This window comes from Collinsella sp. TF12-2AT (assembly GCF_003436735.1).
In the GTDB taxonomy this organism is placed as follows: domain Bacteria; phylum Actinomycetota; class Coriobacteriia; order Coriobacteriales; family Coriobacteriaceae; genus Collinsella.
This window is the reverse complement of record NZ_QSQK01000015.1, coordinates 1-48,875: the sequence shown is the minus strand read 5'-3', so window position 1 is coordinate 48,875 and position 48,875 is coordinate 1. Positions and strand designations below refer to the sequence as shown.

45 protein-coding genes and 1 riboswitch are annotated in these 48,875 nt (G+C 57.4%); of the genes, 33 read left to right on the top strand and 12 right to left on the bottom strand.

What is annotated here, in order from left to right; all coding sequences use genetic code 11:
* Positions 1 to 194: 194 nt before the first annotated feature.
* The gene (locus DXD24_RS09175; RefSeq protein WP_117564417.1) at positions 195 to 1,148 is read right to left on the bottom strand and encodes a hypothetical protein; all 954 of its coding nucleotides are present in this window, start codon (positions 1,146 to 1,148) and stop codon (positions 195 to 197) included.
* 171 nt (positions 1,149 to 1,319) lie between these two features.
* On the opposite strand from DXD24_RS09175, the gene DXD24_RS09170 reads away from it, so the two are divergent.
* The 11 genes from DXD24_RS09170 (at position 1,320) to DXD24_RS09125 (ending at position 12,549) form a co-directional block, all read left to right on the top strand.
* Positions 1,320 to 1,541 (top strand): hypothetical protein, encoded by a 222-nt coding sequence (locus tag DXD24_RS09170; RefSeq protein WP_233502378.1) that lies wholly within the window; start codon positions 1,320 to 1,322, stop codon positions 1,539 to 1,541.
* A gap of 100 nt (positions 1,542 to 1,641) precedes the next feature.
* Positions 1,642 to 1,923, top strand: coding sequence for a DUF2087 domain-containing protein (locus DXD24_RS09165; RefSeq protein ID WP_055251466.1), 282 nt, complete (start codon positions 1,642 to 1,644; stop codon positions 1,921 to 1,923).
* Positions 1,901 to 3,085, top strand: coding sequence for an MFS transporter (locus tag DXD24_RS09160; RefSeq protein WP_082435530.1), 1,185 nt, complete (start codon positions 1,901 to 1,903; stop codon positions 3,083 to 3,085). Before DXD24_RS09165 ends, DXD24_RS09160 begins: the two co-directional genes overlap by 23 nt.
* A gap of 7 nt (positions 3,086 to 3,092) precedes the next feature.
* Complete coding sequence (locus DXD24_RS10040; RefSeq protein WP_147324147.1) at positions 3,093 to 3,911, top strand: hypothetical protein; 819 nt, start codon at positions 3,093 to 3,095, stop codon at positions 3,909 to 3,911.
* Complete coding sequence (locus tag DXD24_RS09155) at positions 3,856 to 5,412, top strand: radical SAM protein (RefSeq protein ID WP_233502379.1); 1,557 nt, start codon at positions 3,856 to 3,858, stop codon at positions 5,410 to 5,412. Before DXD24_RS10040 ends, DXD24_RS09155 begins: the two co-directional genes overlap by 56 nt.
* Before the next feature lie 312 nt (positions 5,413 to 5,724).
* Positions 5,725 to 7,725, top strand: coding sequence for an NAD(+) synthase (locus DXD24_RS09150; RefSeq protein ID WP_117564415.1), 2,001 nt, complete (start codon positions 5,725 to 5,727; stop codon positions 7,723 to 7,725).
* A 118-nt stretch (positions 7,726 to 7,843) separates the two neighbouring features.
* A complete protein-coding gene (locus DXD24_RS09145) occupies positions 7,844 to 9,007 on the top strand; it encodes a pyridoxal phosphate-dependent aminotransferase (protein ID WP_117564414.1) in 1,164 nt (387 codons plus the stop codon).
* A 201-nt stretch (positions 9,008 to 9,208) separates the two neighbouring features.
* Positions 9,209 to 10,159: an L-lactate dehydrogenase gene (locus DXD24_RS09140; protein WP_117564413.1), complete on the top strand. Its 951-nt coding sequence runs from the start codon at positions 9,209 to 9,211 to the stop codon at positions 10,157 to 10,159.
* A 114-nt stretch (positions 10,160 to 10,273) separates the two neighbouring features.
* Complete coding sequence (locus tag DXD24_RS09135) at positions 10,274 to 11,176, top strand: Mbeg1-like protein (protein WP_117564412.1); 903 nt, start codon at positions 10,274 to 10,276, stop codon at positions 11,174 to 11,176.
* Complete coding sequence (locus DXD24_RS09130; RefSeq protein ID WP_117646565.1) at positions 11,146 to 11,433, top strand: hypothetical protein; 288 nt, start codon at positions 11,146 to 11,148, stop codon at positions 11,431 to 11,433. Before DXD24_RS09135 ends, DXD24_RS09130 begins: the two co-directional genes overlap by 31 nt.
* A gap of 111 nt (positions 11,434 to 11,544) precedes the next feature.
* Positions 11,545 to 12,549 (top strand): nucleoid-associated protein, encoded by a 1,005-nt coding sequence (locus tag DXD24_RS09125; RefSeq protein WP_022094136.1) that lies wholly within the window; start codon positions 11,545 to 11,547, stop codon positions 12,547 to 12,549.
* A gap of 78 nt (positions 12,550 to 12,627) precedes the next feature.
* Here the strand turns inward: DXD24_RS09125 and dapD are convergent, their stop codons facing one another.
* Genes dapD through dapA form a run of 3 tightly spaced genes read right to left on the bottom strand, consistent with a single transcriptional unit; the run spans position 12,628 to position 16,429 of the window.
* Positions 12,628 to 13,347: a 2,3,4,5-tetrahydropyridine-2,6-dicarboxylate N-acetyltransferase gene (gene dapD / locus DXD24_RS09120; protein WP_117564410.1), complete on the bottom strand. Its 720-nt coding sequence runs from the start codon at positions 13,345 to 13,347 to the stop codon at positions 12,628 to 12,630.
* A gap of 39 nt (positions 13,348 to 13,386) precedes the next feature.
* The gene (gene dapB, locus DXD24_RS09115) at positions 13,387 to 14,127 is read right to left on the bottom strand and encodes a 4-hydroxy-tetrahydrodipicolinate reductase (protein ID WP_233502377.1); all 741 of its coding nucleotides are present in this window, start codon (positions 14,125 to 14,127) and stop codon (positions 13,387 to 13,389) included.
* The gene (gene dapA, locus DXD24_RS10275; RefSeq protein WP_117646564.1) at positions 14,120 to 16,429 is read right to left on the bottom strand and encodes a 4-hydroxy-tetrahydrodipicolinate synthase; all 2,310 of its coding nucleotides are present in this window, start codon (positions 16,427 to 16,429) and stop codon (positions 14,120 to 14,122) included. Before dapA ends, dapB begins: the two co-directional genes overlap by 8 nt.
* A 65-nt stretch (positions 16,430 to 16,494) precedes the next feature.
* Positions 16,495 to 16,663: riboswitch (Lysine riboswitch) on the bottom strand.
* 145 nt (positions 16,664 to 16,808) lie between these two features.
* On the opposite strand from dapA, the gene DXD24_RS09105 reads away from it, so the two are divergent.
* The 5 genes from DXD24_RS09105 to DXD24_RS09085 all read left to right on the top strand — a co-directional run bounded on the left by DXD24_RS09105 (position 16,809) and on the right by DXD24_RS09085 (position 20,169).
* A complete protein-coding gene (locus tag DXD24_RS09105; RefSeq protein ID WP_117564408.1) occupies positions 16,809 to 17,996 on the top strand; it encodes an amidohydrolase in 1,188 nt (395 codons plus the stop codon).
* A 102-nt stretch (positions 17,997 to 18,098) separates the two neighbouring features.
* Positions 18,099 to 18,380, top strand: a complete 282-nt coding sequence (locus DXD24_RS09100; RefSeq protein ID WP_117564407.1) for a type II toxin-antitoxin system RelE/ParE family toxin — start codon at positions 18,099 to 18,101, stop codon at positions 18,378 to 18,380.
* The gene (locus DXD24_RS09095) at positions 18,352 to 18,693 is read left to right on the top strand and encodes a HigA family addiction module antitoxin (RefSeq protein WP_117564406.1); all 342 of its coding nucleotides are present in this window, start codon (positions 18,352 to 18,354) and stop codon (positions 18,691 to 18,693) included. The genes DXD24_RS09100 and DXD24_RS09095 overlap by 29 nt, the downstream gene beginning before the upstream one ends.
* A gap of 79 nt (positions 18,694 to 18,772) precedes the next feature.
* Positions 18,773 to 19,042, top strand: coding sequence for a hypothetical protein (locus tag DXD24_RS09090; protein WP_117564405.1), 270 nt, complete (start codon positions 18,773 to 18,775; stop codon positions 19,040 to 19,042).
* Positions 19,043 to 19,413: 371 nt separating this feature from the next.
* Positions 19,414 to 20,169: an EcsC family protein gene (locus tag DXD24_RS09085; RefSeq protein WP_117564404.1), complete on the top strand. Its 756-nt coding sequence runs from the start codon at positions 19,414 to 19,416 to the stop codon at positions 20,167 to 20,169.
* A 6-nt stretch (positions 20,170 to 20,175) separates the two neighbouring features.
* Here the strand turns inward: DXD24_RS09085 and DXD24_RS09080 are convergent, their stop codons facing one another.
* Positions 20,176 to 20,355 (bottom strand): hypothetical protein, encoded by a 180-nt coding sequence (locus tag DXD24_RS09080; protein ID WP_117564403.1) that lies wholly within the window; start codon positions 20,353 to 20,355, stop codon positions 20,176 to 20,178.
* A 332-nt stretch (positions 20,356 to 20,687) separates the two neighbouring features.
* Between DXD24_RS09080 and DXD24_RS09075 the strand changes: the two genes are divergently transcribed.
* The 4 genes from DXD24_RS09075 to DXD24_RS09060 all read left to right on the top strand — a co-directional run bounded on the left by DXD24_RS09075 (position 20,688) and on the right by DXD24_RS09060 (position 24,724).
* Positions 20,688 to 21,230 (top strand): DUF4352 domain-containing protein, encoded by a 543-nt coding sequence (locus DXD24_RS09075; protein ID WP_233502376.1) that lies wholly within the window; start codon positions 20,688 to 20,690, stop codon positions 21,228 to 21,230.
* A 38-nt stretch (positions 21,231 to 21,268) separates the two neighbouring features.
* Positions 21,269 to 21,691 carry an XRE family transcriptional regulator gene (locus DXD24_RS09070; RefSeq protein WP_117646563.1) on the top strand — a complete coding sequence of 141 codons (423 nt, stop codon included), beginning with the start codon at positions 21,269 to 21,271 and terminating at the stop codon, positions 21,689 to 21,691.
* 99 nt (positions 21,692 to 21,790) lie between these two features.
* Entirely contained in the window at positions 21,791 to 23,158 is a 1,368-nt protein-coding gene (locus tag DXD24_RS09065) for a protein kinase (RefSeq protein ID WP_158549117.1), read from the top strand.
* 300 nt (positions 23,159 to 23,458) lie between these two features.
* Positions 23,459 to 24,724 carry an ATP-binding protein gene (locus tag DXD24_RS09060; protein WP_117564399.1) on the top strand — a complete coding sequence of 422 codons (1,266 nt, stop codon included), beginning with the start codon at positions 23,459 to 23,461 and terminating at the stop codon, positions 24,722 to 24,724.
* A 142-nt stretch (positions 24,725 to 24,866) separates the two neighbouring features.
* Here the strand turns inward: DXD24_RS09060 and DXD24_RS09055 are convergent, their stop codons facing one another.
* Entirely contained in the window at positions 24,867 to 26,000 is a 1,134-nt protein-coding gene (locus DXD24_RS09055; RefSeq protein ID WP_117564398.1) for a glucosaminidase domain-containing protein, read from the bottom strand.
* Between the two features lie 393 nt (positions 26,001 to 26,393).
* On the opposite strand from DXD24_RS09055, the gene DXD24_RS09050 reads away from it, so the two are divergent.
* Both DXD24_RS09050 and DXD24_RS09045 read left to right on the top strand, forming a co-directional pair.
* Positions 26,394 to 27,650 (top strand): ATP-grasp domain-containing protein, encoded by a 1,257-nt coding sequence (locus tag DXD24_RS09050; RefSeq protein WP_117564397.1) that lies wholly within the window; start codon positions 26,394 to 26,396, stop codon positions 27,648 to 27,650.
* A gap of 84 nt (positions 27,651 to 27,734) precedes the next feature.
* The gene (locus DXD24_RS09045) at positions 27,735 to 28,481 is read left to right on the top strand and encodes an aspartate/glutamate racemase family protein (RefSeq protein ID WP_233502375.1); all 747 of its coding nucleotides are present in this window, start codon (positions 27,735 to 27,737) and stop codon (positions 28,479 to 28,481) included.
* 124 nt (positions 28,482 to 28,605) lie between these two features.
* On the opposite strand, the gene DXD24_RS09040 is transcribed toward DXD24_RS09045, so the two are convergent.
* From DXD24_RS09040 to DXD24_RS09020, 5 genes are all read right to left on the bottom strand, one after another.
* On the bottom strand, positions 28,606 to 29,352 hold the full coding sequence (locus DXD24_RS09040) for an energy-coupling factor transporter transmembrane protein EcfT (protein WP_117564395.1): 747 nt from the start codon (positions 29,350 to 29,352) through the stop codon (positions 28,606 to 28,608).
* Positions 29,345 to 31,096 carry an ABC transporter ATP-binding protein gene (locus DXD24_RS09035; RefSeq protein WP_117564394.1) on the bottom strand — a complete coding sequence of 584 codons (1,752 nt, stop codon included), beginning with the start codon at positions 31,094 to 31,096 and terminating at the stop codon, positions 29,345 to 29,347. Before DXD24_RS09035 ends, DXD24_RS09040 begins: the two co-directional genes overlap by 8 nt.
* 212 nt (positions 31,097 to 31,308) lie before the next feature.
* Positions 31,309 to 31,878 carry a hypothetical protein gene (locus DXD24_RS09030; RefSeq protein WP_117564393.1) on the bottom strand — a complete coding sequence of 190 codons (570 nt, stop codon included), beginning with the start codon at positions 31,876 to 31,878 and terminating at the stop codon, positions 31,309 to 31,311.
* 400 nt (positions 31,879 to 32,278) lie between these two features.
* A complete protein-coding gene (locus DXD24_RS09025) occupies positions 32,279 to 34,222 on the bottom strand; it encodes a C69 family dipeptidase (RefSeq protein WP_117564392.1) in 1,944 nt (647 codons plus the stop codon).
* 408 nt (positions 34,223 to 34,630) lie between these two features.
* The gene (locus tag DXD24_RS09020) at positions 34,631 to 35,548 is read right to left on the bottom strand and encodes a diacylglycerol kinase family protein (RefSeq protein ID WP_117564391.1); all 918 of its coding nucleotides are present in this window, start codon (positions 35,546 to 35,548) and stop codon (positions 34,631 to 34,633) included.
* A gap of 98 nt (positions 35,549 to 35,646) precedes the next feature.
* On the opposite strand from DXD24_RS09020, the gene rnd reads away from it, so the two are divergent.
* From rnd to DXD24_RS08975, 9 genes are all read left to right on the top strand, one after another.
* Positions 35,647 to 36,780, top strand: a complete 1,134-nt coding sequence (rnd, locus tag DXD24_RS09015; protein ID WP_006234315.1) for a ribonuclease D — start codon at positions 35,647 to 35,649, stop codon at positions 36,778 to 36,780.
* Positions 36,781 to 37,019: 239 nt separating this feature from the next.
* Entirely contained in the window at positions 37,020 to 37,724 is a 705-nt protein-coding gene (locus DXD24_RS09010) for a zinc metallopeptidase (RefSeq protein ID WP_117564390.1), read from the top strand.
* Between the two features lie 115 nt (positions 37,725 to 37,839).
* Positions 37,840 to 39,291 (top strand): exodeoxyribonuclease VII large subunit, encoded by a 1,452-nt coding sequence (gene xseA / locus DXD24_RS09005; RefSeq protein WP_369831501.1) that lies wholly within the window; start codon positions 37,840 to 37,842, stop codon positions 39,289 to 39,291.
* A gap of 42 nt (positions 39,292 to 39,333) precedes the next feature.
* Positions 39,334 to 39,600, top strand: coding sequence for an exodeoxyribonuclease VII small subunit (xseB, locus tag DXD24_RS09000; RefSeq protein WP_006234311.1), 267 nt, complete (start codon positions 39,334 to 39,336; stop codon positions 39,598 to 39,600).
* Between the two features lie 49 nt (positions 39,601 to 39,649).
* Positions 39,650 to 39,985 (top strand): histidine triad nucleotide-binding protein, encoded by a 336-nt coding sequence (locus tag DXD24_RS08995; protein WP_117564389.1) that lies wholly within the window; start codon positions 39,650 to 39,652, stop codon positions 39,983 to 39,985.
* Positions 39,986 to 40,026: 41 nt separating this feature from the next.
* Positions 40,027 to 40,917, top strand: a complete 891-nt coding sequence (locus DXD24_RS08990; protein ID WP_117564388.1) for a LysR family transcriptional regulator — start codon at positions 40,027 to 40,029, stop codon at positions 40,915 to 40,917.
* A gap of 119 nt (positions 40,918 to 41,036) precedes the next feature.
* Positions 41,037 to 42,197: an MFS transporter gene (locus tag DXD24_RS08985; protein ID WP_117564387.1), complete on the top strand. Its 1,161-nt coding sequence runs from the start codon at positions 41,037 to 41,039 to the stop codon at positions 42,195 to 42,197.
* A gap of 120 nt (positions 42,198 to 42,317) precedes the next feature.
* Positions 42,318 to 43,496, top strand: a complete 1,179-nt coding sequence (locus DXD24_RS08980) for an acetate/propionate family kinase (protein ID WP_006234305.1) — start codon at positions 42,318 to 42,320, stop codon at positions 43,494 to 43,496.
* Positions 43,497 to 43,659: 163 nt separating this feature from the next.
* Positions 43,660 to 44,838 (top strand): acetate/propionate family kinase, encoded by a 1,179-nt coding sequence (locus DXD24_RS08975; protein ID WP_117564386.1) that lies wholly within the window; start codon positions 43,660 to 43,662, stop codon positions 44,836 to 44,838.
* A gap of 352 nt (positions 44,839 to 45,190) precedes the next feature.
* Here the strand turns inward: DXD24_RS08975 and pta are convergent, their stop codons facing one another.
* The gene (gene pta / locus DXD24_RS08970) at positions 45,191 to 46,171 is read right to left on the bottom strand and encodes a phosphate acetyltransferase (protein ID WP_117564385.1); all 981 of its coding nucleotides are present in this window, start codon (positions 46,169 to 46,171) and stop codon (positions 45,191 to 45,193) included.
* A gap of 231 nt (positions 46,172 to 46,402) precedes the next feature.
* Between pta and glf the strand changes: the two genes are divergently transcribed.
* Both glf and DXD24_RS08960 read left to right on the top strand, forming a co-directional pair.
* Complete coding sequence (gene glf / locus DXD24_RS08965) at positions 46,403 to 47,605, top strand: UDP-galactopyranose mutase (protein ID WP_117564384.1); 1,203 nt, start codon at positions 46,403 to 46,405, stop codon at positions 47,603 to 47,605.
* Positions 47,598 to 48,629, top strand: a complete 1,032-nt coding sequence (locus tag DXD24_RS08960) for a glycosyltransferase family 2 protein (RefSeq protein WP_117646561.1) — start codon at positions 47,598 to 47,600, stop codon at positions 48,627 to 48,629. The genes glf and DXD24_RS08960 overlap by 8 nt, the downstream gene beginning before the upstream one ends.
* The last annotated feature ends 246 nt before the right edge of the window (positions 48,630 to 48,875 follow it).

Here is a 48,875-nt window from a genome sequence, read left to right as displayed (position 1 = left end):
GGCCGAGGCCGCCTCGATCAATTTGCGAAAGAATCTTGACGGTACCTTGCTCATGGCAAATCTCCTCTTTACACATGTAAAGCATCTTACCATCGCATGGCGCTCGCCATGGCGGCGCCCAAGGCAAACGGGCGCGAACCGCTGTCGATTCGCGCCCGTTATACAGGTCGGTTATCTATGAGAGGCAAATGTGCCTAGTTGCCCGATGTCGCGCCTTGGCTTGAACTGTCAGATGCCGTGCCGGACGCGGTTCCGCTCGAGCTGTTGGTGTTGCTGTTGTCGGTAGATCCCGTACTCGGTGTATTGCCATTCGCCTGGTCGCCCGTGCTCGGTTGAGAGCCGTCAGTCGTTTGACTTGAGTCAGTCGTGCCGGATTGCGTGCCGCTGTTGTTCGCAGAGGAATCGACGCCCTGCGATTGGTTTTGGGTGTTCGAGGACGAATTGGCAGAGGTAGAACTGTCTTGCGTATCGTCCGTCTGTGCCTGCTGATCCTGCGACTGGGTGTTGCCATTTGCATCGCTCTCGGTCGTGCGCGACGACAGGATTGGCTCTGGACGCTCGCCCAGACCCTCACCGGCAGTGGTGATAAGGATGGCGCCGGCGCAGGCGATGACCGCGACGATGGCGATAGCGATCGAGAAGACGATGACCTTCTTTTGCGTCTGGCTGCGCTCAGCCGCCGCCTTGGCGCGCAGGCTGTTGGGAGCGACGCGCGCCGTGGTCGCGCGTCCCGCAACCTGGCGCATCTCCTGCGTGGTTGCGGCGCCACCTAGGTGCTCCTCGACATTGGGCTCAACGGGCTCGTAGGCGCCGGTAGGGTAGTCGACAGCGGCATGCGTGCCCTTGATTGCTTCGGCGCTGGCGGAGATAAAGTGGCGATAGACCTGCGAGGACACAACAGTGATGACTGAGCTCACAGCGGCACCAATCACCGAGCCGGCAATGCCGATCTTTGAAGCAAGCGCCACGCTCGTGGCGGCAGCTGCGGCGCCGGCGATGATCTGGGGAATGGAAATGTCGTCAAACAGGCCCTTTTTGGGCGCGATGGCCATGGTCTGTCCGATGGAATGGTTCTCGTGCACGCCGTTGTTGAGCGCGGCCGGTGTCATGACGCGCGTGCGCGGCGCGTCAGTGTACTTGGTTGTCATACGGGGTCCTCCCGGTGTAAATCTGCTTCGTTTTGTGTAGCCATCAGGGTACCCACCAGATGTGAATCGTACGTGACATTAAACAGATACCATCAACTCATCAAGGGGGCTTGCTGTCTTTGGTGCAATAGCTTGATGCTAAACTGGATTTACGATTGCGAGGTGGTTTACGTGATGTACCCGTATATGACGTTCGAAGACGGTACCGAGGTCATTCATTCTGACCTGATTGCGGATGGCGATATCGAAAAGGTTATCGTGCATTTTGAACGACCGACGGCAGAGGGCTTCGACTCCGCTCGTTGTGAGTTGCCTTCCTGTTCGTGGACTGACTGGGAAGGGCATTTTACTCAGAGTGAAAAACGAGCTTTCGAAGAGTGTCTGAGCAAATAATTTAGATTAGTTCGAGTTTAGTTCGAATAAAGAAGCTGAATGCGATGACCTAAAGCGTATGCATTTTTAGTATTAGATGCGTATGAAATGGAGGATGTGAATGGATGAGCTAATAGACTTTAAAAAACGATTTCTCAAGAATGGCGAGCTGGTTTCAATTCCAAAAAAGGAAAGCTATAAAAGAATCATGCTGCTATGGGCCGTCTCTTTCTTTGAATTAAATACAAGTTATACGGAGCTTCAGGTTAATCGTGTGCTGTCACAGCTCTATCCTGATTATGCCGTGTTGAGGCGGTACTTGGTTGATTATGGATTCCTATTAAGGGATGAACGAGGCCTGAAATACGAGGTTAATCGTGATGTTCACGGTATTGAGAGCTAGCCGTCCGGTTCGGGTCCTATATATTGCTAGAGGGATAAGCGAAATAGGCAATTGGTGTGCGAATATTGCTTTGCCAATGCTGATTTACGAGGTAACTCACGATGTTTCTGCAACTGCTTTGATGGTCTGCTGCAGATTTGCCCCCTCTCTGTTTTCAGTTGCGCTCGCGCAGCTGCCTCAGAAGATGGGTATCGGGACACTGCAGGCCATGAGATTGGCAGACTTAATTCGCGCGGGATTATTCGTTTGCTATATTTTTGTTGATAGTAAATGGAGTATGTTTGCTATTACGTGCGCGGTATCGCTTTGCCGAACGGTAGAAATGCCCTGCTTTTACTCGTTGTTAAGAGCCAATACGAATAGTATCAATCGCGACGTAATTAATAATTCGTTTGGGTTCCTGCAGAATTTGATGATGGTTCTGGGGCCAGTTGCCGGCGGTTTTGTTGTCGCTCAATTTGGGGCGGAGGCTGTTCTTGCATTAGACGCGCTTTCTTTTGCCGCGTCGTTCTGGTTGCTGCGAGATGTTCCGTCGGTTATCGAGGTTAATGATAAAGAGGGAATAAGCAAAAATGAAAAAAACAGGACTGCATTTAGTGATCTTAGCGCGAAGCACTTGGCAATTGGTTTCCTATTAATCGATATTTCTAGTGGCGTGGCATTCGGCTCTCTGAATTCTCTTTTGCCAGCTATAGCGCAATTGCAATTTGACTCGTCATCGATACAATACGGATTCCTTCAGAGTAGTCTTACAATCGGACTGTTGTTCGGAAATACAATATATGGTCGTTTAATCAGTGGTTCCGATTGCGTTAAATCATATTGTTTTGTGACGTATCTTGCGCTCGGTGCGTATCTGGCGTTTGGCTATCGCTATGCGTCTGGGATATCGTTTATTTTCCTTTTTATCGTCGGTGCCGGAAACGCCATTCAAGATGTGCTTCTCATAACATCGCTGCAGGATTTGGCGAGAGACGGATCTGAATCGATAAGCCTGTTTTCAATTAGGGAGTCTTTGCAATCGGTTGCTGTTGTTATTTCAACACTTCTTGTTTCGCTGTTCACGAGCATCGCGATGTTCTCAATTCTCGTTACAGGACTTGGTGTATTTTCAATTATGATGGTAGTTGTGTTTCAATTAAATTATTTGCGAAAGATGTGACGTTGATATGCCTAAAACGCTTTTAGTATTTCCCCCAGGATGGAGTCCAGTGGGGCCGTATCTTGCCTTGCCTGTTTTGAAGTCATATCTTCAAGAGGTTGAACAATACAAAGTTGACATTGTTGACTTAAACGTGGAATTTTACGATGACCTCCTATCTTTTAGACATGTCGAAGAGTGCTGTAAAAGGTATCGGGAATCAAAGGATTCGTTTAGTTCGAATGTTCAATTAACAATCGAGTTGATACAAAAGTCGGCACTTAATGTTGACGAGGCAAAAGATATTTTCAGATCGAAGAGATACTTTAATCTAAAAGAAAGACAATATGCCGAAAACATTTTTAGAAATGCACTCTATATCATAAATCGCGTCTCATATGGAGTTAAATACACGTTCAACTCCATAGATCTGCCCTATGATTATTATTCGACACCAGAAATAATGAAATCGCTTGCGGATACCTTGCATAATCCGTTTATTTCCTTCTATGAAACTGCCTTTCTTAAGCGTATTCAGAGGGAAAAAATCGAGTTTATTGGGATTTCGGTGAGCGGCTGTTTCCAATTGATTTCTGCAGTTACGTTAGCGAAACTGATTAAGGAAGAATGTCCATCTGTTAAACACGTCTCATTGGGCGGCAATTACATTACTCGTTTAGCAGATGACTGCATGAAAGAATGGCATCCCTTTTTTGAATACATTGATTCGATAATGATGTATGACGGCGAAGAGCCGCTTGCACGTCTTCTTGAGGCTCTTGACTCTGGTGATGACAATCTCGACTGTGTTCCAAACCTTTGCCATGCTAAAGGTGGAAATATATAAAAACCATCGGATTGAGCAAACATTTATCAACGATACAGTTCCCGATTTCGATGGCTTCGCCCTTTCTAAATACTTCATGCCTGAGTTAATATTGCCGGTTTATTCCTCTAGGCAGTGTTTTAATCATTGCGCCTTCTGCACCATTCCCGGTGCTACCGGTGGTTGTTACCGAAAGATGCCTATATCGAGAGTATTTGAAATAATGTGTCGGTTAAATGAAAAATACGGCACGAGAGTTTTCTCTTTTGTGGATGAAACATTCGAAGGCAAAAGAATGGAGCAACTCGCGGATGAAATAAACGCATCGGGAAAAACGTTTTTCTGGCATGGAGAAACGAGGTTCTCTCCAACCCTAAGTACAGAAGTTTTTAACAAGATATACCAAAGTGGATGTAGGCAGATTCAGTTTGGCCTCGAGTCATACAACCAAAGAGTTCTTGATCTAATGAAGAAGAACACGAGAGTTGATTGGATTGATCGCAATATCCATGATTGTCTCAATGCGGGTATTCCTGTTCATCTATTTTTTATGATTGGCTTTCCGACCGAAACTAAAGAAGAGGCTCTGAACACCTTAGCTTATACAGAGAATGTTTTGAATTATTCAAAACAGGTATGTGGTGTTCCATATTCCACGAGAGGATTTACGAATTTTGGTCTCGTTATGGGGTCGGATGTTTGGAATCATCCCGATAAGTATGGTGTCTCTGTAATGCCGAAGTCCCAATATGAGGATTTGCGCCTCGAAGTGGATTATGTTTCAGGCACTGGTTTAACTTTAAATGAAGCAAAATCCTTATCTGATGAGCATCATATTGATTTTTATATGCAAGAGGTCATAAACGGTAGCGACACAATTGACTTGCCCCAGCGGCTTCATATTTCAGAGGTGACCTGGATTCTAGATTCTATTCACGCTGTCAGGTATAAGGGACATTTGACCAAAGTAAAGCGACGGCTAACTAGTCTAAATCCAGCTGATCGAATCTGGCTGGATTCCAAGACCTCTGTCGTGCTCGTTGAGCCATTTGCCTACTTCTATAATTCTGAATACCATCATGTCTATGCTGTTTCCCAGTTGGTATACCTTAAGTTGGCCCGTTTATTGGAGGCCGATTGTAGCATTTCTCTTATTCTTGATCAGGGCGACCTCGAGCTGACAAGGGCGATAGAAGAACTGTTGCATTATGGATTGCTGAATACAAATATCGATGCCGATTATGTAATGCACGATAATGGTTTTCAATTGGTTAAAAGTTCGTTTGTTAAAGAAGTCGGACGCTCAAAAGAGGGGTTAAGAGTACTGCTGAGTTGTGCCACCCATAGAATGTGTGCGGTTAATGATTTTTCGTTCGCTTTGCTTTCGTTGTTTGAAAAGCCGATTACTAAGAACGAGGTGCGCGACATTTTGAAAAAAGAGGGACTATCGGCAAGCGAGGAGCAATTAAACAAGTTGGTTGATAATTGCATGAAAGCAGATATACTACAATCGATTAGATAGAGGAGGTTTCTACATGGACGTTATTAACAAAGATCTCTTGGAGCAACTGAAAGAGTCTCAGGAAGAGGGCGTCGTGGTAGAAGTGTTCGACTTTGAGGACTACATGGATAAATTCTGCCATTAGTTTCGGAATTTACTTGCCTCGCTTAAAGGAGAAGTCGATTATCGATTTCTCCTTTTTTAATTAAAGATATTTTTGGAATACATGCTCTTAGCACAGGTTGGCGTCTCAGTAAACTGGGAGGTTGCTTTGGCTAGCTAGAGATATGTGAACGTCCGTTAGACTGAATCTCAGGGTAGAAGGGGCCTCCAGTGTCCAGATCAACAAGGCAATGCTGCGTTTCGGCTAATAAGAACCATGGCTTTTTGCGTGTGGCGGCGGCGTCGCCGCGGATTCGCGTGGCCGATGTCGAGGGCAATGCCGAGGTTGCGCTGACGGCTGTTCGTGAGGCTGCCGAGCGCGGCGTTCGCGCGTTGGTACTGCCCGAGCTCAACCTGTGCGGCTATACCGCGGCCGACCTGTTCCATAACCGCACGCTGCTGCATGCCTGCGAGGCGGCGCTCGTGCGCATTCTCGATAAAACCCGTGAGCTGCCGATCGTCTTTACCATCGGTCTTCCCGTCGCGGTGGCCGAAAACATCTACAATTGCGCCGCCGTGTGCTGTGCGGGCGAGCTTTTGGGCCTTACGGCCAAAAAGTACTTGCCCAACTACGGAGAGTTTTATGAGCGCCGCTGGTTTGCTCCGGCGCCGGCCGATCCCGTGTGGATTGAATTTGCTGGTCAGGGTCCGGTGCCGCTTGGCTCGGGGCTTGTCTACCGCTGCTGCGATGAAGGTGCCGAGGATCTGGTGCTGGGTGTCGAGGTGTGCGAGGACCTGTGGGTACCGGCGCCCCCCTCGACCGAGATGGCGCTTGCTGGCGCGACGGTGATCCTCAACCCGTCGGCCTCGGACGAGATTATCGGCAAGGCGGATTACCGCCGCAGCCTCATCTCCAACCAGAGTGCGCGCCTGTACTGCGCCTATGCCTACGCGGATGCGAGTGAGGGCGAATCTACGACCGACATGGTCTTTGCGGGCGAGAACCTGATCTACGAAAACGGCTCTAAGCTGGCCGCCACCAAACTGCTTACCTGCGACATGGCGGTTGCCGATGTCGACCTCGATCGTCTGGTTGCCGAGCGCCGTCGCTCGACGACGTGGACGCGCGCGGACGATGCGCCGGAGGCCACGACCGTTGAGTTCTCTTTTGAGGGCGTGTTGGCCGAAGAGTCTGTCCTGCGCGATGCCTGCGATATCGACCGTGTTTTCCCTCGCGCGCCTTTTGTGCCGGCCGACCACGGTGATCTGGCCGAGCGTTGCGAGACTATTCTCAATCTGCAGACTGCGGGCCTCAAGACCCGCCTTGCCCATACGGGTACCAAGGCTGCAGTCATCGGTCTTTCGGGTGGCTTGGACTCCACGCTGGCACTGCTTGTGACCGTGCGTGCCTTCGATGCACTGGGACTGCCACGCACGGGTATCACGGCGGTTTCCATGCCCGGCTTTGGCACGACGCATCGCACCAAGTCGAATGCCGAGTCGCTCGCCCGCGACCTGGGCGTGAGCTTCCGCGAGGTTTCGATTCACGCGGCCGTGGAGCAGCACTTTAGGGACATTGAGCACGATCCGGCCGTGCAGGACGTGACCTACGAGAACAGCCAGGCCCGCGAGCGTACGCAGATCCTGATGGACCTGGCCAACCAGGCTGGCGGTTTTGTCATCGGCACCGGCGACCTGTCGGAGCTGGCGCTCGGCTGGGCTACGTACAACGGCGACCATATGAGCATGTACGCCGTCAACTCGAGCGTTCCCAAGACGCTCGTGCGCCATCTGGTGCGCTATGCGGCCGATGTCTTTGGCGGGCGCATCGCCAAGGTGCTGCTCGATATCCTCGATACGCCGGTGTCTCCCGAACTTCTGCCGCCCACGGGCGACGGCGAGATTGCGCAGAAGACCGAGGATTTGGTGGGCCCGTACGAGCTGCACGACTACTTCCTCTACTACCTGCTGCGTTTTGGCTTTGAGCCCGGCAAGATCTACCGCATGGCGCTCAAGAGCTTTGAGGGTGTCTACGATGCCAAGACCGTCCACACGTGGCTGCGTACGTTCTACCGTCGCTTCTTTGCCCAGCAGTTTAAGCGCAGCTGCCTGCCCGATGGTCCCAAGGTGGGCTCGGTGACGCTCAGCCCGCGCGGCGATTGGCGTATGCCGAGTGACGCCAGCTCGCATCTGTGGCTTGCGCAGATCGACGCACTCAATCCAATTGACTAAGGTTGGCTAAATTGAACCAATACGGGGTTTGCAAGCGTTACACTTTTGCAATCTGATGGCCCGTATCGCGCGGCGCTCTTGTCGGAGCGCCGCGTTTTTTATATCGAAAGGTGGCACCATGCAGGCATCGCAGCGTCTCGACCGCTTTGGCGCGGAGGTCTTCGCCTCGCTCAACAACAAGCTGCTCACGCTGAAGGCTCAGGGTAAGACCATTTACAACATGAGCGTGGGAACGCCCGACTTTAAGCCGTACGACCACGTGGTCGAGGCGCTCACGCAAGCGGCCCAGGACCCCGAGATGTGGAAGTATGCCCTGCGCGACCTGCCCGAACTCAAGCAAGCCGTGTGCGATTACTATGAGCGCCGCTTTGGCGTTTTGGGCATTACGCCGTCTATGGTGCAGTCGTGCAACGGCACGCAGGAGGGCGTGGGCCACTTGGGTCTGGCCCTGCTCGATCCGGGTGACACCATCCTGGTGCCCGATCCGTGCTACCCGGTCTTTGAGGCGGGTGCCAAGATTGCCGATGCCAAGCTCGAGTACTATCCGCTGGTTGCCGAGCATAATTACCTGCCCTATGTGGCGGGTATCGATCCCGAGGTGGCCGATCGTGCCAAGTATATGATCGTATCGCTGCCCGCCAACCCGGTGGGCTCGGTGGGCATGCCCGAGGTCTACGAGGAGATCATCGCCTTCGCCCGCGAGCACGACCTGCTCATCGTTCACGACAATGCATACTCCGATATCGTGTTTGACGGTGAGCCGGGCGGCAGCTTCTTGCAGTATCCCGGTGCGCTTGAGGTGGGTGTGGAGTTCTTCTCGCTCTCCAAGTCGTTTAACGTCACTGGCGCCCGCATCGGCTTTTTGGTCGGCCGCGAGGATGTGGTCTCTGCCTTTGCCAAGCTGCGCGGCCAGATCGACTTTGGCATGTTCTTCCCGATCCAAAAGGCTGCCATCGCCTGCCTGAACGGTCCGCGTGATGAGGTGGAGGCGCAACGTCTGAAGTACCAGGAGCGCCGCGACGCCCTGTGCGACGGTCTTGAGGGCCTAGGCTGGGAGCGCCCCAACGCGCACGGTTCCATGTTTGTGTGGGCCAAGCTTCCCGGCGGCCGCACTGACTCGATGGCGTTTTGCGAGGAGCTCATGGAGAAGGCCGGCGTTGTGGTGACGCCGGGCGCGAGCTTTGGTCCTTCGGGCGAGGGACACGTGCGCATGGCGCTGGTCCTGCCGCCCGATCAGATCGCTCTGGCTGTCGAGGCTATTCGCGAGGCGGGCCTGTATTAGAAGATCATTTAGGCTCGTCAATAGTTCGAAACCGATTTCGTGCAGTTATTTTACGAATCCTGCAAACAATTTCGGTAAACGGTCGATTTTTGGCTGCGAATAGGAGCATAATCAAAGTCCCGATTGGATGTATTGGGATTACGGCAAGCCGCTCGGGTCGTTCCCGGGCGGCTTGCTTGTGGAGAGAGATGGGAGTTTCTAATGGTTAACGAGAAGAAGGTCGCTATTGTCGGTTGCGGTTTCGTCGGTTCGTCTTCGGCGTTCGCGCTGATGCAGAGCGGTCTGTTCTCCGAAATGGTCCTCATCGACGTGGACAAGAACCGCGCCGAGGGTGAGGCTCTGGATATCGCGCACGGCATGACGTTTGCCGAGCCGATGAAGATCTACGCCGGCGATTATTCCGATGTCGCCGACGCCGCCATGATCGTCGTCACCGCTGGCGCTGCCCAGAAGCCCGGTGAGACCCGCCTGGACTTGGTCAACAAGAATGTCAGCATCTTCAAGTCCATTATTCCCGAGATTAAGAAGTCTGGCTTCGACGGCATTCTGCTCATCGTCTCCAACCCGGTCGACGTTCTGACCTACGCCGCCATCAAGATGTCCGGTCTGCCCGAGGGCCACGTCATCGGCTCCGGCACCGTGCTCGACACCGGCCGTCTGCAGCAGATGCTCGGCGCCCACGTCGAGGTCGACCCGCGCGACGTTCAGGCCTACGTCATGGGCGAGCACGGCGACTCCGAGTTTGTCGCTTGGTCCAGCGCTCAGGTTGCCGGCGTGCCGCTGAACACCTTCTGCGAGCTTCACGGCCACCTGGAGCACGAGGCCGCCGAGAAGCGCATCGCCGAGGACGTCAAGAACTCCGCCTACACCATCATCGAGAAGAAGCACGCCACCTACTACGGTGTCGCCATGGCCGTTAAGCGCATCTGCACTGCCGTCATGCGCGATGAACAGACCGTTCTACCCGTCTCCTCGCTCATGGTGGGCGAGTACGGCCTGTCTGATCTTGCCATCTCCATGCCGACCGTCGTTGGCCGCGACGGCGTTGTCTGCCGCGTCCCCGTGCCGCTGGACGATGACGAGCAGCATGAGCTTACCGCCTCCGCCAAGGCCCTCAAGGACATCATCGACAGCGTCGACTTCTCCTGCTAAATCCAGCTCTTTTGGGCAACAGGCTACAATGAAAGGCGTCCGGTCCACACGGTCCGGGCGCCTTTTTGGTGCAAAGTAACCCTACCCCAATGCGCCATAGTTGATGGGAGAGTCATGTCGGATTCGCCTAATTTTTTGACATATGCCCAGACGGTGTTTGATCCGTTTGAGGAGCGGTCGTTCTGCGCGGTGGATAGCCTGGTCTTTGCGTGGTTGTCCTATTTACGTTTGCCGGGTGATATGGCGGAGCTGACGAACTGGCAGGGCCTAGACGTACGCGAACTGCTGCGTGCCGAGTGCTACCGGGACATGATTGACGACTTGTGGGATCCAGAGGGGAGCAGGGCCTTGTTGGAGGCCGTGGCAGCAAACCCTCGTTACCGTGGCGTGCACGTTTGCGGCTATCGTGCCGTGAGCGATGTGGTAGCGACAGAGCAGTTTGCAGCCATGGCGTTCCGGTTTCCGGCGGGGTTTAGCTATCTTTCCTTCCGGGGGACCGACAGTACGATTGTGGGCTGGAAAGAGGACTTTAACATGGCGTTCCGGTGTCCTGTGCCGGCCCAGGAATCCGCGGCGCGCTATGTGGACGAGGCGGCGGATGCGATTGACGGGCCGCTTTTGTGCGGAGGTCATTCCAAGGGTGGAAACCTTGCGGTGTACGGTGCGGCGATGTGCTCCGATGTCGCCCGTGAGCGAATCGAACGGGTGTATTCCCATGATGGTCCTGGCTTCGTCGAGGAGTTTCTGAACGGCAACGCCTTTGCCGATCTTTCCGGCCGCATCGATAAGACGCTACCTCGGTCGTCGATCTTTGGCATGATGTTCGAGACACAGGAGGACTATGCCATCGTTGAGAGCACTGAGTTCAGCCTGCTGCAGCACAATCCCTTTAGCTGGGTGGTTGATGGTCGCGACTTCGTGTACTGTGAGCGCCTGTCCGCCGGTGCTCGATACGTTGATGGCTCCATTCGCGAGATGCTCTTGCAGTGGGGCCTGCCGAGCGCGAGCGTTTTGTAGATGCATTGTTCTCCGTGTTTGAGGCTACGGGTGCTGAGCGGTTTGCGGATATCGCTGGGAATCTGCGCGAGAGCCTGCCCGTGATGCTCCAGGCTGCACAAGGCTTTGACAAGGATACGCGACGCTTTGTCTCGCAGACCATCGTGGCAATCCTTAAATGCGCACTGCTGCCCAAACGACCCCAGATCGACATGCCCGCTGCCGGCAAGAGTTTGGCAGAACAGCTCGAGGCTTGGCAGTCCGAGCTCCTGCGCTAGCCATTGGTGCAAAGCAACCTGTCCCCGATGTACCAATCTTCGATGCGCTCGGGGAGGGCTCGACCGCTATACTGGTTCGTGCCGAAATCGATCTAGAACGGAATGCCGTATATGAAAATCAATCACGCGATTCTGCATATCCTGGACTTTGACTCTGCCGTCAACGTCATGAGCCAGCGCGAGCTCGATATCGAGAGCCGTACCGTGCGCAACTTTGTGACCACGCATCTGCGCCGCGCACGAACCTCGGCCGACAATAAGCGCGCCACGTTTGCCGAGAACTCTGCGTTTGGCGGCGAGCTCAAGGGCTATTTCTTTGGCGAGCGCGAGTTCGTAGACCTGTCGCAGCAGATTGCGGAGTTTATCTCCTCCGAGCTCACCAAAGCCGAGAAAGCCGAGTCCACCGACGTGCTCGTGGCCGATTTTGACGACGATGAGGATGCCCGCTGGTTTGCCGTGATGCTGCTGGGCTCCAAGCAGGCTTTTATGCACGAAGTGGGCCGCGAGGAGGGAGAGGTGCGCAACGACATCGCGCGCCACTACGCCATTCTGCCGAACCCCTCGCAAAAGGTGCCGAGCTATGCCATCGTGCGCGCGAGTACCATGGAGATCGGCTACGTGGACAAGAAGCGCAAGATTGCCGGCGAGGACCGTATGCTTATCCCCGATGGCCTGCTGCAGTGCGACACGGGCGTATCGGGCAAGGAGGTCATCGACACCGTGACGCGTGTGGTCGAGGAAGTCGCCGAGGAGCACGGTGCCAATACGGCCGTAGCGCTCGCTAAGGTTAAGGCTGCCGTTGCCGAGAAGGTCGAGGATGACGAGGAGCTTCCGCCTTGGGATATCGTCGATGAGGTCTTTGAGGACGAACCGGTCATCAAGGAGAGCGTACGTGCGGCGCTGACCGAAGAGAAGGTGCCCGAGCGTGTGCCCGTGGAGCGCAAGCAGGTCGAGCGTGCGGCCGTGCGCAACCACAAGATTCGTACCGACACGGGCATCGAGATCAGCTTTCCGGCCGAGATGGGCTCGAACTCCGAGTACATCGAGTTCGTCAACGAACCCAACGGCCTCATCTCCATCGAGCTCAAAAACATCGGCAGCATCGAGAATCGATAGCGGCTCGAGTAGATTGACCGTAACGAAAAGGCCAAAGCCCTTTGGGGCTTCGGCCTTCTTGGTAAAACCGCGTAACTATTAAAGCTGACGTAGTCCCTCTTCGAGGCCGGTCTTGCTGTCGGTTTTCTCATCGCGCATCTTGATGACGCGGGCGGGGACGCCGGCCACGACGGCACCAGCGGGGACGTCCTCGACGCACACGGCGCCGGCGGCAACGACAGCGCCCTTGCCTACGTGCACGCCTTCCAGGACCACGGCGTTGGCGCCGATCATGACATCGTCCTCGATGATGACGGGCGTGGCGCTTGCGGGTTCAACGACGCCTGCCAACACGGTTCCAGCGCCGATGTGGCAGTTCTTGCCCACTGTGGCGCGGCCGCCCAGCACGGCGCCCATGTCGATCATGGAGCCCTCACCGATGACGGAGCCGATATTGATGATGGCACCCATCATGATGACGGCGCGATCGCCGATCTCGACGCGGTCACGGATGATCGCGCCCGGCTCGATGCGGGCGTTGATGCCCTTAAGGTCGAGCATGGGCACGGCGGAGTTGCGGCAATCGTTCTCCACATCGTAGTAATCGATGGAATCGGCATTGGCATCAAGGATGGCTTTGAGCTCATCCCAGTCACCAAAGACGGTCTTGCCACGACGACCGCCGTAGACGTGCGCATTGCCCCACTGGACCTTCATGCCGGGCTTCTCGCGCACGTACAGTTTGACGGGCGTCTTTTTGGGCGCTGTGGCGATGTAGTTGATAATCTCCTGGGCATCCATCTCGGCTGCATTGCTCATTTGCTGTCTCTCCTTTGGGTGGATCCGGTTGATACCTGGTTAGGCAAACATGACCTGGTCGAACGTATAGAAGCCGTGCTCGCGGGTGACGAGCTTCTGCGCGGCTGCCAGAGCGCCGTTGACGAAGATCTGACGGCTCGTGGCGCGATGCGTGAGCGTGACTTCCTCGTCTTGGCCAAAGAAACTCACTTCGTGTACGCCGGCGACCGTGCCGCCGCGCAGCGAGTGCATGCCGATCTCCTTGGGGTCGCGCGCGCCGCACATGCCCTCGCGGCCATAGACGGGCTGGTAGCCTGCCTCGGGCTCGGCCTCGACGACGGCGTCGAGTAGCAGCTTGGCGGTGCCGCTGGGAGCGTCGACCTTTTGGTTGTGGTGTGTCTCGACGATCTCGCAGTCAAAGCCAGGCAGTTCGCGCGTGGCCTGTGCCACCAGATGACGCAGGGCCGCGATGCCGATGGAGTAGTTGCCGGAGTGCATGACGCGGGCGCTCTGACCTAGCTCGCGCAGGCGATCCATCTGCTCGGGCGTATAGCCCGTGGTGCCCGAGACCAACGCCGCGCCTGTACGCTCGACATAGGCAACGACGGCATCGAAGGTCACGACATTCGAGAAGTCGATGATGACGTCGGCTGCCGGGGCGCTTTCGAGCTCAGACAGGTCAAAACCGATCTGGGCCACAATGTCGAAAACGGGCTGTCCGGCGGTATCGACAATACCCTCGGCAGTGGTGCGGATGAGCGAGCCCATGCGGCCCGTTCCCATAATGACGGTCTTAATCAAGCAGACCAGCTCCCTTCAGAGCATCGGTAAGTGCGGCACGCGTATCGTCGGCCATGGGGCACAGCGGCATGCGGTAGTTTGCCTCGATCATACCCATCTGGGCGAGCGCTTCTTTAACGGGGATGGGGTTGACCTCGCTAAAGAGGGCGTTGATGAGCGGCTGGCCGGCAATCTGGATATCGCGGGCGCGCGCTACGTCACCGTCCAGATAGGCGCGGCACATGTCGTGCACGAGCTGCGGCTGTACGTCGGCCCACACGCTGATGGCACCCGAAGCGCCCAGGCTCATGAGCGGCACGGTGAGTGCATCCTCGCCCGAGTACATGCGGAAGTCATCAGACAGCAGGTGGGCGATCTTGGCCGCGTAGGCGACGTTGCCCGAGGCTTCCTTAATGCCCATGATGTTGGGGTGCGCAGCCAAGCGCTCTACGTTGCGCTCGCTGATGCTGCAGCCGCAGCGGCCGGGGATGTTGTAGAGGATGCAAGGGATGTCCACGGCATCGGCGACGGTCTTAAAGTGCTGGTAGATGCCCTCTTCATTTGACTTGTTGTAGTAGGGGGTAATGAGCAGCAGGCCGTCGGCGCCCAGGCCTTGGTAAGTGAGCGACTTGGTGAGCATGGTTTGCGTGGAGTTGGAGCCCGAGCCGGCGATGACGGGGACGCGGCCCGCAACCTGCTTGACCACTGCGGCGACAACGGAGTTGTCCTCGTCGTCGGTCATCGTGGCACTCTCTCCGGTGGTGCCCAGGGTGAGGATGGCGTCAGTGCCATTTTGCAGGTGGAAATCGATAAGGCGCTCGAGTGCATCAAAGTCGACGCTGCCGTCCTTTTTAAACGGCGTGACAAGGGCGACGATCGAACCCTCGAGGTTGCGGATGTCCATGTTCTTCTCCTTCGCTTCCGCGATCTGGATGCGTTTGTTCCATTGGGCGGCGACTGCCAGGCGCTCGTCCTGGGCGCGACGGCGGGCACTTTCGGCGTGCGACTTCGCCAGCAGCTCTCGGCCGCACGGCAGCACGTCGAGCGTGGCGAAGTAATCGCCCGGGCGCTCGGCGCGGCGGATGAGGTCGGCCGAGCCATCGGGGCGCAGCAGGACCTCGGCGGAGCGTAGGCGTCCGTTGTAGTTGTAGCCCATGGAGTAGCCGTGCGCACCCGTATCGTGAATCACGAGCACATCGCCCATGTCGATATGCGGCAGCTCGCGATCGATGGCGAACTTATCGTTGTTCTCGCATAGGTTGCCCGTGATGTCGTACGTGTCCGTGACGGGCGCTGCGGTCTTGTCGGCGCCACTCGGCTGACCCATTACCGTAATGTGGTGGTAGGCGCTATACATGGCAGGTCGAATGAGGTCGACGGCGCTTGCGTCGACACCGATATAGTCCTTGTAGATCTGCTTTTCGTGGATGGCCTTGGTGACCAGACAGCCGTAGGGGCCCATCATAAAGCGGCCCATCTCGGTGCAGATGGCCACATCGTCCATGCCGGCGGGAACCAAGATCTCGTCGTATGCCGCGTGCACTCCCTCGCCGATGGCATGGATGTCGTTAGCCTGCTGCTCGGGCAGGTAGGGGATGCCGACGCCGCCGGATAAGTTGATGAAGGCGACGTGTGCACCGGTCTCGCGCTCCAGGCGCACGGCAAGCTCAAAGAGAATGCGCGCGAGTTTGGGATAGTAGTCGTTGGTGACGGTGTTGCTGGCAAGGAATGCGTGGATGCCAAAGTCCTCAGCGCCCTTGGCCTTGAGCATGCGGAAGGCCTCGAAGAGCTGCTCGGTGGTCATGCCATATTTGGAGTCGCCCGGGTTGTCCATGATGCCGTTGGAGAGCTGGAACAAGCCGCCCGGATTAAAGCGGCAACTGACTGTCTTGGGGATGGGCCCCGCGACACGCTCAAAGAACTCGATATGGCTGATGTCGTCAAAGTTGACGATGGCGCCCAGCTTGTCGGCGAGTTCAAAGTCGGCCGCCGGCGTGTCGTTGGACGAGAACATGATGTCGTGGCCGGTGATGCCCAGCGAGCGGGCGATCATGAGCTCGGTATAGCTCGAGCAATCGCAGCCGCAGCCGTATTCGTTGAGAATGGAGATGAGCGCCGGGTTGGGGTTGGCCTTGACGGCAAAGTATTCCTTAAAGCCCGGGTTCCAGGCAAAGGCGTCGCGCACTTCTTGCATGTTGCGGCGGATGCCCGCCTCGTCATATAGATGAAACGGCGTGGAGAATTGCTCGACGATATGCTCGAGCGTCTCCTTGTCCACAAACGGCTGCTTTGCCGCATATGCCTCGTTGGGAGTCAGTGACATGTCCCGTAAACCTCGCTATCCAGACGGCGCTACCTGCGCATCGAATCCGCATAGCGTGGACCCAATGTCCGGATAGCGCTCCCGCATTGCTGCAGACAGTCCTGCGGGTGTTTCCCGCAGGCCCACCAGGTTGTTCGTGCCCGAAAAACCCAGTTCGGCGGGTTTCGCCTCCCCACGGGGTCAAAGCCTGCCGGCTCGCCCGCGGTTCTTCGTGCCCGCGCCTCTATCAAGTGGTAAAGACCCTACCACGTTGCACTTTACCAAACAAGAGTATTCGTATATAACGTTTAAAAAATGCAAGGATATGCTGGAAATAAGGGTGTAGCAATCTTGCGGCACAATAGATGGCAACCGACGCGCACCCATGAAAGGAACCTCTATGACCGAGCTCCAAGAACTCCGTCGCTATCGCCGCGATCTCCATCGCATTCCGGAGCTTGATTTCGATCTTCCGCAGACTATCGCCTATATCGAGGGCGTGTTGGCGCCGCTCGCTTGCGAGGTGACCCATCCGTGCCCCAGCTGCGTCTGCGCTTTCTTTGACGCTGGCACGGGCGCCGCGCATGCCACGGCGATTCGCGCCGATATGGACGCCCTGCCCATTGCGGAGGCGACGGGCGCGGCCTTTGCCTCGACGCATCCCGGAAAGATGCACGCTTGCGGACACGATGGACACATGGCCATGGCGCTTGCGGCGGCAACCTTCGTTGACCGTACGATCCGTGAGCAGCCGGGCGCCATTAAGCGCAATGTGCTCTTTGTGTTTCAGCCGGCCGAGGAGACGACTGGTGGCGCCAAGACGGTGTGCGAGAGCGGTGTATTCGAGCGCTACGGGGCGGATCGCATCTTTGGCTTCCACGTATGGCCCGATTTGCCCGCCGGCACGTTGGCGAGCTGTTCCGGTCCGCTGCTGGCGCGCTCAAGCGAGACGCACATTCATATCCATGGCGCGAGCATCCATATCGCCAAGACCTACGGCGTTCCAGTCGAGGAATCGCATGATGCCGCGCTGGCAGCGGCCAAGTTCTTGGTTTCCGAGCGCGAGCTCATGGACGAGTTAGGTGCCGACGAGCCCTGCATTGGTAAGTTCGGCCTGCTGCAGGCTGGCACCGTCTGCAATGCGGTGGCGGGGGAGGCCCATGTGGCTGGCAGCCTCCGCGTATTTACGGACGGTATGTTCGACCGTGCGCGCGAGGGCGTGCGCCGCGTGTTGGACGAGGCCTGCGCCGCAACAGGCTGTACGTACGACCTCGACTTTGCCGAGGGCTATCCGCCGGTCGATAACGACCCCGAGCTGTTCGCCCACATTGCGCCTGCCTTGTCTGAGCTGCAACTTGTGGACGAGCCACTGCTAATCGCCGAGGACTTCGCCTTCTATCAGCGCCATCTGCCGGGTGTGTTCTTCCTGCTGGGTATGGGCGTGCCGGAGGGACAAGAAAACCCGATCGATTCGGATGGCTGCCCCGCCTATGCCACGAGCGCCCTGCATACTGATACCATGCTCTTTGACGAGGAAATCCTGCTCAAAGGCCTCGATGTCTACAAACGATTGCTTTTGCTTGACTAAGGCGTGAAGGGCTATTTGTTCTAGAAAACACGAACAAACGTACGATATAATAGAGATGTAAGTTTGTAGAAACGTTTGACGTTACTAACGTAAGGCGATACTATGATTGCATCGTATAAAGATGAGGATACCGAACGCTTTGCCATGGGTGTGCGGGTCAGGAGGTTCGTGCCCTTTGAGCGTGTTGCGTTGAGGAAGATTCGCCAACTGCAGGTTTGTGCTTCGCTTGATGATCTTCGCGTTCCACCGGGCAACCGCCTGGAAGCTTTGAAGGGCGATCGTGCCGGTCAATATAGCATCCGTGTTAACGAGCGCTATCGGGTCTGTTTTGAGTGGAGACAGGGGATGGCTTGGAATGTCGAAATCGCCGATTATCACAAGTGATGAGACTGCGTCTGATTTGCTGCCGCCGGTGACTCCTGGCGAGCTTCTCAAAGAGGAATTTCTTGTCCCCATGGGCATTTCTCAATATCGCCTTGCTAAGGAGACCGGGATTCCGGCTCAACGCATTGGACAGATTATCTTGGGAAGGCGTCGTGTGACGGCCGACACCGACCTTCGTCTTTGCCGTTATTTTGGCCTGACGGATGGTTATTGGCTGCGCGCTCAGGTGGCGTTTGACCTTGAGGCCGAGAAAAGGCGGATCGAACCGGAACTCGATAAGATCGTTCCTGTTCAGCAGGCCATCGCACTGTAGTGCTCAAAGATGATGGGGGGTGGCGATGAGGCGACGCCGACAGTCTTCCGTATATAGTCCGGGTGGATGCGGGTGTGGCTTGCTACTGCTTCCGGTTATTGCTGTGAGCATTGGCGTGATGTTTGCGCTTGCCGGGTTGGCCGCGGCGGCGCTCGTGCTGCTGATTGTGGCCATTGGCGTGACGGTCTGGCTGCGCCGTTCTCGCGAGCAACGCCGCGCCGAAGGTAAGACCAATGTAGGATGGATTGCCTTTTTGATCATCGCCTACCTGCTGAGCATCAGCTATTTGGCCTTCTTTATCCTGTTGCTTGTGAGCGCCTTTACCGGGGAATCCGTCACGGTGGGGTAGGTTTCGACGAGCTTCTTGAGGATGAAGCGAGGGGACGGACCCTGAATGAACCGCGCCCCACATCAACAAGTTTCATTCGTTGTGTAGCAATCCGAATGTGCAAGTGTTTGGCGTGAGGGCACCGCCGCCAGTAACACGGGGATGCGGGCCGCGATCGCCAGCCCCCATGCCAGCTCATCGCAATAGATTCCATAAGGACCCACCAACAGGACATAGGCCAACTTGCGAGCCCATCATTCGCTGCGGCCACAAATCAGCTGGCAGCTGAATTATCGCTATAAATCGCGAGGTAAAATGTCCAAAGATTGATGGACGGTTCGCAGAATTTGCAAGGGTCATTGTGAAAGCAAAGCTGCGAGAAAGGAAGAGCCATGGCTAAGAAGACGGGAGAGAAAGAAACGGTTGAAAAGGCCAAAGGCTTCGAGATTCCCATCGATGAGGAATCGGCCGGCAAGCTGCTCGATACCATCTACAGGAGCGCACTGAATGGCGTCCCTAAGGTGAGTCGTTCGGTCGACGAGATGGTTGCCGACTACACGGGAAAGGCGAAGTCGCCCGATGATGCCGCAAGGGCACTCGCAAAGTGGCAGGTCATGAAATGCGGAACCTCAGGTTTCGTCACCGGGCTCGGGGGCTTGATTACGCTTCCGGTCGCAATTCCCGCGAACATAAGCAGCGTCATGTACGTTCAGATGCGCATGATCGCCTGCATCGCGAAGATGGGTGGCTATGACGTTACGTCCGACCAAGTTCAGACGATGATCTACATGTGCCTCACAGGTACGACGGCGAGTGATCTTGTCAAAATGGGGCTCATCAAGACTGGGACGAAATCGCTTGAGGCTGCAATCAAGAAGATTCCCGGGTCGGCACTCGTGAAGATCAACCAGAAGGTTGGCTTCAGATTTATCACGAAGTTCGGCGAGAAAGGTATCATCAACCTTGGGAAAATGCTGCCCCTCGCCGGCGGCTTGATTGGCGGCGGCGTGGACGTGGCATCGACGAGCATCATTGCTAAGAACGCCATCAGGATGTTCATGGAGGGCGAGGACCCCGATGGGACCCTGCCCACTGAAGCGGAGATCGAAAGCATCGAAGACGTTGAGGTGGAAAGCGACCTGCTTTAGTCCTTGCTACACGCCCCACACCCCATTGCCTAGCCTATGCCGTAGGGACTGCCCGGCTATTATGAGGTATTCCGCCTGCTCCTCGCGGTCTATTCGGCACATCGTGCGCATCGTCTGCTTTGAGTCGCAGGCCGTGTCGTTGCCGTCCACGATGGCCTTGTGGTTGTTGAATGTGGTCGAGCCCATGTGACCCTTGGGTGGCTCTCAGCTCGCATCTACCAGGATTCTTGTCGAGCTCGTGCGAGCATCGAGCGTGTAGGGCATGCTCGAGAGCGTCTTCGTCCGCATGGACCACGCCGCGCAGGTTCGCCATGTCGGAAATCGAGGCAAGGCACTGCAGCCGTAGAACCAGTAGTTCTAATCGATGTTGGCAAGCCTCGAGGTGTCATCGGCGATGGACACGCGCTTCACGCTCTTCTGTATGGCAACCTTAGCTCTCAGCTAATGAATTCAAGTTTAATCCTTCCTACGATGTGCTGTGTGCCGGCACGGTAGCCGGATAGATGGAAGGATGCATGATGAAAAAGCTCGAAAACGAAGTGCTGCTGAGCCGTCGCGCTGCGCTTGGCGCGTTCGCCACCGTTGCCTTGGGGACTGCCGGCCTGCTTGCGGGCTGTGGCAGCGATAAGGCGACCGTTACCGAGGACGCCGGCGACGCAGATAAGAAGGAGGAGTCGAAAAAGGAGGAACAGCCAACGACCGACCTGGCCGTCGGCACGACCGTGACCACGGCTGCCGGTCTTTCCGTTACTGTCGATTCCGTGCAGACCGGGCTTACCAATTTTGACGGTTCGACCATGACGGGCATTCACGTCACGTACGTCAACAATGGCGATGAGGGCGCGGATTACAATGTCTACGACTGGAAGGGCGAGGACGCCAACGGCGCCCAGCAGAACCAGGGCTATTACAGCGAAGGCTCTGACGAGCTGCAGTCTGGCACCCTTGCCGCCGGCGGCTCCGTTGCGGGCAATATCTACTTTGACGGCGACATCAAGAAGGCCCTGTATTTTGCCAACATGCTCGAAAAGACCGCGACTGCTAGCTGGGTGCTTGCTTAGCGTGTTGATGCCGTTGGGTCGTTTGGAGGTGAGGCCGCGTGCCCGATAAAAAGCTGACCGAGGAGCTGCTCAATGAGCTTCTCGATGCGCCAAGTATCGATGACTACATGATGAAACACGACTTTGCCGCCCCGTCGCTTTCGGATTACTTAAAGCAGTTGCTGCAAGAGAAGGGGCTCGAGCGTTCGCGCGTGGTGCGTATGGCCGACCTCAACGAGACCTTTGGCTATCAGATCTTTACCGGTTCGCGCAATCCGAGCCGCAATAAGGTGCTGCAGATTGCCTTTGCAATGGCGCTGTCGATGAAAGAGACCAACCGCGCCCTGACGGCTGCCGGAGTGAGCGTCCTCAACTGCAAGGACCGTCGCGATGCAATCATTATCTTTTGCATCGACCGTGGCTGTAGCCTCCAAAAAGTCAATGAAGAGCTGTATCGCTTTGGCGAGGAAACGGTGAGTTAGTGGCCGATGGCTGAGCCGGTTGTGTCACCAGAATAACCATGCAAACGAACGGGGTGCGGACAACATGGGGTGTCCGCGCCCTGCGTTATGATGGACGCTATGGATACTCAGAGCCCAACATATTCCGATGATGAGCTGACTGCTTCGCTTGTCGAGCATTTGGCGTCGTTCGACCGCGATGACAGCTATCGTGTGGAGCGCGTGCTCAAGCTCTCGGATGTCGAGACGACCGAACTCGTCTATTTTGAGGGCTCTGGTGGCGGGTCTCTTGGCCCCTTTGTCCGCAAGCGCATCGATGCTTCGGTGCAGATTGGCGGAGCTTATGAGCGCCTGTTTGCGGCCCAGCGCGCCGGTCGTCGTTTTGAGCACCTGCCCCGAATCGTCGATTGCCGCCGTGTGGGCGACGAGCTCGACGTGGTGATGGAGTATGTCGAAGGCGAGACACTCGAGGCGTTGGTGGGACGCTTGGGGGCGACGCCCGATTATGCCCGCGGGCTGTATCCCGTTTTGTGTGAAGCGGTAGGCGAGCTACATGCTGGTTTTGCAGCTGCGGGGGAGCCGGGGGTACCGGTAATCCACCGCGACCTGAAACCCTCGAACATCATCGTATCGGGCGTGAGGTATGCGGCCGATGCTGGCATGACCTTCTCGTCGCTGGTGATTATCGATTTGGGGATTGCGCGTGTGTGGCGTGACGGGGCCGATGCCGACACGGTTAAGTTTGGAACGCGACCCTATGCGCCACCCGAGCAATATGGTTTTGGGCAGACGAGCGTGCGCAGCGATGTCTATGCGCTCGGCGCGCTTCTGTTCTTTTGTCTGACGGGGGCTGACCCTAAGCCGGGTCAGAATATGCGCGAGCAATGCGAGGCGTGCGACGTCCCCGCGGCGCTGGCTGATGTCATTTGCATGGCCATGGCGCTCGATCCGGCCAAGCGCTTTGCAAGTGCCGAGGCGCTCGGACACGCTGCGCGCGCGGCATACGGGCTGTGTCTGCCTGTGCCTGGCTCGAATAGCACTACGGCGCCTTCAATGGCGCAGGCTGCTCCGCAAATGGCGCCGTCTTTCGGGCGGCGGCCCAAGGAAGTCTCTTCGGTGACTCCTTGCCGCAAGAGCCTGCTTTCACGGATCCCGGAACCCATTGGGCGTATATGGAACGGCATGATCTATGCGGCAACCTTGCTGCTATTGGTCGGAAGCCATTTTGCCGTATTCCAGCCCACGGGAGCCAACCGCAGCTATCCAACGTGGTTTTTGGCCCTTGAGTATTTTCTTATAGTCGATGGCATGGTGGTGCTCATCTCGTTTGGCGTGCTCGACCGCCGCAGGCTTCGGCGCCGCTTTCCCGTGCTTGATCGTTATCGGGGCCGTGAGTTTGTCACGCTGTGGCTTAAGGCGCTGGGAATTATGTGCGTCATCATGATCGTGATTATTGCCGTCGGCAACGCAACCGGCATAGTCGCTTAATGCAATGTACCGCTATAAGAAAAGGGTCCCGATTGGGGCCCTTTGCAGTAGCGCTTAAATGCGGTTCATCTGGTTGCAACCTTGTTGTACCAGTCCTGCCTCGTGGGCGGGGCGAGTGCCCATCGCCATAGGTGTTGTGACGGTTAAATTGCTCCGTGCTTCGAAGCGCCGTCAATTGTCACCACAGAATTCCGTCAATTGTCACCATAATTCGCCATCAATCCTCACCACAAATTTCCGTCAATCGTCACCACACAGCTGGTAAAATACCTAATATGGGTAAGTCAAGAAGGAGGCCGTGTGGATAGGTATGTAGATAGATGCATCGATAAGGCAATCAGCCGTAATCTCAATATCTTCGGTGCGGTCCTCATTCAGGGTCCAAAGTGGTGCGGAAAGACTACTTCGGCTAGTCGTTTTGCTAATTCATCCTTGTCTCTTTCCGATCCGGCTGGAAATTTTTCCGCTCTCCAGCTGGCACGGATCGATCCGGCGCAAGCATTAGCAGGGCGATCTCCCAGGCTCATCGATGAATGGCAGGAAGAGCCGAAGCTGTGGGATGCCGTGCGTTTCGAGTGCGATGCAAGGAGGGGAGAATCCGGTCAGTTTATTCTTACGGGTTCGGCAACGCCTCGGGATTCGATGCGGCCGATGCATAGCGGCGTTGGGCGAATAGTTAGGTTGCGAATGGACACCATGACGATGTTCGAGCTTGGCGTTTCTTCTGGCGCGGTTTCGATTGGAACGCTTCTTTCCGGTTACCCTGCCAAGCAGGCTGTCGGGTCAATCTCCGGCATCGCCGGAATCGCCGATTTGCTGTGTCGTGGCGGTTGGCCTCAGGCGATGGGGAAAACGACTGACGATGCCATGCAGATAGCCGCTGCCTATGTTGATGGCGTATGCGAATCGGATGTTTCTAGAACTGATGGCGTTAAGCGCGATCCGGTCAAGGTCAGGTCTCTTTTGGCATCGCTAGCGCGGAATGAGTCGACGCTTGCTGGCTCAAAGTCTATTGACAAAGATATCGGTACCGGCGTTTCGAAGAACTCGGTCTCCAGATACATGGACGCCCTGAGACGAATCAATATCGTCGACGATATCCCCGCTTGGCATCCAGCGCTCAGGTCTCCGGTGAAGCTGCGGCAGGGGGCGAAGAGGCATCTCGCCGATCCTTCGCTTGCCGTTGCGCTGCTCGGAGCAAATCCGGAGTCGTTGGCATCTGACCCGAAGACACTGGGGTTGCTTTTCGAATCCCTCGTCCTGCATGACCTCAAGGTTTACGCCGCCGCAAATGACTCGTTGGTGTCCCATTACCACGATGCCGACGATCTCGAGGTTGACGCAGTTATCCACAGGCGCGATGGAACTTGGATTGCCGTGGAGGTGAAGCTTGGAAGCCCTCAAATCCCCGAGGCATCCGCAAATCTGCTTCGGCTGGAGCGAAAGCTGGTCGAGCGTGGCGAGAGGCCGCCTGTGGCAAAACTCATCATCATTGGGTTCGGCATGCCGGTTCATACAACGCCCGATGGCATCATCGTTGCTCCCGTTGACACACTCGCGCCATAACGTTGTGGTGGGATCACCTTGCCTTCGGAAGGGGTTTCAGTCTCAAGCGACTTTTCCAACACTCACTTATGCCTGCATGCCAATTCTGGTCTAGCAAGGCCAAAGAAAAGGGGTCCCGTTTGGGGCCCCTTTGCAGTTGCACTTAAATACGGTTCATCTGGCCGGCGACCTTGTTGTACCAGTCCTGCCACGTGGGCGGGCAGTACTTTTTGGCGGCTGCCGGGGTAAGCGTGGAGCCATAGTTGGCGCCCAGGTAGGCAACGTGGGCGGAGACACCCTCGCTCCAGCTGCCAAAGCTACGCCAACCACCGCCGCGGGCACTCCAGCCCCAGGCGTTATAGGAGCCGGCGCAATAGAGGCCCTTGCTGCTCTCGATGCAGGCGATGGCGGGGGACCAACGGGGGTCGACGCCGGTATTCCAGGCGGCGACGGCAAAGTTATAGCCCTGGCCTGCCATGGGGGAACCGGCGAGGTAGTTGTCGATGCGACTCGTCCACTCGTTAATGAACGAGTCGTAATCGGAATTGCCGCTGTTGGAGTTGTTCACCGTGGTGTCGATGGTGGTGTTGGAGTTGGTGGCCTGACTGTTGGAGTTATTGCCACTCACGCCGGTACCCGAGAGCTTCTCGGCGGCAGCGGCTTTGTCGGCCTCGAGCTTAGCCAGTTCGGCGGCATTTTCCTGCTCGGCCTTCGCTTGCGCCTCGTTGCGGAGCTGTTGTGCCTGGGCCAGCGCGTCCTCGGCATTCTTTTGCTCGCCCTCGAGCTGAGACTTGGCCTGCTCGAGCTCGGTTTTGTTCTGCTCGAGCTCGGTCTGCATCTTGTTAAGCTCTTCGATCTCGTCGACGCTCGAGCTCGTAATCTGGTTGGTGTATTTGCAGGTGGTGATAAAGTCACCCAAGCTCTGCGTGTTCACCAGGAAGCTCACGATGGGGCTGGTGCCCTTCTGGTACTTATACAGATCGCGCATGGCGGAGCTTGCCTTGGCCTGCTGCTCGGGTAGCTCGGCCTCAATCTTATCGATGTTCGCCTCATTGGAGTCGATCTGCTTCTGCAGATCCTCGAGCTTGGTTCGGGCGTCGTTGTAGGCGCTCGTGGCGTCCTCGATTTTTTTCTGGGCGGCGGAAAGCTGATCCTGCGTTGCCTGCGAGGCGGCATAGGCCGCGATGGGGGAGAGCATCGGCGTGGCCGTCAGCGCGACGGCGAGTGCGGCGCTCGTGATGATACGAGCCGGCTTCGACGCGATGAGCGCTGCGGTGCGATGGTTCGAATGCTGCATCCAGTCCCTCTGCAATCAATCGTAGGTTATTGGTCGAGCTGTATTCTACTACTGCTTTCGACCTCAACTTGAACCTTAAAGGTTCTAAAGGGTCAAGTTGAACTTGAGGCTTTGGCCTTGACCTGCGGGAATGGTGAATTGTTGAGAAACCATAGAGTTCAACTTTAACGTTACGGCACCCTGTTTGTGAGGGTTTTGGCTGTAAAAGTTGCCCTCACGTGGGGTTTTGCAACTACAAGGTCCCGTCGCGGTGAGCTTGGCCTTCATGCTGGATAATTACGCCGATTGCCATAGATACGGTGGAGCTTTGGGTGCCGGCGGCTCGGCACGCTAGAATAAATCAGTTGCACAAAGACCGCCCGTCGTGTGGGCAGTTCATGATAGGAAGTTTCCATGGCATTGCAGTTTACAGAGCGCGAGTTTATTCCCGTGCTGCTCGGCGGCGACATCAACGCGTATTCGGTGGCGCGCGCCTTCTACGAGGAGTATCAGGTCAAGAGCCTGGTCTTTGGCAAGTATCAGACGGGCCCTGCGTATCGCAGCCAGATTATCGACTACACGCCTAACGTGGATATCGACACCATGCCCGTGATGCTTAAGACCGTCAACGGTATCGCTCGGGCACATGCCGAAAAGACGATTGTCCTGATGGGCTGCGGCGATAACTATGTTGCTCTGGTGGCCCAGGCCAAGGATGCCAACGAGCTGGCGGATAACATCGTTGCGCCTTACGCGCCCTATAGCATGCTTGAGCAGTGCCAGAAGAAGGAGATCTTCTACGAGCTGTGCGAGAAGCACGGTGTGCCCTATCCGCATACGTTTACCTTTACCATGGCGATGCTCAACGCTCAGGGTGAGGCTCCCGCCGAGGTGCTTGACCAGATCGACTTTCCCTACCCGATGATCCTGAAGCCTTCCGACGGCATCATGTGGTGGCAGCATGAGTTCGAGGGTCAGAAGAAGGCTTATGAGATTGCCGACCGCGCCGAGCTGGAGCAGGTTATCCGCGATTCCTATGCCAGTGGCTACACCGATGACCTGATTTTGCAGGATCGCGTGCCCGGCAACGACGAGTACATGCGCGTGCTCACCAGCTATTCTGACCGCAACGGCAAGGTTCGCATGATGTGCCTTGGTCACGTGCTGCTCGAGGAGCATCAGCCCCATGGCGTCGGTAATCACGCCTGCATCATCACCGAGCCCAATGATGAGCTTATGAGTGGCGTGCGCAAGCTGCTCGAGGACCTTCACTTTGTGGGCTATTCCAACTTTGACGTCAAGTATGACGAGCGCGATGGCTCGTTTAAGTTCTTTGACTTTAACACCCGTCAGGGCCGCAGCAACTACTACGTAACCAACAGCGGCTTTAACGTTGCCAAGTACGTGGTGGATGAGTACGTCTATAACCGCCCGTTTGAGCCGGAATTTGTGACGGCGAAGGACGAGGCGCTGTGGATGGTCGTTCCCATGGGCGTCGTCGACAAGTACGTCAAGGCTCCCGAGCTGCGCGCGAAGGTGCATCGTCTTGCCAAGGAGGGCAAGGGCGCCGATCCCTCGTTTATGAAGGGAGACTTTGTCTTTAACCGCTGGTTGCGCATGTGGCACACCAAACTGCGTCACTATAAGCTGTTCAAGACGTATTACAAGTAGACGAGCGTGGCGCCCGTCCGGTATGTATCGGGCGGGCGCGGGTATGATACGCGCAATTGCGTGGGCGTCACCAAGGAGGCGGCGATGGAAAAGCTGGGAGTTATCGGCGGCATGGGCGCCGAGGCCACGTCGTATTACTACGACCAGGTGGTACGCCATACGGCGGCTACGTGCGACCAGGAGCATATCGACATGGTGGTGCTTTCCAAGTCGACCATGCCCGACCGCACGCTGGCCATCAAGACCGGTGAGCATACCGAGCTGCTGGCGACCATGAAGGAGTGTGCCCAAGCACTCGAGTCGCTGGGCTGCGCGCACATAGCGATTCCCTGTAACACATCGCACTACTTCTACGATCAGATTCAGTCGTTTACCAAGGTGCCGATTATCCATATGCCGCGCGAATCGGTGCGTTATGCCCTGGCGGGTGCGGTGATGGGGGAGTGCGAGTTCGATCCCAACCTGAGTATGCCCGCCGAGCCGGTGCACAAGATCGGCATTATGGGCACCGATGGCACCGTGGGCGCCGGCGTCTATGGCCGCGAGTGCGAGGCAGCGGGCGCTGAGGTCGTCTATCCCAGTGAGAAGCGTCAGGCCGACGTGATGTCGCTCATCTACGATGATGTGAAGGCCGGGCGCGAACCCGATATGGATAAGTTCGATCGCGTGATGTGGGAGTTCGCCCGCAGCGGCTGCGACCGCGTCATTCTGGCCTGCACGGAGCTTTCGGTGTTGCAGAAGTATCGCGAGATGCCCGAGATCACCCTTGATGCGATGGATGTCCTGGTACGCGAGTCCATCATCCGCAGCGGCGCCCTCTACCGCCTATAACCCTCGACCTGCCAAAAAGGGACAGGTTTATTTTGGCAGGTTTTATCTGGGAAAACAGTAAAGGCCTCGGCTCGTTTGGTGCGAGCCGGGGCCTTTTGCGTTTGCCGGTTGCTGCCAGCGATTGTTAGAACAGGAAGCCGATGGCGATAAGGGCGATGCTGACGATAAGTACGGCGATATCCAGGCTTTTGATGGGGTAGCGCTTATACGAACTCGCACGCGTGCGCAGGTAGAAGCCGCGCTGCTCGGCAGCAAGTGCGGTGGCATCGGTCTTGCCCACACTCGAAATAAGCAGTGGCACGCACAGCGGCAGCATGAGTTTGAGTTTCTTGACGGGATTCTTAGTGTCGTATTCGACGCCGCGTGCAGTCTGCGCCTCCATGATGGCGTTCATTTCCTGGCCAAATACCGGCACAAAGCGCAGTGCCGTGGTAAAGGTGAAGGCATAGCGATATGGCACGTGCAGCACCTCGACGCAGGCGTTGGCGAGGTCGTTGAGCTTGGTCACCATAAGCATGAGGATGAGTGGCAGCGCCACGCCCAACAGGCGTAGGCAGGCCTTCGATCCGGTAATGAGGCCCGTGTCGGTGATAAAGCCCCACACCACGTTGCCGTCGCGCATAAAGGCCAGCTGAAGCACCAGCATGATAAGCGCGAGCGGAATCAGCAGCTTGAGTAGTGAGAGCAGACGGTCGACGACGCCGGCGTAGGCGCCCAGTGCAAGGGTGAGCGCCAAAAAGCCCAACAGCGCCACGTAGGTATCGGACAGGAAGATGCCGATGATGATGGCGGCGGCAAGGCCCAGTTTGACGACCGGGTTCAAGCGGTGCAGCAGTGTATCGCCCGGCATATAGTCGATGACGTTAACCACGGTGGACCATCTCCTCGGTAATGCGAACGATATCGGTGACCTCGCTCACCTGTGCAAAGGCAGGAGAGACGGAGGATGCCAGACGACGAGAAAGCTCTATGACCTGGGGTGGCTCAACGTAGGCTTGCTGCATGAGCTCGATGTTCGAGAACAGCTCGTGCGTGCGGCCGCGCTCGAGGATGCGGCCGTCGGCCATCACCACGATGCGCTCGGCAAAGTCGGATACGACTTCCATGTCGTGGCAGACCATGATGACGGCGCAGCCGCGCTCGGCCATGGTGCGCACGGTTTCCATGACGGTCATGCACTCACGGTAGTCAAGGCCGCTCGTGGGCTCGTCGAGCACCACGATTTTGGGCTCTACGACCACGACGGCGGCGAGTGCCACCATCTGGCGCTGACCGCGCGAGAGCGAGAAGGGCGCCTCGTCGGCCGGCAAGCCAAAGCGGTCGATGACGAGCTGGGCGCGACGCAGCGCCTCGGCACGGTCGATGCCGGCAAGCTCCAGGCCAAAGGCGACCTCGTCGAGCACAGTGTCCTTGCAGATCTGGCGGTCGGGGTTTTGGAAGAGGGTTGCGACTTCGCGGGCGATGCGGCTCGTGGGAGCGGCTGCGGTATCCAGTCCCGTGACACGCACGCTGCCCGAGGCGGGCTTAAGCAGGCCTGTGAGCAGCTTGGTGAGCGTGGTCTTGCCGGCGCCGTTTTGGCCGACGATGCCCACGAGCTCGCCGGGATAGAGGGTCAGGTTGAGGTCGTGGACGGCGGCGCCGCCATTGGGATAGGCAAACTCAACGTGATCGAAGGTGAGCACGGGCTCGGCGTCCTTGGCGTGCGGGCGCAACGACGGTGCGTGCGGTGAGCCGGCGGGTGCCTGAATGTCACTGCTTGCGTGTGCGGGGTCGACGATGCCCGTAATCAGGCGCTCGGCCTCATCAACATCCAAACAGGGAGTGCCGCTGGCCAGGCCATCGACCTCGAGGCTGTTGAAAATGCGCGTGACACGCGGGCAATCGACGCCGATGGCGCGGAGCTCATCGGCGTGTGCGAAGACCTCGTGCGGCTCGCCCTGTAGCGCGATTTCGCCATGATTGAGCACGAGTACGCGGTTGCAATACTCCGAAAGCAGGGCGACTTTTTGCTCAACGACGACGATGGTGATGCCGAGTGCGCGGTTGGCCTCACGCAGGGTCTCGAAGATCAGCGTGGAGCTGGCGGGGTCGAGCGCCGCGGTGGGTTCGTCGAGCACGAGCACGCGCGGACGCATGGCGAGGATGGCGGCGATGGCAACCTTTTGCTTTTGGCCGCCCGAAAGCGTGGCGATCTCGCGGTCGCGCAGGTCGCTGATGCCGACGGTCTCGAGCGTCTCGCTCACACGTTGCTCGATCTGGTCGTGGGGAACGCCAAAGTTCTCCAGGCCAAAAAGCATCTCGTCCTCGACGACCGAGGCGACCATTTGCGTGTCGATGTCCTGCAGCACGCTGCCGACGATCTGCGACACATCGGTGAGCGTAACTTCACAGGTGTCGTTGCCGTCGACAGTGACGGAGCCAAAGAACGTGCCGGTGTAATGGTGGGGTACGGCTCCCGACAGACAGGCGGCAAGTGTAGATTTGCCGGCGCCCGAAGGACCGATAATGCCAATAAAATCTCCCCTGTTCACGCCGAGCGAGATATGCTTAAGCACCTGCTCGGTCTGCGTGCCATAGGAGAACGAGACATCGTCGACGTTGATGATCGTTTCCATGGATACCTTTCAGAGTCATCGGGGACGTTCTTACATGACTAGTCGTTTAAGAACGTCCCCAAGAGCTAGTTGTCTGGGACAGTCTTTGATGGTGGAGCACGGAGACGGCTTTACGAGGGGCCCCAGGTTGGCGCGAAAGAGGAGCGAAGCGTACTTGGGTACGCGAGCGACGAATGAACGCCAAGATGGGGTGGCTCGTAAAGCCGAGCGGGTTAGTTGAGCCTAAGGGCCTTCTGGATGGGCAGGTAGAGGGCGCCGACCAGAATGGCGTTAAACACGGCGGTCATGGCGACGACGGGCAACATGGCTGCGGCGAGCTCGCTCACCACGCCGAGCATGGCCATCTTGATGACCATGAAGATGACGCCCGAGACAAAGGTGGTCACGAACGTTGCGACGATGGCGACGGCAGGCTTAACCTGGCCTCCCTTGGCGGCGGCGTTGACGATGAGGGCCATGAGCATGGCGGCGATGCCCTCGGCGGCAAAATCGACAAACGGCGAGGTGGTGGTGATCTGGATCACGGCGGCCGAGATAAGGCCGATGACGAGCGCCTGACCAATGTTGGGGCGAACGACCAGGATGGTGAGGCAGAAGGCCGAGATGATGAACTCGGGGCTAATCATGCCGCCCGAGATGCCCGAGATGGCCTTGCCGACGGTGAAGTTGAGAATGAAGCCGGCGGCAAGGAGGATGGCGAGCAGGACAAGGGCACGGATATCGAGCTTACCGCGGTCGGCGGTCTGGACGGTGCGGGGCTGGGCGGTGGTGTTCTGAGACATGGTGAAAATCCTTTCGGAATGGGAGTGCAAGAGAAAAGCGGAGGCGCGTGATGCGAATGCGATCGGGCTCGAGATAGAAAAAGGCCCCCGGTCGAAACCGGAGGCCTTCCAATCACCTAGAGCTAAAAAACAGGCGTGAGGGACTCACTGTCGACCGATCGTATTCGCATCACGCCACCACCAGTTGTTGAGAGAGTTCATCGTGTTCTTCATGTTGGTGGCTCCTTTCGTGATGCCGTGGCGCGGTCGCACCTAGTTGCTGTTGCGCTGCACTATAGCACAGCGAAGTGTGTGCGGGGAAATCTTTTTTAAAAAGATTTCAGGCGGGTTTCCCGCCGGTCAAAAGAGCGGGCTAAGCGGGCGAGGCTGCCATTGCTGCCTTGCCCGCTCAGCTAGGACGTTACTCCTTGTTGCGACGGTAGAGGAAGTAACCACCGGCGGAGATGACGGCAACGCCAGCGATGGCGAATGCAGCCACCATGCGGCCATCAAAACGATCACCGGTGGTGGGCAGGCCGCCCTTGGTGTTCGTTTTGTTGGTGGTTACTGTGGTTGTGGTGTCCGACTTGCCAGGCTTCTCAGGCTTGGTGGTGGGCTGCTCGGGCTTAGCGGGCTGCTCGGGGGTGCCGGGCTGCTCGGGGGTGCCGGGCTGCTCGGGGGTGCCGGGCTGATCCGGGGTGACCGGATCGGTGGCAAGAGCATCCTTGGCGTAAGTGATGGACACCTTGAGGCCGTTGGTCTCGGTGTTCAGGTCGCTCGGGGTGAAGGGCTCGTCAAAGTTTCCGGCCTTCTGATAGGCGCGCATCTCCTGGAGCAGGGCCTTGCACTTGACGTAGGTGTTCTCGGTGGCAGCCTTGCCGGCCTTGTTGGCCAGAGCGGTGCGGCCCTCGGTGGTCGTCTCGGCCAGCATGGCGGCGTCGACTTCCTTGTTCTGTTCGATGAGCTCGTTCTGGAGTGCATCGAGGTAGGAGCGGACGCTGATACCAAGGGTATCGGGATTCTCAAAGCAGAGGGAGCTGATGTCCATGAGGACGTAGTTGATGGAGTTCTCGGGCTCCTCGTTGTTCACGATGTCCGTCTCTTTGCAGTGGTCGAAGGAGACGGTCTGGTCGCTGAAATACGGGCTAACCTCGGTAATCAGCGCGGAGTAGAAGGGGATGGCGACGGAGTACGCGGCGCGGGAGAGCATTTCCCACTGGATTGTTGCAACCTGGGGATCAAGACCGTTGCGAACCTGGAAGACGTGAATCTCGGTGTTGCGCTCGGTGCCGATGGCGTAGGCACCGTCAGTGTTGGCGTTAAGGCCCGGGGTATTCTCGCCACGGTTACCGAGAGAGCGAATCATCTCAAAGGTAGTCCAGTCTTTCTTTCCGGGCTGGAAGAACAGCGGCTGCATCTCGTGGACCAAGGCGCCGGTCGTGGCGCGAGCCTCTTCGCGCTCGTCCTTGACGATCTCGTAGTCGGTGCCCTCCTGGAGCTCGTTGCCAAAGTAGTTACGGCCCTGGACGTAGCGGGTCCACTGGTGCATACCGGAATTCTGAATGGTCTCGCCATAGGTTGCGGCGACGTCGAACTTGCCGTCGGTGTACTCGGCAAAGCCCTTCTCCTTAGGCATGGACTCGATGCCCTCGGAGTGCAGGCAGTTCTCGGGGTCGTTGAGGTCGACATCGTAGTTGAGGTTGCCGATGTTGGGGTTGATCGAGGCGACGTCGTCGGCGAGCTTCATGCCGATCCACTGGTGACCGGAAAGCGCGGCAAATAGCCAGGTCTCGTTGTTGTCGGCGATGATGATCTGGTCGTTGGAGCAGACGCCCTGCTCGTCAATCAGGCTGCCGAGGAGCTCGACGCCCTCGCGGGCCGTGGCGCTCTCGCCCAGGATGACGCTGGCGTAGTTGTACTCGCCGATGCCGGTTTTAGTCAGGGGGTCTGCTGTCTCGGCATCTGCATTCATACTGGTGCTTAGCGTGGCGGAGCAGGATACGCCCTTCTCGTTGATGCCTGCTTCAGAGTAGGCATCCCAGCGGTTGTCCCACTGGGAGGGATGGTCGCGTACATAGGTGTAGCGATACGTGGTCTTGGTCGAGGTGTACATGAACGAAGACTCGTCCGAGCTGTACGTATGTCCCGGGCCGTGAGAGGGCTCAATGCCAAAGTGCTTAAGATAGCGCGGGCCATAGTCCTCGGAACGGCCGTAGTACGTGTTGCCGTCGGCCGTAAGGTTTTTGCCCATGTAGACCTGCGTGCAAGCGAGTGCAGAGGTCGGCATGGACATGATGGTTGCAGCTCCAAATGCAAGGCCTATGCCAAGCTTCTTGAGCGCGTTGACGGGGCGAGTTTTCCTCATTTTCCCTCCCAGCGTGCGAAAGCCCTCTGTCGCCAGAGGGCTTCAGCCAATAAAGACACCTCATTAGCGTAACGAACTGGAAACAATATTCATCTATGAAAGAAACTTACTCGATAAGCGTGATGAAATATGCGATGAGCGGTTAATCGTACTCAGTTTGCAGCTTTACTTTAATAAAGACGCCCTGTAATTACTGTAGCCGAATAAAGTAGCTGGGAATGCCCGAAATGAAAATCCCCCGCTGTTTGACGAATGCATAAACAGCGGGAGAGGCGATAACTGGATGAATATCATACCAATGTGGATTTACTTCTTTCGGCGGTGAATCACGTTGATGGCGTAACCGACGAGCATGGCCAAGACGATGACAATAAAGCCGATCAGGGGATTGTCGTTCATGGGGTCCTCCTATTTTCCGAGCGGTGAGAATTCGTCGACGATGAGGTCGAGGCATTGCGGAAGCGCGCGGGCTCCAAAGACGCCCGAATTGCTGGAGATAATCTCGCCATCGAACTGCATGCCCAGCGACGGGGTGCAGGTGATCTTGGCTTCCTTGGTCTGGATGATCTTGAACTGCGGGCGCCCGAGTACCTTGCCGGCGGGGTCAAGCGCAGCGGTGATCACAGTAGGCAGCAGCTGCACGGTGCGCACGGGTTCGATGACCGCAATATCGACCATGCCATCGTTCATGCGGCAGTCGGGGAACAGGTTGATGTCGTTTTGGATGACCGAGGTATTGCCCGCCATGCAGCAGATGCCGTCGAGCTCCTCGACAATGCCGTCGTGCTCAATGGTAAAGCGCGCCACCGTGGGGTTGGGCGTGGCGAGAGCGGAGAGGAAGTAGGCGATCTCGCCGATGTCGTTTTTGGTGGGAGCGGCCTTCATCATGATCTCGGCGTCGAAGCCCGAGCCGGCGATGATGATAAAGCCGTGGCGCTTCTCTCTGCCGTTCTCGTCGAGCCAAAAGAGCTCGCCCATGTCCACTTTGACCGTGCGACCGGCGCGGCAAGCCTTGGCAAGCGCCGCCGCCTCAGGGGCATTGCCGATGTTGTTGAAGAACAGGCAGGCCGTGCCGGAGGGGAAGACGAGCGTGGGGACGCCGCATCCGCGCATCTGGTCGAGCACGTTGGAGACGGTGCCGTCGCCGCCCGAAATCACCACGCGATCAAACTCGCGCACGTCTGCCACGGCGTCCTCGGGTTCCATGCCATCGCCGATAAAACGCATCACGACCTCGTCGCCGCCCTGCGCGAGGGCGTGCGTGAATGCGTAGATTTCATCTGAGCTGGGGCCCGATGCCGGGTTGTGGATGATAAGGCAGCGCATACTTACGTTCCCGTTCTGTGACTAACCGAGTATAGTTGTAAGACAATGCCGTTATCCTACCCGTGTTTTTCGGGCCTAACCTTATTCGATGGGTTGATATGTACATTTCCACACATCAGGCTCTACTCGACTTTTGTCAGCGCGCCCGTGAGTTTGACGCGATTGCCGTCGATACCGAGTTTTTGCGCGAGCGCACGTTCCATCCGCGCCTGTGCCTGGTCCAGATTGCCACTCCTGCCGAGAGCGTCGCGGTTGATCCGCTGGTGATCGACGACCTGTCTCCCTTGGCCGAACTCATGGCCGACGAGAGCGTGACCAAGGTGTTCCATGCTTGCTCGCAGGACATGGAAGTTATGCTTCATACCGTAGGCGTGTTGCCGCGTCCGATTTTTGACACGCAGGTGGCCGCCGCCTTTTTAGGCGAGCGCCAGCAGATTTCCTACGGCGCGCTCGTGCAGACGTTTTGCGGCGTCTCGCTGCCCAAGACTGAGTCGCTGACCGACTGGTCGCGTCGCCCGCTGACCGATAAGCAGATTGAGTACGCGATCGATGACGTCAAGTACCTGATCGTCGCCTATACCGAGATGATGAGCCGTCTGCGCGAGCTGGGCCGCGTGGACTGGGTACTCGACGAGTTGCGCCCGCTGGCTGACGAGTCGCACTATCGCGCCGATCGCCACGAGGCGTTCCGCAAGGTCAAGCGCATCAATTCGTGCAGCCGTCACCAGCTGGGTATCGCGCGCGAGCTCGCCGCCTGGCGCGAGGACCGCGCCGAGCGCCGTAACATCCCGCGCAAGTGGGTCATGTCCGACGACACGCTGCTTGCGCTCGTTAAGCGCAATCCCGTCCGCGTTGAGGAGTTCCGTAGCATTCGCGGTACCGACCAGCTGGGGGAGCGCGACGTGGACGGTGCGCTCATGGCCATCAAGCGCGGCGCGAGCTGCCCGCACGATCGCCTGCCGCTCATGGTGCGCGGACACCGTCAGATCTCGCCGGAGCTGGAGAGCGTGACGGACCTGATGTATGCGCTCATCCGCTTGGTTGCCGAGCGCTCGGGGGTGGCGACCTCGGTCATTGCCTCGCGCGATGACCTGGCCGATTACATCGAGCATCCTGAGCAAAGCCCCCTGCGCGAAGGCTGGCGTTTTGAGCTTGTGGGTTCGCGCCTGGACGATCTGCTTTCCGGCAATATGGGGCTCACCGTGAAGGACGGAAAGATTGAGTTGTTATAGGTATATAGTTACGCGGTTTTACCAAACCGCGTAACAGCTCGACGCTGCAAACGGCCGAGAGCGAGCAATCTGACGTTCAATCGTCGCTCGCGTACCAAAGTACGCGTCGCTTCTCTTTCACGTCACCTTGCTCGCTCTCGGCCGTTTTCGCTGACATTGCCAAAACATCGATGTTGATTTGCCTGCTGGGCGAGTGGGTAGAATGCCTCCAACGTGTAACTCGATTTGGAGGAATTCGCATGCCCTATTACTATGGATATGGCTTTGGCATCGACCCGCTGTACCTGCTGGTTGTTCTTGTCTGCACGGTGCTTGGCCTTGCTGCGCAGAGCTATATCAATTCGACGTACAAGACGTGGTCCAAGGTTCGCTCGGACGGCGACACGGGTGCCACGGTCGCTCGCCGCATGCTCGACGCCAACGGTTGCAACGCCGTGGGTATCAAGGGCGTCGCCGGTGAGCTCACCGACCATTACAACCCGCAGGACAATAACCTGTATCTGTCGGATTCCAACCGTTCGGGCGGCTCGGTCGCAAGCGTTGCTGTCGCTTGTCACGAGGCAGGCCATGCCGCGCAGCGTCAAAGCGGCTATGCCATGATGAAGGTACGCACCGCCCTCGTGCCGGTCGTCAACTTTACCCAGAACACTTGGACCATCGTGCTGCTCATGGGCCTGTTTATGAACATCGCGGGACTCACGACCCTCGCACTGATCTTCTTCTCGTTTAGCGTGCTGTTCCAACTGGTTACGCTACCGGTCGAGATTGATGCTAGTCGGCGCGCCGTGGCGTATATTGAGCAGTCGGGTATGAGCTCCCAGCAGGTCAACGGTGCCAAGAAGGTGCTGACGGCCGCCGCGCTTACCTATGTGGCTGCGGCGCTCACCTCGATTATTCAGCTGCTCTATCTTATGGCTCGATACAACAGAAACTCCAACCGATAACAAATTGGGTCGCTGGGCGCCGCGGGGATTCGTGTCCTCGCGGCGCTGTACTATGTGTTGGACTTGAATTTGCGCAGGGCCGAAGCCCTTGTGCACGATGACGAAAGGAGGCTGCGTGGCAGGCTGGAATCTAACCGGCAATGCCGTTTCCGCCGAGTTCGACGGTTCGGACGAGCAGGAGCGTAAGGAGCTCAGCGTGAGCCAGGCGGTAGAGATCGCCGCCGGTGCGCTCGATGCCATTCCGCAGCTGAGTGTCCTGGGCGAGGTCACGGGTTTCCGTGGTCCCAATGCCCGAAGCGGCCACTGCTACTTCCAGATTAAAGACGACTCGGCCGCCGTCGACTGCATCATCTGGAAGGGCGCCTATCTCAAGCGTACCTTCGATCTGCGTGACGGCATGCAGGTGAGCTTTAAGGGCAGCTTCAATCTCTATAAGGCCACGGGCCGCATGAGCTTTGTCGCTCGCTCGTTTTCGCTGGCGGGGGAGGGTCTGCTGCGTCAACAGGTGGCGCAGTTGGCCGAAAAGCTACGCCGCGAGGGACTGATGGACGAGTCCCGCAAACGCCGCATCCCGGTGTTTTGCTCACGCGTGGCGGTCGTCACCTCGCTTTCCGGTGCGGTAATCGACGACGTCAAGCGTACGCTGCGCCGTCGCAACCCGCTCGTCGAGCTTGTCTGCGTGGGCGCCAAGGTTCAAGGCGAGGGTGCGCCGGCCGAGCTCATTGATGGCTTGCGCCGCGCCGCTTCCATTACGCCGGCGCCCGACTGTATTTTGCTGGTGCGCGGCGGCGGCTCCTTTGAGGACCTCATGACCTTTAATGACGAGGGGCTTGCCCGCGCGGTGGCGGCTTGTCCTGTGCCCGTGGTGACCGGCATTGGCCATGAGCCCGATACCTCGATTTGCGACATGGTGAGCGACCGACGCGCCTCCACGCCCACGGCGGCGGCAGAATCGGTGGCGCCGGCTATGACGGAGTTGGCCGATGTGCTCGAGGCGCGCCATCAGCGTCTGGGTGCCGCGATGGCATCGATGATTGGGTCGGCCCAGGTCGACCTGGAGATGCTCGATCAGCGCGGTCGCCGTGCCTGGGATACCTATACGGCTCGCTTGGGTGATGCGCTCGATGCCGCTGCGTGTCGCCCGTGCCTCAACGACCCCACATTTATGGTCGAGCGTCGCGAATCGGAGCTTGCACTGACTGCCGATCGCCTGTCGGGCGCCATAGTACGCTCGGTCGGGACATTCCGCTCCAACTTTGAGCGCTTGCCCGAGCGTCTGATTACAAGCACCTCGGGGCTCGATGGTAAGCGCCATGCGCTCACGCTTGCGAGTTCCCGCCTAGAGCATCAAGGGCGCACGATGCTCAGCAAGCCAGCGTCCGACCTGAGCCGTGCGGCAGCGTCGCTCGATGCCCTGTCGCCGCTCAAAGTGCTTGCTCGCGGCTATTCCATCGCGTACAGCGATGATGGTGTGGCTACGAGTGCCAAGACCTTTAAGCCTGGCGACGCCATTCGCGTGCGCATGGCAGACGGCAACGTGGCAGCAACGGTCGATACGGTCGAGTAGACCGCGTTTCGCAGTGATAGACCCTTAGGAAAGGAAACAGATATGGCAGAGAAGACCCCGGTCGAGCAGCTTACGTACAAGCAGGCCTCGCAGGAGCTGGAGCTCATCATCCGCAGCCTGGAGTCGGGCGATATGGAGCTTGAGGAGTCGCTCGAGAGCTACACCCGCGGCGTCGAGCTCCTCAAAAGCCTGCGCACCCGCCTGTCCGATGCCGAGCAGAAGGTCTCGGTGCTCCTTAAGGACGTCGACGGCAACGATGTGCTCGCCGACGGCGAGGCCGCCAACACCGATGATAACCTTTCGTTCTAAGCATCTCGACCAAATATAATTACCTTGGTCTGTAAGAAAGGAACCAGCTATGTGCGATTGCATCTTCTGTAAAATTGCCAACCACGAGATCCCCTCGACCGTTGTCTATGAGGACGACCAGGTCATCGCCTTCGATGACCTCAACCCGCAGGCGCCGGTCCACACGCTCGTGATCCCTAAGAAGCACTACAGCGACATCGCCGACAACGTACCCGCCGAGACCATGGGCGCCATAGCTCACGCCATCCAGGAGGTCGCCAAGGCCAAGGGTCTGGAGGACGGTTTCCGCGTCATCTCCAACAAGGGCGTCAACGCCGGCCAGACCGTCATGCACTTCCACATGCACGTCCTCGGCGGCAAAAACCTGGGCGAGAACCTCATCTGAGGGCGCTTGGCCCGTCGACTTGGCTGCCTTTGGAGTAATCTATGCAGCTTTCTCAACTCGAATACCTTCAAGCGGTAGCGAACTATGGCGGCGTGCGCAAAGCAGCTCGCGCCGTTCATGTGAGTCCGCAGGCCGTTTCGTCGGCAATCAAAAAGTTGGAATCTGAGTATCAGATTGTTTTGCTCGACCGATCGGCGGGGGAGGCTGTTTTGTCTCCGGCGGGCAGAGAATTTGCGCGTCGTGCGCGCGTGATCCTGGCACAAGTCGACGATCTCAAAAAGTACGTTCAATCGAGGGGCGGCGGCGTTTCGCCCGATGGCCACTTTCGTCTTTACGCCCCCTGCCTTCATGGGCGGGGGCGCCTTTTTGCCGAAAGCTGGTATGACTCGTTTGAACGCTCGCACCCTCAGATTCACCTTGATGTGTGGCATCAGCCAACGGCTACATGCTTTGAATCACTTGTGCTTGGCATTTCGGATGCGGCTATCTCATTCGAGGAACCACGGGACAGCGTCCTTTCTTCAAAATATTTGGGTGAAAAGGAGCTCAAGGTTCTTTCATGCCCAGCGGGTCATCAATCTGTGGGCGCCATGACCATTCGCGAGTTACTGGGCGGCAGGCTCGCTGTTCCCATTAATTTGTCACCCTGTCTCAATGCAATCAATCAATGTCCCGAAGCCCAGCTCGTCAATTTTCGCTTCCGTGATGTTGAATACGGAAACAGGGCGCAGACTGAGTTTCTTCAAGCCGGGGGATTGATATTGAGTTTTTCTGGCTCTTCTCTCGCATCAGATGTATTGGAAGTGAGCGAGTGCTCCATTGAAGGTTCGCGTGATGTAACCTTGCCTATCTACTTTTGCTATCGGCAAAATTCCTGGACTGATCGACACCAGACGGTTTTTCTGCACCTATTGCGTCATCTTGCTTCGTGAGATTAATTGGCTTCGAGGCATCAAGTGATTATTGACGCCTTGTAACACATAGCTGACAGCTTTGCCCTCATGCTTTTCCAAGATTCCGATTTAGATTGCTGACTCTTGGAGGGCGGAGCATGAAAAACCGTACGGTTTTGCTTTATATGACGTTCGTTTTTCTGTCGAACTTCAGCACCATCTTGTTTTTTCTAACTGTCTACCTTGAGTTCGTCGGATTCTCGATGGTGGCGATTTCTAGCATGATGATTGCATACCAAGTGAGCAAGTTCATCCTTGAAGTTCCCACTGGCTATATTGCTGATAGGTTTGGACGAAAGACAAGCGGTCTCGTTGGCGTCGCAGGAATGCTTGGATACTACGCCGCCCTGCTTCTCGTCCGTTCTCCCCTGCTTTTAATCGGTGCGTTCGCTCTTAAAGGTTTTGCCGTTGCATGTGTGAGCGGATCCATAGAAGCGATTTTCATTGACAGCGTCTCTCAGGACCAGCTCGTAAGACTTAATGTCGTTGAGCGATTTGTTTTCTATGCCTCTTATGCCATCTCCGCTTGCGTGGGCGGTTTCATTTCGTCCGTCGGTGCATATCTCATTGGTCTTTCGGCAGATATCATCGCAATGGTGTTGACGTTGGTTGTCGTTGTCTGCATTCCTGAGATGCGAAGAGGGGGCACTGCGACGACACCTGAACATGGGATTAGCCCGAAGATGATCGGTGCCGCTATTGCGGGTAATGGCATTCTTCGTTCAGCGTTCATCATGGACTGTTCTCAGGCATTTGCTTTTGTCGCCCTGGAAGACTTTTTCTCACTGCTGCTTGCGGGTCGCGGAATGAATGCCGTCGCTTCGGGTGTGACCATTGCGGTTCAGCTCCTTGCCTCGGCCTCCATGGGACTTATTGTGCCCTGTGCGATTGCTCATGTCGACAAGGGCCGCTTTGCGCGTATTTGCGGCATCGTGCGTCTTTTCCTGACAGCTCTGTTTTTGATTCCCTTAACTCCGGTTTATTTGCTGCCCGTGTTCTATGTGCTGCAGACGGTCGCGTACTCGTTATTTGCTCCAATTAAATACTCAATTTTTCAAAAAGCAGCCGATCCTTCGATGCGCTGTTCACTGATTTCGGTTCAAAGCCAGATGGTGGCGGTGGGTGCCATCCTTTTCTATCTGTTCAACGCTGCGTTGAGCGGCATCGCGGGCATTCGAGTCATATTGCTTGTCGCGCTCGGGATTTCTTCCCTTGTGTATATCCCCGCGTTATTTCGTCTTACAAGCCAGAGGACATGAGTATTTAGGCACCGATAACTTATATATCAACGCAATAAACCCGAGCGCGAGGGCGTTTGGGTTTATTATTGAAGCGTATGTAACCTGGCGGCGCCACACCGCCTGTTAGTAGGGAGACACATGAACGTTCTGGTCGTCAACGCAGGATCTTCGACCCTTAAGTATCAGGTCATCGATACCAAGTCCCATAAGGTGTCCGCAAAGGGCTCCTGCGAGCGCGTCTGCTTTACCGGCGGCACTTTCACCCATGCTGCCAACGGCTCCAAGAAGGTGACCGAGAACATCGAGTTCCCCGACCACAAGGTCGCCATCGAGGTTGTCCTGAAGGACCTCGAGGCCAACGGCGTCAAGATTGAGGGCATCGGCCACCGTATCGTTCAGGGCGGTTGGTACTTTGGCGATTCCTCCCTCGTCGACGAGGATGTCCTCGCCAAGATCCGCGAGGTCGCTCCGCTCGCCCCGCTGCACAATAACCCCGAGGCCAACGTTATCGAGTACTGCCTGGAGCAGTATCCCGACCTGCCCAACGTCACGGTTTACGACACCGCTTTCCACTTCAACATGCCCGAGGTCGCCAAGACTTACGCCCTGCCCAAGGACGTCTGCGACAAGCTGCACATCCGTAAGTACGGCGCCCACGGCACCAGCTACCGTTACATCTCCAAGAAGGTCGCCGAGATGACCAACGGCGAGGCCCGCAAGGTCGTCGTGTGCCACATCGGTTCCGGTGCCTCCCTGTGCGCCATCGAGGACGGCAAGTGCATGGACACCACCATGGGCTTGACGCCGCTCGACGGCGTTATGATGGGCACCCGCTGCGGCTCCATCGACCCGGCTACCGTGTGCTACCTGCAGCGCGAGGGCGGCTACACCTTCGACGAGGTCGACGAGATGATGAACAAGAAGTCCGGCCTTTTGGCTGTGACCGGCGGCAAGACCAACGACTGCCGCAATGTCGAGGAGCTCGCCGCCGCCGGTGACCCCGAGGCCCAGCTCGCCTTCGATATGTTCGTCTACAAGATTGCCGCCAAGGCCGCCGAGATGGCCACCTCCATGTGCGGCATGGACACCCTGGTCTTTACCGCCGGCATCGGCGAGCACGCTCCGGCCGTCCGCGCTGGCGTGGCCGACCGTCTGGCCTTTATGGGCGTCAAGATGGACCATGCCCGCAACGCTCTGCGCGGCGACGGCGCTTGGTGCCTGTCCGCCAAGGATTCCAAGGTCAAGATCTTCGTCATCCCTACGGACGAGGAGTTCATGATCGCTTCCGACGTCGAGCGCATCGTCAACGGCAAGTAATTGCAAGAGGGGAGGGGCTGGACGACCGAGCGCCGTTCAGCCCCTCTTCTGTCTCGTTGAGCGATATGCCTGATAGCTATTTATCAAGTTGTGATAACTTCTTATTAACATGCGGCCGCCTTAAGGGGTCTGCGCCGACCGTATCGCACTGCAAAGGAGTCTCATGAACGTACTTGTTGTCAACGCCGGCAGCTCGAGCCTTAAATATCAGCTTTTGGATACCGATACCCGCGAGGTTTTCGCCAAGGGCAACTGCGAGCGTATCGGCTCGGACATGGGCATCTTTGGCCACTCCGAGAACGGTGGTGCCAAGCAGACCGAGGAGATTCCTTTTCCCGATCATCGCTGCGCCATTGCGCGCGTGCTCGAGGAGCTCGAGAAGACCGACTTTACGATCGATGGCATCGGCCACCGTATCGTTCAGGGTGGCTGGCACTTCGATGATTCCGCGGTCGTCGACGATGAGGTCATGGCTAAGATCCTCGAGGTTGCTCCGCTCGCCCCGCTGCACAATTACGGCGAGGCCGCGGCAATCGAATATTGCCGCGAGAAGTATCCGGAGCTGCCCAACGTGGCCGTCTTCGACACCTCGTTCCACATGACCATGCCCGAGGTTGCCTACACCTACGCACTGCCCAAGGACGTGTGCGACAAGTACCACGTGCGCAAGTACGGTGCCCACGGCACGAGTCACCGCTATGAGTGGATGATGGCCAAGGAGATCCTGGGCTCGCGCTGCCACCGCCTGCTCTCGTGCCATTTGGGCAACGGCGCCTCGCTTGCCGCCATCGAGGACGGTGTATGCCGCGATACCACGATGGGCCTCACGCCGCTCGACGGCCTGATGATGGGCACCCGTTGTGGTTCCATTGACCCGGCTACCGTGTGCTACCTGCAGCGCGAGGGCGGCTACAGCTACCAGGAAGTCGATGACATGATGAACAAGCAGTCTGGTCTGCTTGCCATCTCGGGCATCTCCAACGACGCCCGTGACATCCGTACGCGCGCCTCCGAGGGCGACGAGCGCTGCCTGCTCGCCTTCGATATGTTCGCCTACAAGGCCATGCAGCAGGCCGGCTCCATGATCGCTTCCATGGCGGGCGTGGACACCATTACCTTTACCGCCGGCATCGGCGAGAATGACTGGTCGATCCGCAAGGCCTTCTGCGACTGCTTCGAGTGGCTGGGCGTGCGCATCGACAACAACAAGAACCGCGAGGCCGTGGGCAACGGTCCGCAGGTCATCAGCGCCGCCGGTTCCGCCGTCACGGTCATGGTCATCCCCACCGACGAGGAATACATGATCGCCCACGACGTCGAGCGTCTGACCGCGAATAACTAGTGCGTTCGCTTGCGATTGAACGAAAGGCCTCCTGAGCAGCAGCTCAGGAGGCCTTTTTGCTAGCAGGCGGAAATTCCAGTCCCAAAGTGATCATCACCAGTAACGTCTGCGCTCCCAGCAACGACACCCATCCATTCAGATCCTCAGCCCCAGCTCGTAGCCAAGCCGCCGTCCACTCCAGATGCTCTGAATGCTTCGTAGCAGTAGAAGGCCGTACGGGCTAACCCCTGAAAACATTCCGCAGACCAGAAACGCCCCCGTTCGTAGCTCCGAAGGAGCAGAACGGGGGCGTTTCATTGGTCGAGGACGTTTTCAGGGGTTAGCCCGTACGGCCTTCGGGCGAGTGCGTCCGCTACTCAGCCATCTGAGCCTGGACGGCGGTGATGGCTACGACACCCACGATGTCGTCGGCAGAGCAGCCGCGCGAAAGGTCGTTAACCGGCTTGGCGATGCCCTGCAGGATGGGGCCGTAAGCGTCGGCGCCGGCGAAGCGCTGGACCAGCTTGTAGCCGATGTTGCCGGCCTCGAGATCGGGGAACACAAGCACGTTGGCCTTGCCGGCAACGGAGGAGCCGGGGGCCTTGAGCTGGGCGACGGTGGGAACGATGGCGGCGTCGAGCTGCAGGTCGCCATCGATGGCGAGCTCGGGAGCCTTCTCCTTGCAGAACTTAACGGCCTCCTGGACCTTCTTGGCGACCTCGCCGCCGGCGGAGCCCATGGTGGAGTAGGAGAGCATGGCCACGTGCGGCTCGACGCTGCCCATAAAGGTGGACCAGGAGTGAGCGGAGGCGATGGCGATCTCGGATAGCTCGTCGGAGGACGGGTTGATGTTGAGGCCGCAGTCGGCGAAGATTAGCGTACCGTCGGTGCCGAACTGCGGGGTGTCGGTGCACATCACGAAGAAGGCCGAGACCAGCTTGGTACCCGGGGCGGTCTTAAGGATCTGCAGCGCGGGGCGCAGGGTGTCGGCGGTGGAGTGGCAGGCGCCGGAGACCAGGCCGTCGGCGTCACCCATCTTGACCATCATGGTGCCAAAGTAGGTGGCGTCCATCACCTGGGCGCGAGCCTGCTCGATGGTGACGCCCTTCTTGGCGCGGAGCTCGGCAAACTTCTGCGCGTACTCCTCGTGCTTCTCGGCATTGCGCGGATCGATGACGGTGGCGCCGGGAACGTTGATCTCGTCGGGGTTGCCCAGGATGACGAGTTTTGCCAGGCCCTCCTCGATGATCTTGGTGGCCGCGACGATGGTGCGCGGATCCTCGCCCTCGGGCAGGACGATCGTCTTAAGGTCGGCCTTGGCGGCAGACTTCATACGGTTAAGGAAATCGCTCATGTTACTCCTTACAAGCGTTTCACTAAGCTCCAGGCGCCCGGCTGTTCACGAATAAACCCGCTGCTAGCGGGTTTACCTTTCAAATTTGTACGCCGCGGTGCTTGAGCTTTCCTTGTGTGGCAAGCTCATTATAGGACGCATTAGCGCTATAATAACTCTGATAAATATGTCTCGAAGAATGTTCGAGAAAAGCCCAGCTAACGAGCCCGTGGCTTTTGACAAGGAGTATCGATGCAGATTACCTCAGGCCTGCCTGAAGGCTTTAACGCTGGCGCGTACGACATGATTGTCGTCGGTGCTGGATATGCCGGTGCCGTTTGCGCCCGCCGTCTTGCCGAGACCATCGGCTATCGTGTTGCCGTTTTGGAGCGCCGTAGCCACATTGCGGGCAATGCCTATGACTGCACTGACGAGGCCGGAATCCTGATCCACGAGTACGGTCCGCATATCTATCACACCTTTAACGAGCGCGTGCACAATTTCCTGTCGCGCTTTACCAAGTGGACGGATTATCAGCACAAGGTGCTCGCCAACATCAACGGTACCCTTATGCCCGTGCCCTTCAACCATGCGAGTCTCAAGCTCGCCTTTGGTGATGAGCGCGGCGAGGAGCTGTATCAGAAGCTCGTGGAGACCTTTGGCAAGGATGTCAAAGTGCCCATTATGGAGCTGCGTAAGAAGAACGACCCCGACTTGGCCGAGGTCGCCGATTACGTCTACGAGAACGTCTTTTTGCATTACACCATGAAGCAGTGGGGCCAGACGCCCGACCAGATCGATCCCTCGATCACCGGCCGCGTTCCCGTCTTTGTGGGCGACGATGACCGCTATTTCCCGCAGGCTCCCTTCCAGGGTATGCCGCAGGACGGCTACACGGCGCTGTTCGAGCATATGCTCGACCACGACCTGATCGACGTGTTCTGCGACGTGGACGCCCGCGATCTCTTTGAGATCGACGAGACCACCGTCAAGATCGGTGGCAAGGTCTACGGCGGCGAGATCGTCTATACCGGTCCGCTCGATGAGCTGTTTGGCCTTGATCTGGGCGCTCTTCCGTACCGTACGCTCGATATGAAGTTCGAGACGCTCGATATGGATCAGTTCCAGCCCGTGGGTACCGTCAACTACACCACGAGTGAGGACTACACGCGCATTACCGAGTTCAAGAACATGACTGGTCAGGTCCTGCCCGGCAAGACCACCATCATGAAGGAGTACTCCAAGGCCTATACGCCCGGCTCGGGCGAGACGCCGTATTACGCCATTCTTGAGCCCGAGAACCGTGAGCTCTATGAGCGCTATCTTGAGCGCGTCCAGAACCTGACAAACTTCCACCCGGTGGGTCGTCTGGCCGAGTATCGTTACTACGATATGGATGCCGTGACCAATTCCGCCCTCGATCTTTCGGATGAGATTATCGCCTGCCATGCATAAAGTCATAACATTCGGTATTCCCTCGTATAACGCCGCCAAGGACATGGACCATTGCATCACCTCCATCTTGGAGGGGAGCAATTACGCCACCGATATCGAGATTGTCGTGGTGGACGACGGCTCCAAGGACGAGACGGCCGCCAAGGCCGACGAGTGGGAGGCCCGTTATCCTGGAATCATCCGCGCGGTGCACCAGGAGAATGGCGGCCACGGTATTGCCGTCCTTTCGGGTCTGCGCGAGGCGCAGGGCACCTACTACAAGGTTGTCGACTCGGACGACTGGCTTGACGGCGCTGCCCTTTCGACCATGCTGTCGATTCTGCGCGGCTTTGAAGAGCGCGACCAGCGCGTTGACCTGTTTATCTCGAACTACGTGTACGAGAAGGTTTACGAGGGTACGCATACGGCTATTGGTTACAAGTTTGCCCTGCCGCGAAAAAAGATCTTTACCTGGGACCAGATCGGCCATTTCCGTTTTGACCAGAATCTGCTCATGCACAGCCTGTGCTATCGCACAGATGTGCTGCGCGAGTCCAACCTGCCCATGCCACCGCACACGTTCTATGTGGACAACATCTACGCCTACGTGCCGCTGCCGCGTTGCAAGACCATGTACTACGCCGACATCGACCTCTATCGCTACTTTATCGGTCGCGAGGGCCAGAGTGTCAACGAGGCCACGATGGTCAAGCGTCTGGACCAGCAGTTCCGTGTTACGCGTATCATGATGGAGTCGTACCACCTGTACAGCGATGTCGAGTCGTCGCGTCTGCGTTCGTACATGATGGGCTACTTCACCATGATGATGGCGATCTGCTCGGTGCTCACCAAGCTTTCCGACGAGGATTGTGCCGATGAGCGCCTGAAGACGCTGTGGAAGGACTTGAAGGAGTACGACGAGCGCATGTATCGTCGCGCCCGCTACGGCGTGGTCGGATTCTTCACCAACCTGCATGGACGGGCCGGAGACAAAACCACACTCGGCCTATACCGTCTTGCCTCAAAGATCTTCAAATTCAACTAGCTGCTGAGTAATCGCTGCTGATAGGTTGACTGGGCCCCTTGGCCTTTAGTTTGCTACTGCGAACAGTCCTGCTCGCACGGAAAGCACATTAAGTGCTTTCCGGCTCGTGCGGAACTTGTATCAAACTAAAGGCCAAGGGGCCTCTGCTATAAGAATCGATTGTCAGGTTATTTGAATTTGAAGATCTTCGGCGCGCGGTAGGTACCGTCAAGATTCTTTCGCAAATTGATCGAGGCGGCCTCGGCC

Coding starts and splice junctions, on each gene's coding strand:
- DXD24_RS09030 (WP_117564393.1), bottom strand. CDS start 31,878: ATGTCTCAGAACACCACCGCCCAGCCCCGCACCGTCCAGACCGCCGAC.
- dapA (WP_117646564.1), bottom strand. CDS start 16,429: ATGTCACTGACTCCCAACGAGGCATATGCGGCAAAGCAGCCGTTTGTG.
- DXD24_RS10040 (WP_147324147.1), top strand. CDS start 3,093: ATGCCTAAAACGCTTTTAGTATTTCCCCCAGGATGGAGTCCAGTGGGG.
- DXD24_RS09145 (WP_117564414.1), top strand. CDS start 7,844: ATGCAGGCATCGCAGCGTCTCGACCGCTTTGGCGCGGAGGTCTTCGCC.
- DXD24_RS08975 (WP_117564386.1), top strand. CDS start 43,660: ATGAACGTACTTGTTGTCAACGCCGGCAGCTCGAGCCTTAAATATCAG.
- DXD24_RS08990 (WP_117564388.1), top strand. CDS start 40,027: ATGCAGCTTTCTCAACTCGAATACCTTCAAGCGGTAGCGAACTATGGC.
- dapD (WP_117564410.1), bottom strand. CDS start 13,347: ATGAGCAATGCAGCCGAGATGGATGCCCAGGAGATTATCAACTACATC.
- DXD24_RS09125 (WP_022094136.1), top strand. CDS start 11,545: ATGAAAATCAATCACGCGATTCTGCATATCCTGGACTTTGACTCTGCC.
- DXD24_RS09045 (WP_233502375.1), top strand. CDS start 27,735: ATGGAAAAGCTGGGAGTTATCGGCGGCATGGGCGCCGAGGCCACGTCG.
- DXD24_RS08980 (WP_006234305.1), top strand. CDS start 42,318: ATGAACGTTCTGGTCGTCAACGCAGGATCTTCGACCCTTAAGTATCAG.
- DXD24_RS09105 (WP_117564408.1), top strand. CDS start 16,809: ATGACCGAGCTCCAAGAACTCCGTCGCTATCGCCGCGATCTCCATCGC.
- DXD24_RS09010 (WP_117564390.1), top strand. CDS start 37,020: ATGCCCTATTACTATGGATATGGCTTTGGCATCGACCCGCTGTACCTG.
- DXD24_RS09095 (WP_117564406.1), top strand. CDS start 18,352: ATGTCGAAATCGCCGATTATCACAAGTGATGAGACTGCGTCTGATTTG.
- pta (WP_117564385.1), bottom strand. CDS start 46,171: ATGAGCGATTTCCTTAACCGTATGAAGTCTGCCGCCAAGGCCGACCTT.
- DXD24_RS09025 (WP_117564392.1), bottom strand. CDS start 34,222: ATGAGGAAAACTCGCCCCGTCAACGCGCTCAAGAAGCTTGGCATAGGC.
- DXD24_RS09135 (WP_117564412.1), top strand. CDS start 10,274: ATGTCGGATTCGCCTAATTTTTTGACATATGCCCAGACGGTGTTTGAT.
- DXD24_RS09055 (WP_117564398.1), bottom strand. CDS start 26,000: ATGCAGCATTCGAACCATCGCACCGCAGCGCTCATCGCGTCGAAGCCG.
- DXD24_RS08985 (WP_117564387.1), top strand. CDS start 41,037: ATGAAAAACCGTACGGTTTTGCTTTATATGACGTTCGTTTTTCTGTCG.
- DXD24_RS09100 (WP_117564407.1), top strand. CDS start 18,099: ATGATTGCATCGTATAAAGATGAGGATACCGAACGCTTTGCCATGGGT.
- DXD24_RS09165 (WP_055251466.1), top strand. CDS start 1,642: ATGGATGAGCTAATAGACTTTAAAAAACGATTTCTCAAGAATGGCGAG.
- glf (WP_117564384.1), top strand. CDS start 46,403: ATGCAGATTACCTCAGGCCTGCCTGAAGGCTTTAACGCTGGCGCGTAC.
- DXD24_RS09075 (WP_233502376.1), top strand. CDS start 20,688: ATGAAAAAGCTCGAAAACGAAGTGCTGCTGAGCCGTCGCGCTGCGCTT.
- DXD24_RS09020 (WP_117564391.1), bottom strand. CDS start 35,548: ATGCGCTGCCTTATCATCCACAACCCGGCATCGGGCCCCAGCTCAGAT.
- xseB (WP_006234311.1), top strand. CDS start 39,334: ATGGCAGAGAAGACCCCGGTCGAGCAGCTTACGTACAAGCAGGCCTCG.
- DXD24_RS08960 (WP_117646561.1), top strand. CDS start 47,598: ATGCATAAAGTCATAACATTCGGTATTCCCTCGTATAACGCCGCCAAG.
- DXD24_RS09140 (WP_117564413.1), top strand. CDS start 9,209: ATGGTTAACGAGAAGAAGGTCGCTATTGTCGGTTGCGGTTTCGTCGGT.
- rnd (WP_006234315.1), top strand. CDS start 35,647: ATGTACATTTCCACACATCAGGCTCTACTCGACTTTTGTCAGCGCGCC.
- DXD24_RS09160 (WP_082435530.1), top strand. CDS start 1,901: ATGTTCACGGTATTGAGAGCTAGCCGTCCGGTTCGGGTCCTATATATT.
- DXD24_RS09080 (WP_117564403.1), bottom strand. CDS start 20,355: ATGGGCTCGACCACATTCAACAACCACAAGGCCATCGTGGACGGCAAC.
- DXD24_RS09085 (WP_117564404.1), top strand. CDS start 19,414: ATGGCTAAGAAGACGGGAGAGAAAGAAACGGTTGAAAAGGCCAAAGGC.
- DXD24_RS09175 (WP_117564417.1), bottom strand. CDS start 1,148: ATGACAACCAAGTACACTGACGCGCCGCGCACGCGCGTCATGACACCG.
- DXD24_RS08995 (WP_117564389.1), top strand. CDS start 39,650: ATGTGCGATTGCATCTTCTGTAAAATTGCCAACCACGAGATCCCCTCG.
- DXD24_RS09155 (WP_233502379.1), top strand. CDS start 3,856: ATGACAATCTCGACTGTGTTCCAAACCTTTGCCATGCTAAAGGTGGAA.
- DXD24_RS09050 (WP_117564397.1), top strand. CDS start 26,394: ATGGCATTGCAGTTTACAGAGCGCGAGTTTATTCCCGTGCTGCTCGGC.
- DXD24_RS09035 (WP_117564394.1), bottom strand. CDS start 31,096: ATGGAAACGATCATCAACGTCGACGATGTCTCGTTCTCCTATGGCACG.
- DXD24_RS09065 (WP_158549117.1), top strand. CDS start 21,791: ATGGATACTCAGAGCCCAACATATTCCGATGATGAGCTGACTGCTTCG.